This window comes from Pannonibacter sp. CBAS1226 (genome assembly GCF_055685825.1).
This window is the reverse complement of record NZ_JBVOUO010000007.1, coordinates 169,080-226,750: the sequence shown is the minus strand read 5'-3', so window position 1 is coordinate 226,750 and position 57,671 is coordinate 169,080. Positions and strand designations below refer to the sequence as shown.

Here is a 57,671-nt window from a genome sequence, read left to right as displayed (position 1 = left end):
ACGGCGCTCGCCTGGTCCACCGTGGCGCAGATGGGCTTCATGGTCCTGCAGTGCGGTTTCGGTCTGTTCCATCTGGCGCTGCTGCACATCGTGGCCCATTCGCTCTACAAGGCCCACGCCTTCCTCTCCTCGGGCACGGCGGTGGAAGCGGTGACCGCAGCCTCCCGGCCGGGGCCGGTGGCCGTGCCGGAAGCCAAAGCCGTGGCGCGGGCCTTTGCGCTGGCGGTGGGTGTCTATGCCCTGGCGGCTGCGGCCTTCGGCTGGGCGGACAAGCCGCCGCAGGCGCTGGCCCTCGGTGTCATCCTCATCTTCGGCGTCGCCTATCTGATGGCGCAGGGGCTGGCAGGTGCCGCGCCGCGCGGGCTGATGCTGCGCACGATTGCCGCTTCGCTGGCAACCGCGGCTGCCTACTTCGCCTTCCACGGCGTTGCCGCAGCCATCTACGGCGGCACGCTGCCGCCGGTGCCGCAGCCCGGCCCGCTGGAAATGGCTCTGCTGCTGCTGTCACTGGCAACTTTCGGTGTGATCGCGGTGACGCAGGCGATGTTCCCGCTCTGGGCGGCGCATCCGGCTGCAGCAGGCCTCAGGGTGCATCTCGCCAACGGGCTTTACGTCAATGCGCTGCTGGACCGCTGGCTGGCCCGGCCCGCCTTACGCTCCTGACCTGCTGACCTCATTTGTCCTTTTCTCCGAACGGGAGACCTGAAATGACCCTGCACATGCATCCGGCTGCAGCCGCCTCTCTTGGTGATACGCTTCCCGCCCTGCCGCTTGCCACCGTTATGGAGGCCGCACAGGCCGCCCAGCGGCAGATCCCGCCCGCCTTCCCGCTGGCGGCAACCGTCGCCGTCAATCCCTTCCTCGGCCAGACGGGCATGACCCTTGCCCAGACGGCTGCAAAGCTGGCCCGGCTGGCCGGTGTGCGCATCACTCCGCCCCGCAGCGTCTTTGCCGCCAAGCTGGCGGCGGGTGATCTGACACGGGAAGACATCGCACAGGCACTTGCGGCAAGCCCTGAGCCGCTGGCTTTCGATGCCGGCGCGGTCATCGCCCGGCTGAATGCCGAGCCGTCCGCACCCCAGGCTCTGCCCACCGTTGCGGCACTTGCCACGGCGCTGGGGGACTGGGATTTCGAGGCGCTGGTGACCGACCGGATGGGCGCATTCTGTGCCGCGCTGTTCGATGAGGGCCAGGCACTCTGGCCGCTGGCAAAGGGCCGTTCGGTCTATGCAGGCTGGCAGATGAACGGCTCGCATGACCTGACGCCCGAAATCATGGGGCTGAGCGGCTTTGGCGCCTTCGTGGCGGCCGCACCGGATACGGCGCAGGGCGCACTCCTGCGGGCCGTGACGACGCTGGGTCTGACGGGTGAGGCGCTGGAAAGCTATTTCCATCAGCTGCTGCTCGGTCTTGGCGGCTGGGCGCAGGCCGCCCGCTACCGGCTGTGGGAGGCAGAGCTTTCCGGTGGCACGGATGCAACGCTTCTCGACCTCTTGGCCATCCGGCTCGTATGGGAAGAGGCACTGTTCCTGCATCTGGCCGGGCAGGGCATCAAGGGAGAGGCTGCCTTGCTGAAGTGGCGGCAGACGGCTGCTGCCCATGCGCAGCCTGTCCTGCCTGCCGAAGACATGATCATCGACGCGGTGCTGCAGGAAGCATCGGAGCGGGCCACGCAGCGCAAGCTTTCAGGCAAGCTGGCCGCCCGCAAGACGCCGCTTGCCGCCAGCGCCGTGCAGAGGCCCGCCGTGCAGGCAGCCTTCTGCATCGACGTGCGTTCGGAAGTGTTCCGGCGGTCGCTGGAATCGCTTGATCCTGCCATCCGGACCCTTGGCTTTGCGGGCTTTTTCGGCATCGGCACCAGCCACCGGGGCTTTGCCTCAAGCCGGGCGGAAAAGCGGTTGCCCGTGCTCCTGCAGCCGGCCCGGTTCTCCTGCTCAACGCCGGTTGGACAGGAAGAGGCAGACAGGAACACCCGGATTGCGGCGCGTGCAAAGCGGGCCTTTGGCAGGTTCCGGCAGGCGGCTGTGTCATCCTTTGCCTTTGTCGAGGCGGCAGGTCCGCTCTATGCGGCCAAGCTGGTCAAGGATGCGCTGCTGCCGGCAAAGGCTGCGGCTGACGCCACGCCAGCACCCCGGTTTGACCCGCCGCTGGCGCCGGATCAGGCGGTTGCCACGGCGGCCACCGTGCTGCGGGCCATGTCGCTGACGCAAGGCTTTGCCCGGATCGTGCTGATTGCGGGCCATGGCTCGGATGTGCGCAACAACCTGCATTCCAGCGCCCTGCAATGCGGCGCCTGCGGCGGCCATTCCGGTGAGGTCAACGCCCGGCTTCTGGCATCTCTGCTGAACGACCCGGCTGTGCGGGAAGGGCTGACCGCTGAGGGCATCGCCGTTCCTGAGGACACCCTGTTCCTCGCCGGACTGCATGACACCGCCTCTGATGGCGTCACCCTTTATGATGGCGATGTGGATGCATCTGCCCATGCGCAGGATCTGGCGCAGCTGAAGGACTGGCTGGCATCGGCCGGGGCGCTGGCGCGGGCGGAACGGGCAGAGAAGCTGCCGGGGGCTGATCGGCAGCAGGCGATGGGCGCAAGGGCGCGGGACTGGTCGCAGACCCGGCCCGAATGGGGCCTCGCAGGCTGCGCCGCCTTCATCGCCGCCCCGCGCCAGCACAGCGCCGGGGCTGATCTCGGGGGACGGGTGTTCCTGCACGACTATGTGGCGGCCAAGGACGACGGCTTCCGGGTGCTGGAATTGATCCTCACCGCTCCGGTCGTCGTCGCAAGCTGGATCAGTCTGCAATATTACGGCTCGGCCGTGGTGCCGCAGCTTTTCGGCGCGGGCAACAAGCTGCTGCACAATGCCGCTGGCGGCATGGGTGTGGTGGAAGGCAACGGCGGCCTGCTGCGCACCGGCCTCACCTGGCAGTCGGTGCATGACGGGGAAAAGCTGATGCACGAGCCGCTGCGGCTGACCGTGATGGTGGAAGCACCGGAGCACGCCGTGCTGGACATCCTCTCCCGCCATCCCGGCGTGCGGGCCCTGTTCGACCAGCGCTGGCTGCATCTGCTGCTGCTGGATGATGAGGGCAAGCCGGTCAGCCGCTATGCTGGCGGGCTGAGCTTTTCGCCGCTGGGGTGAGGGGCTTTCCCGTTCGCAAGGCACGGCTTTTCAGCAACTCTCGCCTTAAGGGGCAGTGCTTCTTCCGGGCTGTCAGTCAGACACCAGTTCCTCTCCCCCCTTGAGGGGGAGATGCCCCCGGCAGGGGGCAGAGGGGGGTATCTGACTATCCGCTTGTTACGAGAGTTCCTGCTGTGCTGCGCCGCCGCTACCCCCCTCTGTCAGCTTGCGCTGACATCTCCCCCTCAAGGGGGGAGAGGGGCGCTGCGGCTTTTTAGGGAGGCAGCTCTCCGTCTCACCAGACGAGCAGATTCAGTCCTCTTGGGTCCTTCCCCTCACGTCCCGCAGAACGTGCGGTAGGGGCCGAAGGTGGAGGGGGCGGGTTCGGCGTAGGGCTCAAGGCCGGGGCGCTCGGTGAAGGGCCGGGAGATAACTTCTACCAGCTTGTCGAAGGGCTCAAGGTCGCCCTCTGTGGCGGCGGCGAGGGCCTCTTCCACCTTGTGATTGCGCGGGATGTAGATGGGGTTCACCGCTTCCATCGCAGCCCGGCGCTGTGCGGGCGCCATGCTGTCGCGGGCAAGGCGTGCCGTGTAGGCCTGCGCAAAATCTGTGATGCGTTCCGTGCGACCGAAGAACGGGGCGAGGGCGGCCTCGCCCTCAGCCTCGAAGCGGCAAAGAGCGCGGAAGGTGCCGGTGAAATCCGCCGCATGCTGGCCCAGGGCGCCCTGCGGCGTGCTCATGGCGGCAAGCAGCGATTTCACCAGGGCGTCGTCGCCCTCTTCGCTGGAGGCAAGGCCAAGCTTCGCCCGCGCGCCATTGATCCAGGCGGTCTGGAAATGCTCCGCATAGCCGTTGACGCAGGCGCCGGCCTTCTCGATGGCGGCATCTTCATCATCGCCCATCAGCGGCAGAAGAGCCTCGGCGAGGCGGGCAAGGTTCCACTGGGCGATGGCCGGCTGGTTGCCATAGGCGTAGCGGCCATGGGTGTCGATGGAGCTGAACACGGTCCTGAGGTCATAGCCTTCCATGAAGGCGCAAGGGCCGTAGTCGATGGTCTCGCCCGAAATGGTCATGTTGTCGGTGTTCATCACACCGTGGATGAAGCCAACGAGCATCCATTGCGCCACCAGAAAGGCCTGCCGCCGGACCACGCGGTCCAGCAGGCCAAGCGCAGCCTCGGGCGTCACCTTGCCATCCGGAGCAAGGCCGGGGTCGTGGCGGGCGATGGTATGGGCGGCAAGCTTCGTCAGCCGGACCACGTCCCCCCGCGCGGCAAAGAACTGGAACGTGCCCACCCGGATGTGGCTTGAAGCCACCCGCGCCAGCACGGCGCCGGGCAGAACCCTGTCGCGCAGCACCGGTGCCCCGGTCGCGACGGCCGCCAGCGCCCGCGTCGTGGGGATGCCGAGGGCATGCATGGCTTCGCCGATGACATATTCCCGCAGCACCGGCCCCACGGCAGCCTTGCCGTCCCCGCCGCGGGAAAAAGGCGTCTGGCCGGAGCCTTTCAGATGCAGGTCAAAGCGCCTGCCATCCGGGTCGAGGATTTCCCCCAGCAGCAGCGCCCGGCCATCGCCCAGCTGCGGCGAGAAGCCGCCGAACTGATGCCCGGCATAGGCCTGCGCCAATGGGGACGCCCCTTCCGGCGCCACGGAGCCGGAGAAGATCTGTGCCCCTTCGTCACCGGCCAGCCGCACCGCATCCAGCCCCAGCGCTCTGGCCAGATCCTTGTTGAATTTCAGCATCCGGGGTGCAGGCGCAGGCGCGCCGTTCCAGGCCACATAGAGGCCTTCAAGCTCGCGGGCGTAGCTGTTGTCGAAACGGAAAAGCGGCTCGGTCATCGGTATTCCGGCAATGCGGCCCGGCGGGCGTGGAGAAACAGGCTGGAGCGGGGGGCACCGAAGCGGCGCCCGCCGCGGAAAATCAGTCCGCCGCCGGGCGGCGGGGCAAGACCCAGTTGGGCCGGGGATAATGGCAAGTATATCCATTCGGGTAACGTAAAAGATAGTCCTGATGTTCCGGCTCGGCTTCCCAAAAGTCACCGGCAGGTTCGATCTCCGTTACCACCTTCCCCGGCCAGATGCCCGATGCATTGACATCTTTGACAGTGTCGATCGCCGTCTGCTTCTGCTCATCACTCAGATAATAGATGGCCGAACGGTAGGACATGCCCACGTCATTGCCCTGCCGGTTGGGGGTGGTGGGGTCGTGGATCTGGAAAAAGAACTCCAGAATCCGCCGGTAGCTGATCTGCTGCGGGTCGAAAATGATCTCGATCCCTTCCGCATGGGTGCCGTGATTGCGGTAGGTGGCATTGGGCACATCGCCGCCCGTGTAGCCGACACGGGTGGAGATGACACCCGGCAGCTTGCGGATCAGATCCTGCATGCCCCAGAAGCAGCCGCCTGCGAGAATGGCTGTCTCTGTCATCGTCAGATCTCCTCCACCTGGTCGAGATAGGCGCCATAGCCCTCCCGCTCCATGTCATCCCTGTGCACGAAGCGCAGGGAGGCCGAGTTGATGCAATAGCGCAGGCCGCCCCGGTCACGCGGGCCGTCGGGGAACACGTGCCCCAGATGGCTGTCGCCATGGGCGGAGCGCACCTCGGTGCGGATCATGCCGTGGGACGCGTCATGCAGTTCGGCCACGTTGGCCGGTTCGATCGGCTTGGTGAAGCTCGGCCAGCCGCAGCCGGATTCATACTTGTCCGAGGAGGCAAACAGCGGCTCGCCGGAGACGATGTCCACGTAGATGCCCGGCTCCTTGTTATAGAGATATTCGCCCGTGCCCGGCCGCTCGGTGCCGTTCTGCTGCGTCACGCGGTATTGTTCGGGCGTCAGCTTTGCAATGGCATCTGCCGACTTCTCGTATCGTGTCATGGATGAACTCCTGAATGTCAGGCGGGAGAGGGGTGCCTTCTCAAGGCCTCGGATGCAATATGGAGTGTCCCGCCCCGCTTGCCCAGCCCGTGGCCAGCCGTGCACCGGAATGTGAGGGGCTGCCGGCCTGCCGGATGGCGCTGCCGCGGGAGAAGCGCAGCTTTCCGCTTGCCAAAGCGGCGGGCGGTTTGCAGGGTGGCGGGATGATGCAAGATGATCCCTCCGCCACCGCCTCCGAAACCTCTCCGGCTCCAGCGGGCGAGCCCTGGCCGCGCCTCAGGCTGCGGCTGGTCTTCGGCAATGACGCGATGCTGGGGCCGGGCAAGGCCGAACTTCTGGAATTCATCCGCGAGGAAGGCTCGATTGCCGGGGCCGGGCGGCGCATGGGCATGAGCTACAAGCGCGCCTGGCAGCTGGTGGAGCATCTCAATGCGGCCTTCCGCGAGCCGCTGGTGGACAGTGCCCGCGGCGGGGCAAGGGGCGGCGGTGCGCGGCTGACGGAGGCCGGGGAGCTGGTTCTGGCGAATTATCACCGGCTGGTGGAGCGGCTCGCACAGGAAGGCGCGCCCGAGATCGATGCCATATGCGCCCTGCTGAGGGATATTCCCGGCGAGAAATAACGCTTGCCTCAAGGGGTGAGCTTTGCGATATTTCCTGCTGAACATATCGGTGGGCGGTTGACTGCCGCCTTTTGCCTGTCAGGGAGAGACGCATGACCATCCATCTTCGCCGCAGCAAGGCGGGGCGCCTGCGTGGTGCCATGCTCACCGTGGCCGCCGTTGCGGCCCTGTCTCTCTCCAGCCTTGCGGCACAGGCGCAGGAGGTGACGGTGTTTGCGGCTGCCTCCCTCAAGACGGCGCTGGACCGGATCGTGGCGGAGTATCAGGCCGGCGGCGGCGCGTCTGTCGTGGTGTCCTATGCGGGCAGCTCGGCGCTGGCCAAGCAGATTGAGCAGGGGGCGCCGGCGGATATCTTCATCTCGGCCAGCACGGACTGGATGGATACGCTCGACAAGGCAGGCCTCATCAAGGCGGGCAGCCGGTCGGATCTGCTTGGCAACACGCTGGTGCTCGTGGCTCACGGCGGTGATGCGCCGAAGGTGGAGATCACTTCCGCGCTGGACCTCTCCGGCATGATCGGCGATGGCAAGCTGGCCATGGCGCTGGTGGACAGCGTTCCCGCAGGTGTCTATGGCAAGGCGGCACTGACCTCACTGGGCCTGTGGGCCTCGGTCGAGCCCAAGGTGGCACAATCGGACAATGTGCGTGCCGCCCTTGCGCTCGTTGCCACCGGCGAAGCGCCTTTCGGCATCGTCTACAGCACCGATGCAGCGGCTGACGAAAAGGTCAGCATCGTGGGCACCTTCCCGCAAGGCAGCCATGCGCCTATTGTCTATCCGGCAGGCCTCACCGCGCAGGCCCGTGACGGGGCAGAGGCCTTTCTCACCTATCTGAAGGGGGAGAAGGCCAGCGCCGTGTTCGAGGCAGAAGGCTTCACGGTTCTGGCACGATAAAGGGCCGGTGCAGATGATGGGCAGGCGGAGTTGAGATGACGGAATGGCTTGGCCCCGAGGAGTGGCGCGCTGTCGCGCTCTCCGTGCAGGTTTCCTTCTGGGCCACACTGCTCAGCCTGCCTTTGGGCCTTGCCACCGCCTTTGCGCTGGCGCGGGGGCGGTTTTATGGGCGGCAGCTGCTCAATGGCCTTGTACATCTGCCGCTGATCCTGCCGCCGGTCGTCACCGGCTATCTGCTGCTCATCACCTTTGGCCGCAGGGCCCCGGTGGGAAGCTTTCTGGAGGAAACCTTCGGCTTGGTCTTCGCTTTCCGCTGGACCGGTGCGGCGCTCGCGGCAGCCGTCATGGCCTTTCCGCTGATGGTGCGGGCCATGCGCCTGTCCATCGAGGCGGTGGATGTGAAGCTGGAAGAGGCGGCCTCAACGCTGGGGGCCTCGCGCCTCTGGGTGTTCCTCACCGTTACCCTGCCGCTGATCCTGCCCGGCATCATCGCCGGGGCGATCCTCGCCTTTGCCAAGGCGATGGGAGAGTTTGGCGCCACCATCACCTTTGTCTCCAACATTCCCGGCCAGACGCAGACGCTGCCTTCCGCCATCTATGCCTTCCTGCAGGTGCCGGGCGGCGAGACTTCCGCCTTCCGGCTGGTGCTCGTCTCCATCGCCATCGCCATGGCGGCGCTGCTTCTGTCCGAATTCGTGTCCGCACGGGTCGCCCGCAGGATTTCCGGCCGATGACGCTTGAAGTTTCCATCCGCCACGGCTTTCCGGGTTTCTCGCTGGATGCAGCCTTCACCGGCAGCGCCGGGGTGACGGCGCTGTTTGGCCGTTCCGGTTCGGGCAAGACGACGCTGGTGCAGGCGGTTGCCGGCCTTTTGCACCCGGATGCCGGCCATGTGCGGCTGAATGGGGAGGTTCTGTGGGACAGTGCTTCGGGCATCTTCATCCCGCCGCACCGGCGCCGCATCGGCTATGTGTTTCAGGAAGGCCGTCTGTTTCCGCATCTCACCGTCCGGCAGAACCTGCTCTATGGCCATGCCTTCAACGGCGGTGGCAGGCCGGTGGATCTGGAGCGGATCGTTGATTTGCTGGGCATCGCGCCATTGCTTGCCCGCCGCCCGGCGGCACTTTCGGGCGGTGAAAAGCAGCGGGTGGCGATCGGCCGGGCGCTGCTCTCCCGCCCGCGTCTCCTGCTGATGGACGAGCCGCTGGCCGCTCTGGACGACGCGCGCAAGGCCGAGATCCTGCCCTATCTGGAGCGGCTGACGCAGACCAGCGATGTGCCGGTGCTCTATGTCAGCCACTCGCTGGCTGAGGTGACAAGGCTTGCCTCCCACGTGGTGCTTCTGGAGGACGGCCGCGTGCGCCATGCCGGAACGCCGGGCGCTGTTCTGGCTGATCCGCAGTCCCTTTCCGCCCTCGGGCCTTCCGGCGCCGGTGCTTTGCTGGAGGGAATTGTTCGCGCCCATACGGAGGATGGACTGACGGAGGTTGGCCTGCCCGATGGGGAAGGGGGCGAAAGCCGCCTCCTGCTGCCGCGCCTCTCCGCCGGTCCGGGTGAGCCTGTGCGGCTGCGCATCGAGGCGGAGGATATCCTGATCTCCCGTCAGGTGCCGCAGGGCCTGTCGGCTCTCAACGTGCTGCCGGCCAAGGTGACTGGTCTGACACCGGCCCAGACCGGCAGCCTGCTGGTGCAACTGGTCTGCGGCCCGCATCTGTTCCTCGCCCGGATCACCGCCCGCTCCGCTACCAGCCTGCAACTGGCGCCGGATGTGCCTTGCTTCATGGTGCTGAAATCCGTCGCGGTGATCGCGGGCGGACAGATAGGCAGGCTTGCGGATGACGGCCGGTAGGCCGGTCAGTCTTCCTCCGGTGGGCAGATGACCAGCTGTGTTCCCGAGGCTTCCAGCACGGGAACCAGCGCGTCCGGGATGGGGCCATCGCAGACCACATGGCTGAGGTGGCTGAGGTGCCCGCCGCGCACATGGGCAACGCGGCCGAACTTGCTCTGGTCCAGCACCAGCAGGGAATTGCGGCAATTGGCAAGGATCGCCTGCCGCGCCGCCACTTCCTCTTCGGTGAAGTCCAGCAGCGTGCCGTCTTCATCCACGCCGCCGACGCCGAAGATGCCGTAGTCCACCTTGTAGCTGGCGAAGAAGTCCTGGGTCACCGTGCCCAGCACGTCCCTGTCGCCCGAACGCAGGCGCCCTCCGGCGATGGTGACATGAAAGCCGGGGTTCTCCGAGGCTGTCACCGCCACATAGAGATTGTTGGTGAAGATGTGCAGCCCTTCATGGCGCACCAGTTCCTGCATGACGAGTTCCGGCGTGGTGCCGATGGAAAAGGCAAGCGAGGCCCCGTCGGGGATCATGCTGGCGACCATGCGGGCGATGCGGCGCTTCTGCGGCAGGTTCATGATGCGGCGGGTGCTGTAATGCACATTGCCGCCCGGCACGGGCGGTTCCACCCCGCCGTGGGTGCGCCGCAGGATGCCCATTTCGCACAGCCGGTTCACATCGCGCCGGATGGTCTGGGTCGTCACGTCAAAGCGTTCGGCAAGGCTCTCCACCGACATGAAGCCATGGCTCTGCACCAGATCGGCAATCTCCGATTGCCTGTTGCTTAAGTCCTGCTGACCGAGCATATTCGCACCACCACTCTGGTTGCCGCCCGCTCTTCCGGGGTCAGGCCTCAAGCCATTGCCGTCTTTCGGCTGACTGTGCACCGGGCGGTTCCTCTCCCATAGTCCGCTCATATGAACCGCTGGCGACGTTCATATGAACATAAGATGACAGCTGCCTGCCTGCAATCCATCCAATTGCGGAGATGGAATCCCTTTGACCCGGCCCCGAAAGCCGCGCACTCTTGACCTTGCGTCTGGTTACAAAATAGCCGCCGCTGCGCAAATAATCACCTTGACCTTGGGGCCGCAGGTTCCCTAGGCTTTTTTGACCAAATGGTCAGGTGACGACAAGAAGATGGCCCGGCAAACGGGCCCGGAGGGGGAGGCGAAGGATATGGGGGGACCCGCCACCGGAAACCGGCTGGCAGTCTTCACGCCGCCACGCCTGCTCCCGCATGACACTTCCAGAGACCGGGGCTTCAGCTCCGGGCATGCAAGAGGAGAAGGGGAATGGCGCATTTCGCAGTAAAGGCCCTCGCCGCCGCCACCATGCTGGCAGGAGCCCTCACCACGGGCGCGGCCCATGCGGCGGACCAGCTGACGCTGCAGCTCAAGTGGGTGACGCAGGGCCAGTTCGCGGGCTACTACGTGGCCAAGGACAAGGGTTTCTACGAGGCTGAAGGCCTTGATGTCACCATCAAGCCGGGCGGTCCGGACATTGCCCCGCCGCAGGTGATCGCCGGTGGGGGTGCCGACGTCATCATCGACTGGATGCCCTCTGCCCTCGCCTCGCGCGAGAAGGGCGTGCCGCTCGTCAACATCGCCCAGCCGTTCAAGAAGTCCGGCATGATGCTGACCTGCCGCAAGGAAACCGGCATCACCTCTCCCGAGGATTTCAAGGGGCGCACGCTGGGGGTCTGGTTCTTCGGCAACGAATATCCGTTCCTGTCGTGGATGAGCCAGCTGAACATGCCCACGGCAGGCGGGGCTGATGGCGTCACCGTGCTGAAGCAGGGCTTCAACGTGGATCCGCTGCTGCAGAAGCAGGCCGACTGCATCTCCACCATGACCTACAATGAATACTGGCAGGTGATCGATGCCGGCATTCCGGCAGATGATCTGGTGGTCTTCAAATATGAGGATCAGGGCGTCGCCACGCTGGAAGACGGGCTCTATGTGCTGGAAGCCAGCCTGAACGACCCGGCCATGGTGGACAAATACGCCCGCTTCGTGCGCGCTTCCATGAAGGGCTGGGCCTATGCGGCCGAGAATCCGGATGAAGCCGCCGAGATCGTGCTGGAAAACGATGCGACCGGTGCCCAGACCGAAAAGCACCAGAAGCGCATGGTCGGCGAAGTGGTGAAGCTGGTGGATGGCTCCGACGGCAAGCTCGACATGGAGGCTTACGAGCGCACCGTGAAGTCGCTGCTCTCCGGCGGCTCCGACCCGGTGATCACCAAGGAGCCCTCTGGCGCCACCACCACGGTCGTGACCGACAAGCTCTGATCCGGCAACCGGCTCACAAAGACAGAACGGGCGGCGCTTCGCCGCCCGTTTTCGTTCCTGGTTCCCTTTCCGGCCTGCGCGAAAATCCCCACATCAGGCCGGGACCTTCGGCAATCTGTCGCAATCTGCGTGTAGTTTGCCGGCATCAAGGGGCGGCGCAGCCGCCGGATCTGGAGACGGGACGGTCATGGACGACAATCGGGATATCAGCTGGGCGCAGGCGGAGTGGCTGGACAGCCTGGACGAAGAGCTGGAAATGGAGATCGACGACCAGCTCATGTCGCCGGAACTGGCCCGTGAACTCGCCTTCATTTCCGATCTGAAGCACAAGTCGACGGTGGAGCGGCAGGTCTATTTCCACGAGCTGCTGCGCCTTCAGGCCGAGCTGGTGAAAATGCAGGACTGGGTGCAGCACACCGGCTACAAGCTCGTGGTTCTGTTCGAAGGCCGCGATGCCGCCGGCAAGGGCGGCGTGATCAAGCGCATCACCCAGCGGCTGAACCCGCGCGTCGCCCGCGTCGTGGCGCTGCCTGCCCCGACCGAGCGCGAAAAGAGCCAGTGGTATTTCCAGCGCTATGTGCCGCATCTGCCGGCTGCCGGCGAAATGGTGATGTTCGACCGCTCCTGGTACAACCGCTCCGGCGTCGAGCGCGTCATGGGCTTTGCCAGCTATGATCAGGTGGAGGAATTCTACCACGACGTACCCGAGTTCGAGCGTATGCTGGTGCGCTCCGGCATCAAGCTGGTGAAATACTGGTTTTCCATCACCGATCAGGAGCAGCAGCTGCGCTTCCTGATGCGCATCCATGATCCGCTGAAGCAGTGGAAGCTGTCGCCCATGGACCTGCAGTCCCGGGTGCGCTGGGAGGCCTATACCAAGGCCAAGGAAGAAACCTTCGCCCGCACCAACATTCCCGAGGCGCCCTGGTTCATCGTCGAAGGCAACGACAAGAAGGCGGCGCGGCTCAACTGCATCTCGCACCTTCTGTCCATGGTGCCTTACGAGGAGATCCCGCATGATCCGGTTAAGCTGCCGGACCGCGTGTTCAACCCGGATTACGAGCGCATGACGCTGCCGGAAGAGCTTTACGTGCCCAAGCGTTACTGAGAGTGTGACGCAGTCTGGGCAGGTTTTTCAGCTCATGACTCTGGCCTTCTGCAGCAAAGCCTGACAATCTGCGGCTCCCGTCTTTCCGTTCCTCCGCAGCTGCCGGAGGAACGGCTTTCCATACGTTGAGGAGCGTAACTCATGTCTCTGGTTTCACGGCCCATCCGCTGGGGTGTCCTGTCCACTGCCAAGATTGCCCGTGAAAAGGTGATCCCCGGCATCCGTGCCTCGCATACCGGCTCACTGGTGGCCATTGCCTCGCGCGATGCGGCCAAGGCGCAGGAAACCGCAGACCAGCTCGGCATTCAGGTGGCGCACGGCAGCTACGAGGCGCTGCTGGCGGACCCGAACATCGACGCCATCTACAATCCGCTGCCGAACCACCTGCATGTGCCGCTGACCCTTGAGGCTGCCCGGGCGGGCAAGCACGTCCTGTGCGAAAAGCCGATGGCGCTGAACGCCGAAGAGGCGCGCCAGCTGCTCACCCTGCCGAAATCCGGCCCGCTGGTGGCCGAAGGCTTCATGGTGCGCTGGCATCCGCAGTGGCTGAAGGCGCGCGAGATCGTCCGTTCGGGCGAGCTGGGCGAGCTGCGGGCCATCCAGTCCTTCTTCAGTTACTTCAACGCCGACCCGGACAACATCCGCAACCGGGCCGACATCGGCGGCGGGGCGCTGCTGGATATCGGCTGCTATCCGATGGTGGCCGGGCGCTTCTTCTTCGAGGCCGAGCCTGTCCGCGTCATGTCGATGGTCGACCGGGATCCGGCTTTCGGCACGGACCGTCTTTCCAGCGGCATTCTGGATTTCGGCGGCGGCCGCCGTCTTGATTTCACCGTCGCCACCCAGCTTGCGCCCTATCAGCGCCTGCAGCTCGTGGGCACGAAGAAGCGGCTGGAAATCACCATCCCCTACAACGCCCCGCAGGGCGGGTCCGTCTCGCTGCTGCTGGATGATGGCGTCCAGTTCGCTGATGCCGGTGCGCAGCGCATCGAGGTTGAGCCTGCCGATCAATACGCCGAACTCATCGACGCCTTCGGCCTGGCCATCCTCGGCGAAGCCCCGTTCCCTTACGGCCCCGAAGACGCCATCCAGAACATGGTCATCCTCGACGCGTTGTTTGCATCGGACAAGGCGGGGGCTTGGGTGAAGGTGTGAGGTTGAGAGACCCGGGCGGGCATGAGGCCGCCGGCAAACCTGTAGCCCCTCCATCGTCATCCTCGGCCTTGTGCCGAGGATCTAAACAAATCAATGGTTTGCAGATGGCCGGGACAAGCCCGGCCATGACGAAAGAGAAGGAAGCATGTGTTGCCGGAGATTCCGCTGCACGGAGTGCAGAGCGGTAACGGCGGTTTGACTGGCCTGAAAAAATGGTGATCCCGACAGGATTCGAACCTGTGACCCTCAGATTAGGAATCTGATGCTCTATCCTGCTGAGCTACGGGACCAGCCGGGAATGCGCATAGCATGATTTGCGGGCGAGGGCGAGAGTGTGTGTGGCGGGAAATGTGGTGGCAGGGGGCTGTTGACAATCCATTGTCAGGGGGCGCCGCGGTGGGTGTGAATTGCGGGTGAAGCCGCAATGCGCACAAATCTTGTGCCTTTTCCGCCATTTATGAGCCGCAATCATCCCCTATGCGACAGGGGTGCCAGACCGGGATATTCCTCACCTGGCTGTGGCTTGCCGGGCCTGCAGGGCTTTGGGCGGTTCGGGGCAGGTGGTTTCCGCTGGCTGGAGGGTGGATGCAGGCAAGTTCTGTGATGCGCAGGGCAAGAGGCCTTTGGGGCAGGGCGGGAAGCGCTGCCTTTGTGTGCGGGCTCGGATTGGTCCTCCCGCCCTTTGTCATGCCTGCTGCACGGGCGCAGGCCGCCGGCCTTCCCTCCGAACTGGCTTGCCATGGCAGTGCAGGCAAGGCCGAAGCCGTTCGCCTCGCCTCCATATCGGATAGCGGCGAACTGACCCTTGAAGATGGCCGCCGCATCGTGCTGGCGGGCGTCTGGCTGGCGCAGCCGGGCCGCGATGCCTTGCGGGACATGCTGGCGCCCGGCACCGGGCTGACAGTGCGTGACCTGGGGCCGGAAGACCGCTGGGTCCGCCGGTCCGCCCAGGTGGAGGCACCGGGCGGATGGCTGCAGGGGCGGCTTCTTTCCGATGGTTTTGCCTTCGTTCTGCCGCCCGTGAAGGCCCGTGGCAATGCGGCGCCGGCCATTTCCTCTGAGTGCCTGAGGGAACTCCAGCTTCGCGAAAGCGTTGCACGAAAGAAGCTTGGGGCGGACTGGGGCGAAGGGGTGCGGTTGCGCTCGGGCGATCTGGCCGGGCTTTCGGAGCGCACAGGGCTCTTCACGATCGTTGAAGGACCTGTTGTATCTCTTGGAAAAAGCGGCAAGACTCGCTATCTGAATTTTGGCCGTCACTGGTCTTCGGATTTCACAGTCACAATTGATGCTCGGCTGGATGCCGAACTGGCCGCCAAAGGGGTGCCGCCGGAGGCGCTGGAAGGGCGCTGGGTCCGGGTGAGGGGAATTTTGCAGGACAGGAACGGGCCTTTGCTGGAGGTGACCGATCCGGTCCAGATTGAAGCTTTTGCCAGGGACAGAGTGTCGGGCGGTGAATGAATTGCCGGTTGGAACAGTGCCAGTGAAGAACCAGTCTAGCCCGGTGCGTAAGGCGCTCCGCATCCTGCTGACGGCAGGCCTGATGGCCAGTCTCGCGGGCTGCCAGATGCTGGGCGGCAATTCGGCTTCTGTGGGCGTCGTGGCACCGGGCACGCTGCGGCCGGGCCTTGCGGCTGATATCGGCGCGCGTGAACATCCACGTGTGGTGGCGACCTATGGCGGCGTCTATCAGAACCCCGGCGCGGAGCGGGCTATTGCGGCTGTTGTCGGCCGTCTCGTGGCCGCTTCCGATGATCCGAGCCAGAGCTACCGCATCACCATCCTCAATTCTCCGGCGGTGAATGCCTTCGCCCTGCCGGGTGGCTATCTCTACATCACCCGCGGGCTGCTGGCGCTCGCCAATGACACGTCCGAGGCTGCGGCGGTGCTGGCCCATGAAATGGCGCATGTGACGGCGAATCACGCCATCCAGCGGCAGCAGAAGGCCGAGGCAACCGAGCTTGCCAACCGCGTTGTCAGCAATGTGGTGAAGGATCCGGAGAAGGTGAAAGAGGCGGTCATCTCCTCGCAGCTTTCCTTCGCCCGCTTCTCGCAGGCGCAGGAGCTGGAGGCGGACAAGATCGGCGTGCGCACGCTGGCCCGCGCCGGGTTTGACCCCTTTGCCGCTGCACGTTTCCTCAATTCCATGTCGGCCTTTGCGGCGCTCCAGAGCGCGCGCAAGGAAGGCTCTTCCGCGCCGGATTTCATTTCCTCGCATCCGAGCACGCCGGAGCGCATGAACCTTGCCGTCCAGGAGGCGCGCGCCATCAGCGCGCCGGGCATCGGCGAGCGTGACCGCACGGCCTATCTGTCGAACATCGACGGCATGCTGTTTGGTGATGATCCGCTGGAAGGCTTCGTGCGCGGGCGCGACTTCCTGCACAAGGCGCTTGGCATCGGTTTCTCGGTGCCGGCCGGCTATGTGCTGGAAAACTCGCCGGAGGCCGTGCTGGCCAGCAATGGCTCGGGCACGGCCATGCGCTTTGATGGGGCCGATCTGACCGGCTATGACAGCCTGCGCAGCTACATGAATGCGGGCTGGATCAACGGCCTCATTCCCGACAGCGTCAAGGAAACAACCATCAACGGCCTGCCGGCGGTGGTCGGCTCTGCGATCACGCAGGGCTGGTCCTTCCGCATCGCCGTGGTCCGCATCGGCCGCAATGGCTACCGCTTCATCTTCGCCAGCCGGGATCCGGGCGGGGCTTTCACCCGCGACTATGACCAGACGATCCAGAGCTTCCGCCAGCTGTCTCCGACAGAGCGGGCGCGGCTGCAGTCGCTGCGCATCAAGGTGGTGCAGAGCCGCGACGGCGATACGCCGCGCAGCCTCGCCATCGGCATGAGCGGCATCGAACCGTCGCGCCGGCTGGAGTTCTTCTCCGTGCTGAACGGCTTCCGCCCGGATGACGAGATCCCGGCAGGAACGTCGGTGAAGCTGGTGGTGGATTGAAGCGGGGTTGAGCTAAGCCTGAAACCGTGCTGCAGCGGGGGCCCATCCTCTTTGGCTTTCAATGCCTTATCCGGTGTCATCCCGGTTTGCCGCGTAGCGGCAAGACCGGGATCCAGTACTCCCTTTCTTCGCCGTAACGGTTTCAGAGAGTACTGGATCCCCGCCTGCGCGGGGATGACAGGCTTGGCTGGCAGGTAGAGGATGACCTCCGCGTGGGCCTCACGGCATCAGGGCCAGACGGTCCGGCTGGGCCTTGAGCAGGGCTTCTTTCAGCTTTTCCAGAGCCCGGTTCTCGATCTGGCGGACACGCTCCTTGGAGATGCCCATGGTCTGGCCAATCGCTTCCAGCGTGGCGCTTTCTTCCTTCAGGCGCCGCTCGCGCACGATCTGCCGTTCGCGCTCGGTGAGAACATTCATGGCGGAGCGGAGCCACTTGCGCTGGCGTTCGCCATCGATCTCGCCGCTCACCACTTCATCGGGAAGCGGCGCATCGGAGACGAGGAAGTCCTGCCGGTCGGCGCTGCTGCCTTCCGTATCTGACAGGGGCGCGTTGAGCGAGGTGTCGGGCCCCGAGAGACGGGCGCTCATCATGTCCACGTCGGCAATCTTCACGCCGATGGTTTCGGCGATCTGCCGGTGCATCTCACTTTCGTTGATGCCCTGCTGTTCGGCGCTGATCTTGGCGCGCAGACGGCGCAGGTTGAAGAAGAGCGACTTCTGCGTCGAGGAAGTTCCCCCGCGCACGATCGACCAGTTGCGCAGGATATAGTCCTGGATGGAGGCGCGGATCCACCATGTGGCATAGGTGGAGAAGCGGACCTCGCGCTCCGGCTCGAACCGGCCTGCGGCTTCCAGCAGGCCGACATGGCCTTCCTGGATCAGGTCATTCATCGGCAGGCCGAAGTTGCGGAAGCGGGCGGCCACGGCGATGACGAGACGCATATGCGAGAGGGACAGGCGGTCCAATGCGGCCTGATCCTGTTCATCCCGCCATTTGATGGCGAGCTGCTGTTCTTCCTCACGGCTAAGGTACGGCGCGTTGATGGCGGCCTTGACGATCTGACGCCGGGTGCTCATCGATGTACTCATGATGGCAGGCTCCCTGTTGCTTGTCGGATATGTTACGCCACTTGCGGCGGTCCAGATCAGCGTTTTCACCCGGTTTGGACGGTGGCGTGGCAGCCGGGGAATGCAGTGCCCGTCAGCGCGCCTCAGGCACGCAAAGCTGCGGGGGAGGGCAACTCCTTGCCCTGGATAGGCTTTTCGTTTGAGGGCTGCCTTTCGGCCTGCCCGCCGGGCCAGGTTTCTGGCACATTCTGACGCAGGCGCATCACGAAAATGTGGCTGCAGCGTCTCATCAGACCAAGGCATCTGAGATGCTGACGCATCACCCCCTGGGACTGTTCAAACCCCGCATGGGCCTGATCGGTTCCCGGATAAGTCAGGCTCATCGGAAGTTAGTATGAGACAATGGCCTCAGTGAGGGCAAAAAAAGGAAAAGGGCGCACGGCTTGCGCCGGACGCCCTTCCTGATCGTAAAAGATGCGGCCTGATCAGGCGGCTTCTTCTTCCTGCTCGCCTTCTTCCTCGGCGCTCTTGATGCGGGCCGGGGTCTTGGCGAGGTTCTGCTCGATCTGCTTGACGGCTTCCGTCTCGGAGCACTTGTTCACGGCAGCGATTTCACGGGCCATCCGGTCCAGTGCAGCTTCATAGAGCTGGCGCTCGGAATAGGACTGTTCCGGCTGGGCGTCGGAGCGGTAGAGATCGCGCACGACTTCGGAAATGGCCAGCAGGTCGCCGGAGTTGATCTTGGCTTCGTATTCCTGGGCGCGGCGGCTCCACATGGTGCGCTTGACGCGCGGACGGCCGCGAACGGTTTCCAGAGCCTTCTTCACAGCAGCGGCATCTGCCAGCTTGCGCATGCCGACCGAGGCGATCTTGGCGACGGGGACACGCAGGGTCATCTTGTCCTTCTCGAAGCTGATGACCAGCAGTTCCAGCGCATAACCCGCAACGCTCTGTTCTTCGATGGCCGTGATCTGGCCGACGCCGTGAGCGGGATAGACGATATGTTCGCCAGTCTTGAAGCCCTGACGCTGCGCGGTCTTCTTGGTGGGGGTTGCCATACGCTTCGTAACTCCTGCGCAGTTACGGCTGAATGAGCCGTACCGGGCCGCCACGGGGCGGACCGTTGTTCCTGTGGTAACGCAAACCGGACCGGAACCTGCTCACGCATGAGCACCGGACCTGTCTGTACGTCTTGGGTGGTCAGCCGCCGGTGCTCGCCGGTTCAAACGGGCCGCATTTCACATGTGCATGGCTGCGGAGAAACTTGATCTCGCGCACGATCCAGCGGTGGACTGCGACCATAAAAAAACCTCCAGGGGGAGGGGGTGAACCAAGACTGCGACGACTACTTGAACAACCTATCACAAAAACGCAAAAAACCAAAGCAGAAAGCGACCGGGTGTTATGCCGGCCGCTCTGGCAACTTGCTTCCGTATCGTAACCTGCAGGCTTCCGCCATGCTTCAGGTCAAGGATTTCCCGCTTTTGCCAAGGCTGCGGGATGCTGACGCATCAAGCCTTGCAATTGCTCAGACGCCGTCCGGACCGTTGGGCGAGAAGTGCGTTTCCAGCTTGTTCTTGATGCCGTCGAACTCGGGTGCTTCGGGAAGGGCATCCTTCTTCTCGGTGATGTTGGGCCATTTTGCCGCATACTCGGCGTTGAGCTCGATCCACTTCTCGAGGCCGGGCTCGGTATCCGGCAGAATGGCCTCGGCCGGGCACTCCGGCTCGCACACGCCGCAGTCGATGCATTCGTCCGGGTTGATGACGAGCATGTTCTCGCCTTCATAGAAACAATCGACCGGGCAGACTTCGACACAGTCGGTGTACTTGCACTTGATGCAGTTGTCAGTGACGACGTAGGTCATCGCGTTCCTCTTGATGGCGCTGGCGGTATCAGCCGGTCCTCGCGCCGTCTCCCTCAGCTACGGCGGACCGGCAGAGCCTGCTTCCCGTTTCAGGGCCGTTGCCTACCGCTTTTGCCCCTTTGTGGCAAGCACAGTAAGGGCAGGAATGGACTGGCGAAAGAAAAGCGCATGCGTCCTTTTGCCTGTCAGGGGATCAACTTACTCCGGATCCTCGAGGCCGGAGTGAAAAGCGTCCATGCGGCGCCGGTCGCGTTTGGTGGGGCGGCCCGATCCGGGATCCCGCTGCGCCGGGGCAGCGGGCACGTCCGCGCGCGGGGCGGGCGGCGGGGTCAGGTCCTTGTAGAGCAGCTGTGCTTCCGGGGCGGGGCCGCGCCGGGTGCCAAGACCGGCGACTTCCAGCACGACAACCCGCCGTTCCAGCGTGATGGTTAGGACATCGCCGGTGCGGATGGCCTTGCTGGCGCTGTCGATCTTCTCGCGGTTGACGCGCACGTGACCGCCGGTGGCCAGTTTCTGGGCCAGGGTGCGGGATTTCGTCACCCTGGCAAACCAGAGCCACTTGTCGATCCGCTGCGAGGCGGACGGCCCCGCGTGCGGGGCCGTGTCTGATGTGCCTTTGGCGCTCAGGACTTGCCTTTTTCCATGTTGGCCTTCAGAGCCAGCAGGGCTGCGAAGGGCGAGTTCGGATCAATCGGCTTTTCCGGACGCGGCGCACGGTCACGCTGGCCGGCATGGCCCTGACCCTGCTTCTGGCCCTGATGGTGCGGCTTGCCGCCCTTGCCGCCTTCGCGGCGGTCGTCGCGCCGGTCATCACGGCGGCCTTCGCGGTTGCCGTCACGGTTTCCGCGGTGCTCGCCGCCGGAGCGGTTGCGGCCGCCTTCAGCGCCCTCACCTTCGCCGCGCTTACCCTGCTGCGGACGGCCGCGACCGCCCTTGTTGCGGTCACCGCGGTCACCTCCGCCACGGCGCTCGCCAGCTTCACCGCCCTGACGCGAACGCCCGCCGGTGCGGCCCGGACGCCAGATGTCGATGGTGACGGTTTCAGTGGCAATGGCGGCGGCAGCTTCGCCGGCGTCAGCCGTCTCTGCCTCAGCCTCGGCTGCAACCGGTTCTGCGGTGGCTTCAGCTTCTGCCGGAGCTTCGGCTGCGGTTTCTTCCGGTGCAGCCTCCGCTTCCGCCGGAACGGCTTCGGCCGCGGCCGTATCGGCAGGTGCGGCCAGCGGGCGCTCGATCTCGCGCTTTTCGTTGCGATAGCCCAGAGACTTCAGGATTTCCGTGAAGTCATCGCCTGCGCAGCCCAGCAGCGAGGTCATGGCCACGGTGACGGTAAAGCCGCCGCCCTGAGCAATGGCGCCGTCGGGCGGGGTGACGCTGGCATCCAGCGGCTTCCAGGCGATCAGCGGGCGGATGAGGTCTGCCAGACGCTCCAGAATGTCGACGCGCACGGCGCGCGGGCCGCAGACGCGGAAGCCGACAACCTTGTAAAGCGCCTTGTCGATCTGCGGATCGACGGTGATGGAGGTGCGGCCCGAGGCGGACAGCTGCGGCAGCTCCACGAGGCCGGGCATGTCCGGCGTGCCGTGCTTCAGCGCCCAGAGCTGGGCCAGAAGCTGGCTCGGAGCCGGCTTCAGCAGGGCTGGGACATAGATGTTGTAGGCGCCGAAGCGGACGCCCAGCTTGCGCAGCGAGGCGCGCATGTCCTGATCGAGCTGGCGCACATCATTGGCTACATCCTGGCGCTCAAGAATGCCCAGCGCCTCGTAGATGCGGTAAGCGATGCCACGGGCAAGGCCTTCCAGCCCTTCGGCGTCCTTCAGGTCGATCAGCGGCTTCAGCAGCGTGCCGACATGGGCCTTGACCCACAGGTCAACGCGGGCCTGCACCCGGTCACGGGCGGGGCCGGTCAGGTGCTCGTCGGCCAGCAGCACGAAGCCGGGCACCAGCGCGTCGTCACCGGCGGTGAGACGGGCGACAGGTTCGCCCTGCCAGCGGATGGTGCCGTCCGTGCTCAGGACGAAATCTTCATTGGGCGCGCGCGACAGCCGGTCGGAACGGGCTTCGATCTCGCTGGCCAGTGCCTTCTGGGCTGCTGCGCGTACGGCCTTCCCTTCCGGGCTGTCCGCAACCGCATCCGGCGCGAACCGGAACCCCTGCAGGCGGCCGATATGCTGGCCCTCCACAAGGACGTCCCCAGTCTGCGTGATTTCCGCTTCCAACATGGCGTTCTCTCTCAAACGTCTCATCAATACGCTTGTCCGCCTGTCCACGAACCGTTGGGTCAAACGGTCATGCAGGGCGTCCGACAGCCTGTCTTCAATGCCTCTGGTGACGCCCTGCCAGTGAACAGGGTCCTTCAGCCATTCGGCACGGTTTGCCACGAAAGTCCAGGTGCGGATGTGCGCAATCCGGTTCGCAAGAGTGTCGATATCACCATCCACCCTGTCTGCGAAAGCCACTTGACGCTGAAACCAGTCTTCATCGACCACCCCGTTGCGCACGAGCAACGTGTATAGGTGGATAAGCAGGTCTCCGTGGTTAGCCGGGGCGATCTTGCGATAGTCCGGCACCTGGCAGACATCCCAGAGCAGCGCCACCCGTGCGGGGGAGGACGCCATGTCGCGGATGCCGTGATCCTTTGCGGCATATTCGAGGGCCTGCGCGTCGTCGGCGGCTGGCGCACGGGCCAGTCCGTCTTCACGCGGAGGCAGGTCCAGTGTGTCACGCAGGCTGGAAATCGACGTGAAATCGAGCTGCGTGTTGCGCCACTGGAAAACTTTCAGCGCATCGAACCGGTGGCTTTCGATCATCTCCACGAGATCATCGGACAAGGGATCGACACGGCCCGTCACACCGAAAGAGCCATCGCGCATGTGGCGCCCGGCGCGCCCGGCGATCTGGCCCATCTCGGCGGGGCTGAGATTGCGGTATTGATAGCCGTCGAACTTGCGGTTTCCGGCAAAGGCGATGTGGTCCACATCCAGATTGAGGCCCATGCCGATCGCGTCGGTGGCGATCAGATAATCCACGTCACCGTTCTGGAACAGCTCCACCTGTGCGTTGCGCGTCCGTGGGCTGAGCGAGCCCAGCACCACCGCCGCGCCGCCGCGCTGACGGCGGATCAGCTCGGCAATCGCATAGACCTCGCTGGAGGAGAAGGCGACGACGGCGGAACGGGCCGGCAGGCGCGAAATCTTCTTGGAGCCTGCATAGGTCAGCACCGACATGCGCGGCCGCGTCACCACATTGAGGCCGGGAATGAGCTTTTCCAGCAGAGGACGGGCGGTCGCAGAGCCCAGCAGCAGCGTTTCGGAGCGGCCGCGCAGGTTCAGGATGCGGTTGGTGAAGACGTGGCCGCGCTCCATGTCGGCGGCCAGCTGCACCTCGTCGATGGCGACAAATTCGGTGTTGAGATCGAGCGGCATCGCCTCGACCGTCGAAACCCAGAAGCGCGGTGCCTTGGGGACGATCTTCTCTTCGCCCGTGATCAGGGCAACCGCAGCCTCGCCTGCGCGCTCCACCAGACGGCCATAGACCTCGCGCGCCAGCAGGCGCAGCGGCAGGCCGATGAGGCCGGAGGGCTGGGCCAGCATTCGCTCGATGGCGAGATGGGTCTTGCCGGTGTTGGTCGGGCCCAGCACTGCCGTAACGGTTCTGGACCGGGCGGCCGGCGGCAAGGTCATGATCTGGATCGGAGGCATCGCGCGGAGTGCTTCGTTCGGCCGGGTGTCTTGGCCCTCACAAAGGTCAGGGCGTGCGGAAGGCTGTCTAGCATAGGGTCTTCCCCCTGTCCCTCACGATTTTCGGCCCCGGTTCTAACGCGGCGCCATGGCTGAAACGGGGCAGCGAATCCGGGCAAAGGAACGAGTCTGGAACAAAGGCTGATCGAATCGCAGACAAGCCGCGAGTCTGTTTTTGTTCCCTACGACATGTGGTTTCCGACAAGGGGGTGACCACGAAATCCTGAATCTGACCAAGGATTTAAGGTGGGCAGGGCGCCGTTTTCCGGAATCGCGTCAAGCTCAGGAAATCGTGCAGATCAGGTTAACCGGATCAGCAATTTTCACGAGCGCTATCTCAACCTTCAGCACCAAAGCGGAACGACTCATGCACGAATCGCTGTCCGTTATGCGTTTTTGTTTTGTTCGTACGACAGTTTGTAGTGTTCAGACGGCAGGGCCACGAAATAGCGGTAGGGGGACGTAACTGGTTGCTCCCGGCAACCAGTTGAACCGGGTCAAAAATAAAGAAATATGTCCCATTATGGGGCGTTTGATTGTTGAGCTGGCGCAGGCGAATAGGTCAAGAGTGTTGGCTCTTTTCTTTGCCCTCATCCCTTTGTATGACTCATGCGCTTTCATATTGGGGAGGTATGGGCTTGGCCATCCGTAAGATTCTCGTTGCCAACAGATCTGAAATCGCCATCCGCGTGTTCCGTGCCGCGAATGAGCTTGGGCTGAAAACCGTCGCCATCTTTGCCGAGCAGGACAAACTGGCGCTGCACCGCTTCAAGGCCGACGAGGCCTATCAGGTCGGCAAGGGCCTGGGCCCGATCGAGGCCTATCTGTCCATCGACGAGATCATCCGGGTTGCCAAACTCTCGGGCGCCGATGCCATCCATCCGGGATATGGCTTCCTGTCGGAGAGCCCCGAATTTGCCGAGGCCTGCGCCCAGAACGGCATCATCTTCATCGGCCCGCAGCCCGAGACCATGCGCCGCCTTGGCAACAAGGTGGCGGCGCGCAATCTCGCCATCGAGGCCGGAGTTCCGGTCATGCCGGCCACCGATCCGCTGCCCGATGACATCGAGGAGATCAAGATTCAGGCGGATGGGATCGGTTATCCGGTGATGCTCAAGGCCTCCTGGGGCGGCGGCGGGCGCGGCATGCGCGTCATCCGCGACGAGGCCACGCTGGTGCGCGAAGTGGTCGCCGCCAAGCGCGAGGCCAAGGCCGCCTTCGGCAAGGACGAGATCTATCTGGAAAAGCTGGTCGAGCGCGCCCGTCATGTGGAAGTGCAGATCCTCGGCGATTCGCACGGCAATCTGGTGCATCTGTTCGAGCGTGACTGCTCCATCCAGCGCCGCCACCAGAAGGTGGTGGAGCGTGCGCCTGCGCCCTATCTGTCCGAGGCGCAGCGGCAGGAACTGTGCGGCTACGGCCTGAAAATCGGCCAGGCGGTGAATTACTGCGGAGCAGGCACGGTCGAGTTCCTGATGGATTCGGACACGGGCGCCATCTACTTCATCGAGGTGAACCCGCGCGTGCAGGTGGAGCATACGGTGACCGAGCAGGTGACCGGCATCGACATCGTCAAGGCGCAGATCCGCATCGCAGGCGGGGCCGCCATCGGCACCGAGGCGAGCGGCGTTCCCGTGCAGGGCGATGTGCGGCTCAACGGCCATGCGCTGCAGTGCCGCATCACCACCGAAGACCCGGAACAGAATTTCATCCCCGACTATGGCCGCATCACCGCCTATCGCGGCGCGACCGGCTTCGGCATCCGCCTTGATGGCGGCACGGCCTATTCGGGCGCTGTGATCACCCGCTTCTACGATCCGCTGCTGGAAAAGGTCACGGCCTGGGCCCCCAGCGCCGAGGAAGCCTGCAAGCGCATGGAACGCGCCCTGCGCGAGTTCCGCATCCGCGGCGTGGCGACCAATCTTGTGTTCCTTGAGAACATCATCGGCCACCCGGACTTCCGCGCCAACAACTACACGACGCGCTTCATTGACAGCACGCCGGAACTGTTTGCGCAGGTGAAGCGCCAGGACCGCGCCACCAAGCTCCTGACCTATATCGCCGATGTCTCCGTCAACGGCCATCCGGAAACCCGCTCGCGCCCGCGCCCCGGCCGGGAAGCGGCAGCCCCCGTCGTTCCGGATTTCGGCAGTGTGAAGCCCGATGGTACCCGCCAGCTGCTGGAACAGCTGGGGCCGAAGGGCTTTGCCAACTGGATGAAGGCGCAGCCGCAGGTGCTGGTGACTGATACCACCATGCGTGATGGCCACCAGTCGCTGCTGGCGACCCGCGTGCGCACCCACGACATTGCCGCCATCACCGATGCCTACGCCACCGGCCTGCCGCAGCTTCTGTCGCTGGAATGCTGGGGCGGAGCGACCTTCGATGTCGCCATGCGCTTCCTGACGGAAGATCCTTGGGAGCGTCTGCGGCTGATCCGCCAGAAGGCGCCGAACATTCTCCTGCAGATGCTGCTGCGCGGCTCCAACGGCGTTGGCTACACCAACTATCCGGACAATGTGGTGCGCTTCTTCGTGCATCAGGCGGCCCAGAACGGTGTTGATCTGTTCCGCGTGTTCGACTGCCTCAACTGGGTGGAGAACATGCGTGTCTCCATCGATGCCGTGCTGGAGACGGACAAGCTCTGCGAGGGCGCGCTGTGCTACACGGGCGATCTGCTCGACAGTGCAAGGCCGCAGTATGACCTGAAGTACTATGTCAACCTCGCCAAGGAACTGGAAAAGGCGGGTGCGCATATTCTTGGCGTCAAGGATATGGCAGGCCTGCTGAAGCCGGCGGCCGCGCGTATCCTGTTCAAGGCGCTGAAGGAAGAAATCGGCATTCCGATCCACTTCCACACGCATGACACTTCTGGTGTTTCGGCCGCCACGGTGCTGGCTGCGGTGGATGCAGGCGTGGATGCCATTGATGCGGCGATGGATGCCTTCTCCGGCAACACCTCGCAGCCCTGCCTTGGCTCCATCGTCGAGGCGCTGAAGGGCTCGGACCGCGATCCGGGGCTTTCGGCAGAGGCCATCCGCCGCATTTCCTTCTACTGGGAAGCGGTGCGCGGCCAGTATGCGGCCTTTGAAAGCGACCTCAAGGGACCGGCCTCCGAAGTCTATCTGCACGAGATGCCGGGCGGCCAGTTCACCAACCTCAAGGAACAGGCCCGCTCGCTTGGCCTTGAAACCCGCTGGCACGAAGTGGCGCAGGCCTATGCCGATGCCAACATGATGTTCGGAGATATCGTCAAGGTCACGCCGTCCTCCAAGGTGGTCGGCGACATGGCGCTGATGATGGTCAGCCAGGGCCTGACGGTGGCCGATGTGGTGGACCCGTCCAAGGATGTGGCCTTCCCCGATTCCGTGGTGCAGATGCTGCGCGGCGATCTGGGGCAGCCCCCGGCCGGCTGGCCGCAGGCGCTGCAGGCCAAGGTACTGAAGGGCGATACGCCCATCACCGTCCGCCCCGGCTCGCTCCTGAAGCAGGAGGATCTGGAAGCCCGCCGCAAGGAAGCGGCTGAAAAGACCGGGCTTGAGATCGGCGACATGGATCTGGCGTCCTATCTCATGTACCCGAAGGTCTACACCGACTTTGCCAAGGCGCAGAGCCAGTATGGCCCGACTTCGGTGCTGCCGACGCCGGTCTATTTCTACGGGCTTGAGGTGGGCGAGGAAATCCTCGTCGAGCTGGAGCCGGGCAAGACGCTGGTGGTCCGCTGTCAGGCGGTGGGCGAAACGGATGAGCAGGGCGAGAAGAAGGTGTTCTTCGAGCTGAACGGCCAGCCGCGCATCATCAAGGTGCCGGACCGGGCCCATGGCGCGGCAGGCAATGCCGCCCGCCGCAAGGCCGAGGCCGGCAACGAGACCCACGTGGGCGCGCCGATGCCGGGCGTCATCTCCACCGTTGCCATTGCGGCAGAGCAGGAGGTCAAGGCCGGTGACGTGCTCTTGTCCATCGAAGCCATGAAGATGGAAACCGCGCTTCATGCCGAGCGCGACGGTGTGGTCTCCGAAGTGCTCGTCACGCCCGGCAGCCAGATCGACGCCAAGGACCTGCTGGTGGTGTTCAAGGCCTGACCGCAGCGTCAGACAGGAAATGCGCAAGGGGAGGCTTTGGTCTCCCCTTTTTGCTTCAACCTGTAGCAACCCTAAAACCGCCCTTGCCAGTCCTCATATTCCGTGGCATCGCAGGCGTCCCATTCCCTGATGCTGGTCCGAGCTGCTCATCTTACATGAGATGGCAGGGTCCCAGCCCCTTCCGGTGCTCTTCCATGGAACTGTCCTATGAGGTTCTCGGCCTCTTGTTTCTTGCCGCTCTCATGGCTGGCTGGATTGATGCGATTGCAGGCGGCGGCGGGCTGATCACCATCCCGGCGCTGCTGCTGGCGGGCCTGCCGCCCGCAACGGCGCTGGCGACCAACAAGCTGCAGGGCAGTTCCGGCACGCTGACGGCAGCCACCTATTTCATCAGCCGGGGCATGGTGTCGGTGCGGGCAAACATCCTGCCCATCATCGCCATATCGCTGGGCTCCATATTCGGCGGCTGGGTGCTGCAGCAGATCAATGCGGAGCTGCTGGTGCTGTTTATTCCGCTGCTGCTGGTGTCGATCGGCCTCTATTTTCTGTTTTTCGCCAGAAATCTTGATGAAGAGCGGGCGCCGCGCATGAGCGCAGAGCGCTACGCGGTGACGGCCGCGCCCGCCCTTGGCTTTTATGACGGTTTCTTCGGGCCGGGCACCGGGTCTTTCAGCTCCACGTCTCTGGTGCTGCTGCGCGGCATGACCATCCGCAATGCCACCGCGCATGCCAAGCTGTTCAACCTGACCAGTAATCTGGGCGCGTTGTTCTATTTCATTCTCTTCGGCCAGATCGCCTGGGTGGCAGGCGGCGTCATGGTGCTGGGGCAGATGGCCGGTGCCTATCTCGGCGCCCATTTCGCTTTCCGGGGCGGGGCAAGGATCATTCGCCCGGTCACTGTCATCGTATGCTTTGCCATGAGCCTCCGCGTGCTCATCAGCGTCTGGCCGTGGTGAGGTTTTACCCAGCCCGCCCGATCCAGATGTCGAGGAAGTCGTCCAGCCATTTGCGCAAGGCCTGGTCGAAGACGTAGCGGCCGGCGAAATGGTCCTGGCGGCCTTGCGCGCCGGGCAGGGACATGCGGGGAGCGCCCTTGGTGGTCCAGCGCACCATCATGGCGTGGGTGAGTTCCGGGTGGAACTGAATGCCATAGGCGGCGGGGCCAACACGGATCGCCTGATTGGGATAGGTGTCGCCCGATGCCAGAAGATCGGCCCCGCGCGGCAGGTCGAAGCCCTCCCGGTGCCATTGGTACACCTTGGATGGCCAGTGCATCAGCGATTTGCCGGTTTCTGTCGGGTGCAGCGGATAGTAGCCGATCTCGACCAGGTCCTGCGGATGGGCGCCAACCTTGCCGCCCAGGTGCTTCACCATCATCTGCGCGCCAAGGCAAATGCCAAGAAAGGGCTTCTGCTCTGCGAGAGGCACGCCGATCCAGTCGATCTCGCGGTGGACGAAGGCTTCCGGATCATTGGCGCTCATCGGCCCGCCGAAGATGACGGCGCCGGCGTGATGCTCCATCGTGTGGGGCAGCGTGTCGCCGAAGCGCGGGCGGCGGATGTCCAGTGCAAAGCCGCGTCTCACCAGTTCCTGCCCTACACGGCCGGGCGACGAGGTTTCCTGATGCAGGACGATCAGGATGCGCGGCCGGTGCGGGGAAGCAGGATCAGGATTCATGGTGTCACGATAACGTTGCAACTGGCCCGGCGTCGAGCGCTAATCCAGAGCAATGCGCCCTGAAATCAGGCAGTTGCCGGCTCACTCCGTGTCCGGCTGCCCCTGTTCGCGGGCAACTTTCTGGCGCAGGGCAATCCGGTCACGCGAGGAGACGCCAAGCAATTCCGAGACACGCCAGATGGTGTTGTCCTCGAACTCGTGCACGCGGCCGTCCGCATAGACAAGCTGCCACATCAGCTCGATGATCTTCTGGCGTTCCTCTTCCTCCAGCTTGCGCTTCAGGACGGAGGTGAAGCCATACATGTCGACAGCTTCGTTGTCCTTGTCCGTGGCAAGGGCCACAAGCTCGGCCGTTTCGCTGTCGCTCAGGGAATAATGGGTCTTCAGGATCGAGGTGAGCTTGGTCTTCTCCACGTCATCGACTTCGCCATCCACACTGATGACATGGACGAGCAGAGCGGCGACGGCCAGCCGGTGATCATCTTCGGCGAAAGTCAGATTGTCGCTGTCGCCAAAGGTGACGTCCTTGATGAAGCGCTTGAAAGCATCGAGCATAAAATCATCCGTCCTGAAGTCTTGAGCGCAGGACCCGTTAGCCGCAGCGGTTCTGGGTTCTTGCCACCGGATATCCGTATCTTCCCTGAGATATAGGTGAGAACGTGGCGGAAAAACCACCCGAAAACCTGACTTTTGGCCACAAGCGCGTGAGGTGTTGTCCGTTTGCACCGCTGCCTGCGCTGTTTTGTAACTTGACACAAACCTTCAGGAATTGTCTTGTCCGCCGAGACCTGCCGCAGGCGCGTGCCCCTCTTCCGCCAGATCCGGGACATTTCTGCCGGGCAGTCGCCGGGCGGCGCTGGGGCCGTCCGATGCCCAGGGAGATTGCCCCATGACCCGTTCGTTCAAAGCCATTCTGTTTGCAGCCACTGCGATGATGGCTCTTCCCGCCACCATTTCCGCTCATGCGGCGGATGTGAAGCCGGCTGATGTTCTGGCCACCTATCAGGATGTCGCGGCTGCGGCCTATGCGGATTCCGTCACCTCTGCCAAGGCGCTGAAGGTTGCCATCGATGCGCTGATTGCCAAGCCCAACGACGAAACGCTGGCTGCCGCCCGCAAGGCCTGGATTGCCGCCCGCAGCCCGTATCAGCAGACGGAGGCTTACCGTTTCGGCAATGCCATTGTCGATGACTGGGAGGGGCGGGTGAACGCCTGGCCGCTGGATGAGGGCCTGATCGACTATGTGGACGTGTCCTATGGCGACAGTTCCGAAGAGAACCCGCTTTATGTGGCCAATGTCATTGCCAATCCGAAGCTGCAGCTGAATGGTGAAGAACTCGACGCCACGGTGATCACGCCGGAGCTCCTGTCGGAAAAGCTTCAGGAGGCTGGAGGCATCGAGGCCAATGTGGCGACCGGCTATCACGCCATCGAGTTTCTGCTCTGGGGGCAGGATCTCAACGGCACGGGTCCGGGCGCGGGCAACCGTCCGGCTACGGATTTTGATCCGGCCAATTGCACCGGCGGCAATTGCGACCGGCGTATCCAGTATCTCCAGGCCGCGACGGATCTGCTGATCACGGACCTGGAAGAAATGGCGGCTGCCTGGGCTCCGGGTGGTGCGGCGCGCGAGGAGCTTGCGGCCAAGGGCGAAGCGGGCGGTCTTGCCACCATCTTCACCGGCATGGGCTCTCTCTCCTACGGCGAACTGGCCGGCGAGCGCATGAAGCTTGGCCTCATGCTGCACGATCCGGAAGAGGAGCATGACTGCTTCTCCGACAACACCCACATGTCGCATTACTATGACGTGGTCGGCATCCGGAATGTCTATTTCGGCACCTACACCCGCCTTGATGGCACCAAGGTCTCCGGCCCGTCGCTGGCGGATCTGGTGGCGGAAAAGGACAAGGCCGCGGCGGAAGAACTGAAGGGCAAGCTCGACGCGTCCCTGGCCGCCTTCGACACGCTGAAAACCCGTGCCGAAACGGTCGAAGCCTATGACCAGATGATCGGCGAGGGCAACGCCGAAGGCAATGCCGTGGTGCAGGCTGCCATTGACACTCTCATTGACCAGACCCGGTCCATCGAGCGTGCCGTTGCGGTGCTGGGCCTTGAATCGATCGCCTTCGAGGGCTCCGACAGTCTGGATAATCCGGGCGCCGTGTTCCAGTAAGGACGGACTGGACGCGACAACGGGGATGGGGAGTTTTCCCCTTTCCGGGGCTTGCAAGGCTTCTCCATCGTCATCCCGGACGCGCCCCGCGCGATCCGGGACCGGTGAGCCGGGGTGCCTGACTGGTTCAAGAAATGAGAGCCGAAAGACCTTGGCTCACCGGTTCCGGATCTCCGCTTCGCTGCGTCCGGGACGATGGAAGGGCTGACGGTTTAAGAGACGGGGAGGGGACTGTGTTTCCCTCTCCTGCCGCTGCAGAGGGGTGTGGCTGATCTTTCCTGAACAGCCAGGGGAACAGCATGATTTTCTTCCGATGGAGGCGTTTTGCGGCTCCGGTCCGGCTTGCGGCCGGTATCTGCCTTGTTGCGGGGGCCAGCGCTGCGGCCGCGCAGACGCGTGCGCTTGATCACCGCAGTGATCTCTCACAGGGTGAACGTGAGAAGGCAGCGCAAGTGCTGGCCGCTCCTGAAAGTTTTGCCGTGCCCGAGCCGTTCGAGGACATGCCGGGCGGGGCTGCCACCTCGCGCAAGCGGGTCAACCGGGATGCCTTTTCCCATCCGTCCGCCAATCTCAGTTTCGAAGAGCAGCAGACCTTCCGGGTCGGCAACGGCATTTTCCGCAAGTTCTGGGTCTCTGCGCCGTCCTCCACGCAAGCCTCGGACGGGCTGGGGCCGCTTTACAATGCGCGCTCCTGCCAAGGCTGCCATCTGAAGGACGGGCGCGGTGCGCCGCCTCAGCCGGGTGAGCCCGCCGTCTCCCTGTTCCTGCGGCTGTCCGTGCCGCCGGTGACGGAAGAGGAGCGGCTGGCCTTGGCAGACCGGCAGGTGGCGACGCTGCCGGAGCCTGTCTATGGCGGCCAGTTCCAGACCTTCGCCGTGCCGGGCCTTGCTCCTGAAGGGGAACTGCGGATCACCCATGAGGATGTACCCGTGACACTGTCTGGCGGCGAAACGGTCATCTTGCAGAAGCCGCTCTATGAGGCGGGGAACCTTGCCTATGGCCCCATGCGGCCGGACACGATGATCTCGCCCCGCGTGGCGCCGCAGATGATCGGCCTTGGCCTGCTGGAGGCGATTCACCCAACGGATCTCGAAGCCCTTGCCGACCCGGACGATGCGGATGGGGACGGCATCTCCGGGCGTCTCAGCCTCGTGCGCGATCCGGCAACCGGCGCGCTCGTGCAGGGACGCTTCGGCTGGAAGGCGACGATGCCGGATGTCCGGGCGCAGAGCGCTGCGGCTTTCTCCGGCGACATCGGTATTTCGACGCCGGAACATCCGGACCCTTACGGCGATTGCACGGCAGCACAGACAGCCTGCCGTGCCCTGCCCACGGGCGAGCAGGACCGGTTGGGGGAAACGGAAGCGCCCGACCCGGTGATGGATCTTGTCACCTTCTACTCGGAGAACCTTGCCGTGCCTGCCCGGCGGGACATGGCTGATCCGGATGTGCTGAGGGGCAAGGAGGTGTTTTATGGCACCGGCTGCGCCTCCTGCCATGTGCCGAAATACGTTACCCGCAAGGACGCGAAGAACCCGGCGCACAGTTTCCAGCTGATCTGGCCCTACACCGATCTGCTGTTGCATGACATGGGCGAAGGGCTGGCGGACCACCGTCCCGATGGGGATGCCGGTGGCCGCGAATGGCGGACGGCCCCGCTTTGGGGTATTGGTCTGACGCAGACCGTCAGCGGTCACACCCGTTTCCTCCATGACGGGCGGGCCCGCTCGCTGCTGGAGGCCGTGCTCTGGCATGGCGGCGAGGCGCAGGCCGTACGCGATGCGGTGGTGGCCATGCCGCCGGAGGACCGGGCGGCCCTGATCCGTTTTCTGGAGTCTCTGTGATGCGCCGCATTGCCTGTCTTGCCCTTGCCTTTGCCAGCACTCTCCTGCCTCTGCATGCGCAGGAGAAGGCCGGCTATGCGGATTATGTGAAAGGGGCGGTCGAGGGCTATATCCGGCCGGAGACCCGTGCCTTTGCCAATGCTGCCAAGCGCCTGCCCACCGCTGTTGAAGACGCCTGCAAGAACCCCGGCACAGGCACCGCAGACGACTTCCGCGTTGCTTATGGGGTGGCCGTCGCTGCTTACGGGCGGATCAGTTTCCTGCGCTATGGCCCGCTTGCCGAAGAAAGCCGGCTGGAGCGTCTTGCCTTTCTTCCTGACGCACGCGGCGTGGCGCAGCGGCAGATCCGCAAGCTGGTGGCAGAGCGGGATGAAAGCGCCACCACCCCTGAAAGCCTTGCCGCCAAGAGCGTGGCCGTGCAGGGGCTGACGGCGCTGCAACTGGCGGCCTTTGATGAGGATGGCCGGGTGACGCTGGGCGGCACGGATGAGGCGGGCGTCTATGCCTGCGCCTATGCGCAGGCGCTGGCCGTCAATCTGGCGCAGCTCTCCGGCGAAGTTGCGGCCCTTTGGGAGGCGCCGGACGGGTTCAGCGGCCAGCTTGAAGCTGCGGGGCCTGATCATCCGCGCTTCCGCAGCAGCAAGGAAGCTGCCGAAACCCTGTTCAATGCGCTGGTGACCGGGCTGGTGATCGTGCGCGATCAGGATGTTATCCCCGCTTTTGGCCCGGCGCTGGGCAATGATCCGGCATCGGCAAAGCCCAACCGCATTCCCTTTTCCCGCGCCAATTTCGGCCAGGCCTATATCGCCAGCGAACTGACCGGCATCCGCGATTTCATCCGCGCCTCGAATTATGCAAAGGGCGTGGACAGAGAAGGCGAGTGGATTGCCGCGAGCCTCGAATTCGAGGTTTCCAATTCACTTCGGGCACTCGCCCGCGCCGGTGAGCCCATGCGCGAAACGGTGAAGACTCCTGAAGGCTACAAGGCCTTGTCGGATATGCTGATTTCGCTGAAGGGCCTGCGCGATCTCGTTGCGCTCAATCTGGCCGGGTCGCTCAATATGACCGGAGGCTTCAATGCGCTGGACGGCGACTGATGCGCTGGTGTTGAACCGGCGGCGGTTTCTGGCTGGCCTCGGCCTGACGACCGCCGCCGCGCTGATGACCTTGCCCGTGCAAGCCGCGGTCAAGCTCCTTGGTGCGGATCTGGACGAGCCGCTGTTCGCCAGCGCCCGGCGCAATGCGGACGGCAGCCATGCGGTCGCCATCCTGACAGCCGATGGCCGGGACGTGATGGAGGTGCCGCTGCCCGCACGCGGCCATGGCGTGGCCCTGTCGCCGGACGGGCGCAGACTGGCCGCCTTCGCCCGCCGCCCGGGCCAGTTCATCATGGTGATTGACCGGAGCGGGGAAACCCCGCCGCAGCTGACGGAGGCCGAGCCCGGCCGCCATTATTACGGCCATGGCGTCTTTTCGGCTGACGGGCGGCTGCTTTATGCGGTCGAGAACGCCTTCGGCACGGTGGGGGAGGAAACGCAGGGCCGTGTCGGCGTCTATGATGCCAGCGGCGAAATCCTGAAGCGCATCGGCGAGTTCGAGACCCATGGCGTTGGCCCGCATGACATTCTGCTGGCGGAGCATGGCCGCGTGCTGGTCGTCGCCAATGGCGGCATCGACACCCATCCGGTCACCGGACGGGAGATGCTCAATCTCGACACGATGAAGCCTTCCATCGTCTATCTTGATGCGGCCTCCGGTGCGCTGCTCGCCCGGCATGAACTGGACAAGGATCTGCATCAGCTCTCGCTCCGCCACATGGCGCTGGACGGGCGCGGGCAGGTGTGGGTGGGTGGTCAGTTCGAGGGCGAGAAAAGCCGTTTCCCGCAGCTGGTCGTCCGGCTGGAGCGGGACCGGAAAATGGAACTGATGCCGTTGCAGAACGAGGTTCTGGCCCAGCTCGACAATTACATCGGCTCGGTTTCCGTCAATGCCAGCGGCGATCTGGTGGCGCTGTCCTGCCCGCGCGGCGGGCGCATTCTCTATATGGCCGCAGACAGCGGCGCATTGCTTGGGCTGGATACGATCACCGATGGCTGCGGCCTTGCCGCCATCGATGAACACGGCTTCCTTGTCTCCGACGGCAACGGCGGCCTCAGCCTTGCCGAAGACCCCGGCACACGGGCGCAATCCCTCGCCTTCGTGCCGGGCATCTCCTGGGACAACCACATGCTGGCGCTTTAGTGTGCCGGGGTTCCGGTGAAGCCTCCCTATGCTTCAAACTGAAACATTTCTCGATGTTTCAATGCCTTGTTCGTGACGTGAGCGCTGATTTCTGCATGCTCTGCCCGCCCCGGTGTGCGTCGGCCGATCCATTCCATGGCTTCACATAGTCTGCGTCATATACTATAATCCCCTATACTATTAGAAGCTGAGGTTAGCCACCGCCATGTCTCACACCATCCGCGACAAAGAGAAGCTCATTGCCCGGGTTCGGCGCCTGAAGGGGCAGATTGAGGGGATCGAGCGCGCTCTTGAGGCCGAGAAACCCTGCGGCGAAATCCTGCGTCAACTCGCTTCAGCCCGCGGCGCAATGAGCGGGCTGACTGCCGAGGTGGTCGAGGATCATCTGAGGGAGCACGTGCTTCACGCCAAAACCGGAGCAGACCGTGAGCAGGGCGGGGCAGAGCTGATCGAAATTATCCGAACCTACATGAAGTAAGCCGGCGTGCCGGCAGGAGCCAGGTCACATGCCCGCAGTCGACATATCCAAGCATACTCACGATCACAATTTCCTCGGCCGCGATCACCGCAGGAACGAATACAGGGTCTGGCTGGTCATTGCCGTGACCGCGTCGATGATGGCTGTCGAAGTTGTCGCGGGCACGGTCTATGGATCCATGGCGCTGGTGGCAGATGGCTGGCACATGTCTACCCATGCTGGTGCCATGCTGATCACCGCCCTGACTTACCTCTATGCGCGCCGTCATGCCGATGATCGCCGTTTCACCTTTGGCACTGGTAAGCTCGGTGATCTGGGCGGCTTTGCCAGCGCCGTCGTCCTTGCCTTGATTGCGCTTCTGATCGGCTGGGAAAGTCTGATGCGGCTGGCCAATCCGGTGGAGATCAGTTTCGGGCAGGCCATTGCCGTTGCGGTCCTGGGGCTTGCGGTCAATCTGTTCTGCGCGTGGCTGCTCCGGGATGATCACGCCCACCATCATCACCATGGTCACGGGCACCATCATGCGCATGATCACACTCATGTCCACGCCCGCCATGAGCACGCTCGGGACAACAATCTCCGCGCCGCCTATATGCATGTGCTGGCGGATGCGCTTACGTCAATCCTTGCCATCGTGGCCCTGCTGGCCGGACGCAGCTATGGTTGGCTCTGGGCTGATCCGCTCATGGGTATCGTTGGCGCGCTTGTGATCGCTCGCTGGTCTTGGGGGCTGATCCGCGATTCAGGCTCGGTCCTGTTGGACCGGATTCCTGACGACAAGGATTTGCGAAGCGAAATCCTTGAGGCGCTGGAAACCGGCACCGACCGGATTGCAGACCTGCATGTCTGGCAAGTCGGGCCAGGGCATCATGCTGCAATCATCTCGGTGGTGTCGAGCGCTCCTCGCGAACCCTCGGACTACAAGGCCTGCCTCGCGGAGATACACGAACTCTCCCACATCACTGTTGAAGTCGAACGGGTGAGGGTCAACCCCTGACGTCCCTCACCCCTCACCTCTGCCGTGCCATCAGCCAGATGAAGAACAGGCCGCCGGCGAGGCCGGTGACGATGCCGATGGGCATGTCTTCCGGGGCCATGACGACGCGGGCGCAGATGTCGGCAAGGATCAGGAACAGGGCTCCGGCCAGTGCGGACAGCGGCAGGACGCGGGCGTTGTCGCCGCCCGCCACCAGCCGCACCAGATGCGGCATCATCAGGCCGACGAAGCCGATGATGCCGGAGAAGGCGACCGACACGCCGGTGATGAGGGCGCCCGCCACAAACACCGACAGCCGCAGCCGGTTGACGGGGATGCCGAGCGTTGCTGCCGTCTCGTCCCCCAGCGTGATGGCATTGAGCTGGCCCGCCTTCAGCCACAGCCAGATCCCGCAGGGCAGGAGCACGGCCAGCGGGTAGAGCAGGTGGCTCCACTGGGCAAGGCCGAGCCCGCCCAGCATCCAGAACACCACCGTATGGGTGGCCTTGGGGTCAGCCAGGAAGATCAGGATGTTGGCGCAGGCCATGATGACGAAGGACACGGCAACGCCTGCCAGCACCAGCCGGTCGGGCGAACCGGCCCGCGTGATCCGCACCACGCAGAGCACGATGGCTGTTGCCCCCAGCGCGCCGAAGAAGGCGAGCAGCGGCACGGTCAGCATTCCGAGAAACAGCCCGGTATGCAGCAGCGCCAGAATGGCGCCGAAGGCAGCGCCCGAAGAAATGCCGAGCAGATGCGGGTCGGCCAGCTGGTTGCGGGTGACCGATTGCAGGGCGGCACCGGTCATGGCAAGGCCTGCGCCGACAAGAGCTGCCAGCAGCGCCCGGGGAAAGCGCACATCCCAGACGATGGCCTCGCGCGCAGCGCTCCAGGTCTTCTCCACCGATCCGGGGAAGATCTTCGAAAGAAGGATACCTGCGACATCCGCAGGCGGTACGGCGACGGCGCCCACGGCCAGGGCGGCAATCACCGCCGTGGCCAGAAGGGCAAAGCACAGGGCCGCGATGGCCAGCACCGGCCAGATTCTGGACCGGTGCCGGGCAAGTGCGCCTTCCAGCGCATCGGCCTCAGTTGCGTGCGAAACCGTCAACGAGCTTCTCCACGGCGCGGATGTTGCGGGGGCCGGGCGTTGCCTCGACATATTCCAGCACGACGAAGCGGTCATTCTTCACGGCATTGATGCTGGCGAAGGCCGGATTGGACTTCATGAAGGCGATCTTCTGTTCCGCCGTCACCTGCCCGTAGTTGACGATGACGACCACTTCCGGATTGCGCTCGATCACCGGCTCCCAGGCGACGGTGGCCCAGCTCTTGTCGAGATCATCCATGATGTTGTGCCCGCCTGCGGCCTCGATGAGGGCGGTGGGCATGGCGTAGCGGCCGGCCGTGAAGGGCGTGTCCTCGCCGCTGTCATAGACGAAGACGCGCAGCGGCTCCTTGCCCGGTTCCTTCACCCTGGCCGTCACTTCGGCAAGCTTTGCCTCGTAACCGGCGACCAGCGCCTTGGCCTTGTCCTCGACGCCGAAGATCGTCCCGAGGTTCAAAAGGTCGTTGTACATGTCGGCCATGGAGATCTTCTCCTTGGGGCCGATGTGGATGCAGCTTTCGGTCAGCTCATAGACCTTGATGCCGAAGGGCGCGAGCGTGTCCGGCGTCACTTCGCCGCCCACCTTCATGCCGTAGTTCCAGCCCGCGAAATAGAAGTCCGCCTCTGCACCCAGCAGCACTTCCTTGGTGGGGTATTTTTCGGCGAGTTCCGGCAGTTCCTTCACGCCTTCGCGCATTTCCGGGTCCAGTGTCTTCCAGCCGGACACGCCGGTGTAACCGGCCATGTGGTCCGTCAGGCCCAGCACCAGCATCATTTCGGTGAGGTTCACGTCATTGGAGACGGCGCGTGTGGGGGCAGCGTCAAAGGTGACATCGCGGTTGCAGCTTTTCACCGTCACCGGATAGGCGAAGGCGCTGGCGGTTGTGGCCAGAAGGGCAGCGAGAGCAAGGGTTATACGCATCGGTCAGATCTCACAAGTGAAAGGAAAAACGGGGGGAATGGCCGGAGGTATCGATCCGTGAACGGACGGAGAAGGCCCCGGCGATATTGGCTTCGGTCAGTGCCGCTTCCGGCGTGTCCATGGCGAGCACGGTGCCATTGGCGAGCAGCAGCACCCGGTCGGCATGTTCTGCGGCCAGCGTCAGGTCGTGCAGGGTGGTGATCACCGTCAGCGGTAGGCCGCGTAAAAGCGCCATCAGCTCCAGCTGGTGGCGGATGTCGAGATGGTTCGTCGGCTCATCAAGAATGAGCAGGCGCGGTTCCTGCGCCAGCGCACGGGCCACCAGCACGCGCTGGCGCTCTCCGCCGGACAGCGTGCCGAAGGAGCGCTCGCTCAGTGCCGTCAGATGCAGCCGGGCCAGGGCATGCTCCACCATCTCGCCGTCACGCGCTCCGGCCGAAGCCAGTCCGCGCTGATGCGGCAGGCGGCCGAGGCTGACGATCTGGCGCACGGTGAGGGCAAAATCCGTCGGCTGCTCCTGCAGCACCACGGCGATGCGGCGGGCCGTGTCACGGCTCGACATGGCCCAAAGGCTCGTGCCCTCCAGCCGTACGTCACCGGTCTGCGGCTTGTGGAAGCGGTAAAGCAGCCGCAGCAGCGACGATTTGCCCGCGCCATTGGCACCGCAAATGGCCAGCATCTCGCCCTGACGGACGGTGAAGCTGATCCCGGAGAGGAGGGCAGGGCGTCCGCGCGGCCCCCAGCCGAGAGTGTCAGCCTCGAAGAACGGCGCGCTCACGCGGCAGGCTCGAAGGTGGTTGTGCGGCCAGGCGCCGGAATGCGGGCCAGCGCCGTCTTCGCCATCCGGCCCGGACGCTCGGAGGCCTTGCACCAGCCATCGGCAAGGCCGTGATACTGGCGGGCGAAAGCTGTGATATCCGGCACGTCGTCCAGCGTGAGATTGCCGAACAGCCATCCGGCTTTGCCGGGTGCCGTCAGGGCGACAGCGCAGGGCTGGCCACAGGCGGCCATGCATTCAACGCCGGAGACGGTCCAATGCGTGTCCTGCCGCAGCGCAGCGGCAAGAGCGGTGCCAAGGTTCCGGCCGGACCGCTCGCCGGTTTGCGTGTCACGGCAGGTGACGCAGATGGTGAGATGATGGGAAGGGGAGGTTCCTTCCGTCTGGGAAATGGCCTGCACGGGTGCAGGCACAGGTGTTCCGGCCAAGGCCGGTCCCTGAATGGTCATGGCTATGCTCCTTCCGGGACACCCCGCCCGGCGGTTTGAGGTCTGCTGTGATGGCAGGTCTCCTGACTTGCGGGTCGCCGCTTGCCCGGTCCTTCCCGTTCCTCGGTGGAACAGTGGATCACCCGGGGTCGCTCGCCGCCTACAGTTGCGGGGGCAGTCACGGACTTGGCGCCTGTTGGCTACACCGTACCGTGTTCCCTTTTCACCCGGCCAAGGCTTTGCCAGCCGGGAACCATCGCCGCAGATGATCAAAGCCGCCGTCCTTCCTGTCAAGCTCCATCGTCATAGATTCAGGATGGGTCTTCATACGGCGGCAGTGATATATGTAATAAGATAACATTACAACATGAGAGCTGCGACTGGATAAAAAAATCCCCGGCTGCCTATGCCGGCAGCCGGGGGAGTCGCCTCTCATCGAGCTGGGGTGGACGGTATCCCGGGGGCAGGGATGCCGCCAAAAGGCTGTGCCTTTACGCCAAGTCTTAAGATGCTGACGCATCAAGACTTGGAACGCTCAGGCGCCGCAGTGTTCGAACAATTTCCGTTGAGCAAAGCTCTCCGGGGGCTTCGTCACTCGGCGGCGATGCGGGCGCTGGGGTTGTTCGGATGTGTCGTCCAGTTGGCATAGTCCCCAGAGACGGAACGGCCCGTCCGTGGATCAACGGTTCCGGTGGCCATTGGTTCCATGGTGATGCAATTTTCCACCGGACAGACCGAGACGCAGAGATTGCAGCCGACGCATTCCTCATCGATCACTTCGAACTTGCGCACCCCGTCGACCATGCTGGTGATCGCCTGATGCGAGGTGTCCTCGCAGGCGATGTGGCAGCGGCCGCACTTGATGCAGAGGTCCTCGTCGATCTTCGCCTTGGCGATGTAGTTGAGGTTGAGGTAGCGCCAGTCGGTGACATTGGGCACCGCGCGGCCGGAGAAGTCCGAAATCCGCTCGTAGCCGGCCTCGCCCATCCAGTCCTTCAGGCCCTCGATCATCTCCTCGACGATCTTGAAGCCATAGGTCATGGCGGCGGTGCAGACCTGCACATTGCCGGCACCCAGCGCAATGAACTCCGCCGCATCGCGCCAGGTGGTGACGCCGCCGATACCGGAAATCGGCAGGCCGTAGGTTTCCGGATCACGGGCGATTTCCGCCACCATGTTGAGGGCAATCGGCTTCACCGCCGGGCCGCAATAGCCCCCGTGGGAGCCCTTGCCGTCAATGGTCGGCGTTGGCGCCATGCGGTCAAGGTCGACACCCACGATGGAGTTGATGGTGTTGATCAGCGAAACTGCATCTGCCCCGCCGCGCTTTGCGGCCTGTGCGGGCTTGCGCACGTCGGTGATGTTGGGCGTCAGCTTGACGATCACCGGCATGCGGGTGTGCTTCTTGGCCCAGCGTGTGACCATCTCGATATATTCCGGAACCTGGCCGACCGCCGAGCCCATGCCGCGCTCGCTCATGCCATGCGGGCAGCCGAAGTTCAGCTCCACGCCATCTGCCTCGGTTTCTTCCACGCGCTTGAGGATCGCGGCCCAGTTGGGCTCCTCGCAGGGCACCATCAGGGACACGACAAGGGCGCGGTCCTTCCAGTCGCGCTTGACGCGCTTGATTTCCTGCAGGTTCACCTCAAGCGGCCGGTCGGTGATCAGCTCGATGTTGTTGAGGCCGATGAGCTGGCGGTCCTTGCCATGAATGGCGCCATAGCGCGGGCCGTTGACGTTGACCACATTCGGGTCCTCGCCCAGCGTCTTCCACACGACGCCGCCCCAGCCCGCCTTGTAGGCGCGCACCACGTTGTATTCCTTGTCCGTCGGTGGCGCAGAGGCGAGCCAGAACGGGTTGGGCGACTTGATGCCGACGAAATCAGATCTCAGATCAACCATGACGGGATCTCCGGAAAGAACGGCTGGCTCAGGCGCTGAGCGCCTGATGGATGGCTTCTGCGGCAACCTTGCCGTCCTCGACGGCGGCCACGGTCAGGTCTTCCCCGCCGGCGATGCAATCGCCGCCGGCCCAGACTTTGGCCATGGTGGTTGCGCGGGTGGCGTCCGTGACGATGCGGCCCTTGTCGAGGGTCAGCGCCGCCGCCGAACCGTTCAGCCCGGACGGGTTGAGCTTCTGGCCCACGGCCTTGAACACCATGTCGGCGTCAAGACGGAAGGTCTCGCCGGTCATCATCAGCTTGCCGGTGTTGTCGAGCCGGGTGCGTTCCAGCTCGATGCCGGTCAGCTTGCCGTTTTCCCCGTGCATTGCCTTGGGGGCTGCCCAGTGCAGGATGCGCACGCCATTGGTCTGGGCGAGGTCCTGCTCATAGGGGCTGGCGTTCATGTGTTCCTTGCCGCGCCGGTAGGCGATGGTCACCTCTTCGGCACCCAGCAGCTTGCTCTGCACGGCAATGTCCACCGCTGTCATGCCGCCGCCGATCACCACCACGCGCCGGCCGACGGGCAGGGTGGAAAGATCCTTCGCCTGCCGCAGCTCCGCGATATAGGCGACCGCATCCACCACGCCCTCCAGCTCCTCGCCGGGAACGGACAGGCCATTGACACCGGCAAGGCCGATGCCGAGGAACACCGCGTCGAAGTCCTTCGTCAGGGCGGAAAGGGAGAGGTCTTCGCCCAGCACCTTGCCATGTTCCACGGTGATGCCGCCGATGGAGAGGATGAAATCCACCTCGCGCGCGGCAAAGTCATCGACGGACTTGTAGGCGGCGATGCCATATTCGTTGAGCCCGCCCGCCTTGGGCCGGGCATCATAGAGCGTTACCGCATGGCCATGCACGGCAAGCCGGTGGGCGCAGGACAGGCCCGCCGGGCCAGCACCCACAACAGCCACACGCTTGCCGGTTTCGGGGGCGCGGGTGAAGGGCGTGGCGGCGTGCGTTTCCATGTAATGGTCGGTGGCAAAGCGCTGCAGCTCGCCGATCTTCACCGGCTTGGCTTCGGCCTCGTTGCGCACGCAGGCCTGCTCGCACAGGGTCTCCGTCGGGCAGACGCGGGCGCACATGCCGCCAAGGATGTTCTGCGCAAAGATCGTCCGCGCCGCGCCGGTGTCGTTGCCGGTCGAGATCTGGCGGATGAACAGCGGAATGTCGATGCTGGTCGGGCAGGCGTTCACGCAAGGCGCGTCATAGCAGAAGTAGCAGCGGTCACTCTCAACCCTTGCCTCATGCGGATCGAGGCGCGGGTGCAGGTCACAGAAGTTCTGTGCATACTGGTCAGCCGGAAGGCGCGCAGGCGCAATGTCCGGACCAGATCTGGTCTCAGTCATGGGAGGATCTCCGGAAGGTGGCGATCTATGTTCGGCGCCCGTTTCTTTTTGCGAACAGGCTTATCCGCTCCCATTGAAGGAAAATTTGTCCAAACAGTCAAATATTTTTCGAAAGATCAATTATATGAATATGATAGTCATGTTTTTGCAGGTGCTAACTGATTGAAATGATTTGGGGCAAGCGGTTCCCGATCCGAAGCCTTTCCGGCTTCATCCGGCCGGGAGAACCGGTTTCCGGAAAAGCGAAGCGGTCAAGCCCTGCCGTTTCCGTCCCCACAAGGGGCGGAGGCGTTCTATCACCATGCCGGTGCACTACCGCGGTCTGCTGTCCGTAGCTGATGTGTGCATGCGGTGCCCCTTGAGGGAAGGGGGATGAGCAGCAGCGGCTCGATCTCGCGCCATTCAAAGTCTGTCAGGTCATATCGGCTCATAGTGAGCCCTGAATCAGAACCCGGCGAGAAGTGATAGCAGCGAGTCAGCAAACGACCCCATCCCAGTCGTTTGACAGTCGCATGCGCTTCCCCAGAAGCAGACGTTGTTACAATGGTTCGTTTAGGCGTGCCAGGGGCGGGACGGGGCCTGGCAAGCTTTCGTGGTCCGCTGAAACAAGCAGATGTGCGAAATCGTCATCGCAGCCACCCTGTTCAGGGGTTGATTCAAGGTGGTAGGCGTGCCTAGCAGGAGCAACATTAGCCAACAAGTCCGAGGGCCTTCATCCAAGCATGCACCTGACCAAAGGCGTCAGTCTGCCACTGCTCTGGCGTGCGGTCACCGACATGCGGCGTCCCCTCGACAAACTGGCGCACCCAGACCGGCCCGATCATATCCTCCTTCGCGAATTTCTCGGCGATCCCCAGATAGCCTTCGCGAGCGTCCTTAATGTCGAGCAACGGCTGGCACACCTCTGCAAGCGCTTCGGGGCCGCCTTCGTAGTTACGGATGCAATAATAGACGTCATAGGCGTCCTTGCGTTTCTGCCGGCGCAGCAGAGCATGACCCTTCATGGCCAGTAGCGCCGGGATCGACGCCACGGCGATTTGCACGCGATTATGCCCGCCGCCGGGCATGACGCCTTCAATCGCCGTCAATTGAGGAAAGCGCACGGCCAGATCTGCGCCCGAGGCGCGCTGCACCGCGAACTCCGACAGGAGAGGCGGGATGTGCTTCTCGATCTCGACGTCGCGCGGCATCAAGAAGTCGACAATCACCTCGACCGGTGGACCGCCGTCGGCCACCTCGACCATGCGGACAAGTTGGAATTTCCGGTGCGCCTTGCTCTGCTCATAACCGTTGTCCATGAGGGCTTCGACCAATCGGACATACTCGCCGTCTCCAAGTGCTTCTGCGTCCAGCGTAAGGTCGATGTCGATCGTACCGACGTGTTGCATGTCGTCGGCTTCCAGAAGCAGCCACGGCACCGCGCCGCCGACAACGGCGAACTTGCCCTCGAAGCTGCCAAGGATCTGGCCGATCTCCATGAGCGCCGATTTGACTGCGTCGCTGACGCGGTCGGTGTATTCGGCGGCGGATTGTGTATCAGGCGCTACTGCCATTTGAGCAACTTTTCTCGGAGGTGTTCAGCGGCCTCACGCCCCCGGTCATCCAGATGCGAAAGGTCGAGATAGGTCAGGATCGGAGAGGATACGGGAGGCGCGCCGGGAATCTCGACGCGCTCCCTCAGAATGGCCGGATCATCTAGTTCGATCAATTCGATATTAGCGCCGCTCTTAGAAGGCTTTAGTTTCAGCGCCTCGATCAACTCCGGCAAGACCGTCGTGTCCGCATAGAGCGTCGTCATGTTGCCACGCATATAGGGAGCGAGCCACTGTGCTGCGGATAGTCCGCCAAGCATGGCATGCCCTTTTGTATCGGGCCGGCTCAACGCGTCGCGGAGCGATGCCTCCAGTTGGCGTCCATGGAGAGTGCTGTACCAGAACGAGCGCTTGCCACGGACCGGCTCGTAGAAATCACGCCAGGCATCCAGCAAGGCGTCCGGCGCTATCAGGCGAACGCCTTCGTCATCGACCGTTGCCCACTCCCTGTCGAGCAGCGCCGATCGCACATTGCTCGCGTGGCCGAGGCTGACTTCGGATGCTGCGGCGAGATCCGCGACCTTCCAAGCCTGTGTCGGATCGCGCAAGAGCGTGCGTAGAACCCGTCCCGCTTTCGGCGAGAACACGGCACGAAAGTTTCGCGCCGCCGGCTTCGGCTTCTCCGCTGTTTCCCGCTCGATGAAAACGCTGCCGAATGCGATACGGCAATTGCCGGCAAGGTCGAGCCAGCCGATCCCCGCTTCCGCGCAGATATCGCGGGATTCCGGTGAGAGCCACGTGGCCGCGACGAGAGGTACGACGACATCGGCTTTCGCCAGTCTTTCGTACTGCGCGATATAGGCATAAAGCTGGTTGATCGCGCTTCGGACCTGCTTCGGGTATCCCGGCTCCTTCACCTCACAGATCAGCGTGACGGCACGGTCCGCCATTTGGACGCGGGCAAGAATGTCAGCGCGCTGCGCCGGCATATTGGGGCTCATTCGCTGTTGCCAGTCTTGTTCGATGGACTGGATTTTGAGCGACGGAATTCGCTCCAACTGCTGGCGCAATGCGTCAGCGAGCCGGTACTCGATCTCTTTCACTCTTTCATAGGTTTTCATTGTTCAGTGAAATAGGAGACTCTGGTGAAAATTGCAACTTATTTCATTGAATGGGGCAATTTCACCAGCTAGTGAAATCATTGATGCCGCGACTAGCCGTTGCCAAAGCTCGTTGACGAGGGCCGGAGGGCAGCTTTCGCCATTTTGCCCCCCAAGAGCAGCCAGCCCGCAAACCACCCCATCTCCGCCATTCGCGTTTATGGGTTCATGGCCTACTCCGGCAGCCAGAGCTTCGCCTCTTCCGCGCCGCGTTCGATGACCACGTGGGTGTTGGCGAAGACGCGGTAGGCGTGGCTCCATTCGCCGTCCGGCCAGCGCACGCGGATCTGGGCGCGTTCGGAGACGCCGAGGCCGAAATGGGCAAAGCCGAGCTGGCCGGAGGCGTGGCCGCCGCCAATCTGCAGGTCGCGCTCGATGGATTTGGTGCCTGCCCGCACGCTGATCTTGGCGCCGATGGCGTTGCGGTTGGGCTTGCCCGGCTGTTTCAGCTCCACTGCGATCCAGTTGCCGAGCGGGCGCGGGGCTTCGGCTGTGCCTGCGCCCGTGTTGCGGAACAGGCTGACGGGTGCGCTGCGGTTGACCACTATCAGATCCAGCAGGCCGTCCTGATTGAAATCGGCAAGCCCTGCGCCGCGTCCGCGCCGCTCCAGCGCGATGCCGGAAAGGTCACCGGTTTCGGTGAAGCTGCCATCCCACTGGCCCAGCAGGAGGTTGTCCGGGTCAAAGGCGGCAAAATCCGGCATGGCTTCCACATTGCCCTTGGCGATGTAGAGGTCCCACAGGGTGTCGTTGTTCACATCCTGAAATTCCGCGTGCCAGCCGGTGGAGGGGCGCAGGTCCCCGCCCGTATAGGGCCGGTGCGCGGTGACGCCCTTTTCAAAGGCGATGTCCGCATAGACCGGCACCACCTCATCGCCTTCCTTTTCCAGTGTCTGCAGCTTGGTATCGCCCATGCTGGTCAATGCATATTCGGGCTGGCCGTCCACATCCAGATCGATGCTGGCAATGCCCATGCCCCAGATGGTGAGACTGCGCCAGCCATCGGCGCGGCGGTAAAGCCTTGCGGGGCGGCCCGGCGGCACGGCCCAGAGCTGTTCTTCACCGCCCCGGTAGTAATGCCGGTCGTTGGAAATGCGCAGCGAGGCTTCGCCGGAGCGGTTCCAGTCGGTGAACATCATCGACAGGGCGCAGAAGCCCGGTGTCAGCCGTTCGGCCTGCGAATAGTCCGGCCGGTCTGTTGCCTGCGGGCGGTAAAGGAAATTGTCGTGGCAGGTGCCCCAGGGCGAACCGGGCAGGGAGCGGTCCACATAATTGCCGAAGGCGAGCGCCGGATAGGCGTTGCCAGCCTCCCAGACGGCGGAGAAGGAGGTTGTCCACTCGTTGCCGCCCTTGAAGCCGAGAGAGCGGTTGGCCACATCGAACTGGCAATTCCCCTTGCCGCGCAGCAGCAGGTTTTCGCCCTCGCGCAGCACGGCGAGGTCCGGTTCGCCGTCATTGTCGAAATCGAGCGGATAGGCGCCCAGCACCTTGGTCAGGCTGCGCTCATCGACGCCGCTATCGGTGCCTGCAAATTTCAGCGGCCCGCCGGTGGTGCTTTCATTCACGAAAAGCCCGGCCGGGTTCTTGCCGCCGGCGATGAACAGGTCCGGCTTGCGGTCGCCGTTGCAGTCGAGGATGGCCACGCCGCCGCCGACGAAATATTCCCAGGGGCCTTCGTAGCTCTGGCGGATGCCGGCGGCTTCCGCTTCCTCCACGAAATGCGGCACGGGGGCGAGCGAGACCTTGCGCTCCTGCGCCAGCGCAGCCGTGGCGGCAAGCGGCAGCAGGGCGAGGAGAGAGGTGGTAACCGGGCGAACCATGCTCATTTGCCAACCTCCAGGCTGCGCAGGAAGGCAATTACCGCCTGCCGGTCTTCTTCGGAGAGGGCGGCATAGGCCTTCTGCGTCTCCTCCGCCTTGCCGCCATGGGCCATGATCACTTCATGCAGGGTGGTGATGTCGTTGCGGTGGCCATAGGGCGCCGTATTGCCCACGCCCCAGAGTTCGGCGGTGATGAACACGTCCCGCTCGACGAAACGCTGGCCCAGCAGCTCGTTGCCCAGCCGGTTGTTGCGCTGGCCGGAAATCTGGTGGCGCTTGAGGTCGCCATAGAGCGGCACCAGAACGCGGCCCTTGTCATCGCGCGGCAGGGCCTTCACCCATTCGAGCGCGGACAGATCATAGACCAGCGGCGCATCCACGTCCTGCCGCCGCAAGGTGCCAGCCCCTTCCACCGGACCCGGGTCCTCGAAGGCAAGGCTTTCCAGCGGCAGGGACGGGCGGTGGCAGGAGGTGCAGCCGGTTGCCGCAAAGAGGTCTTCGCCCCTCGCGGCGGCGGCCTTCCAGTCTTTGGGGAGATCTTGCTTGCGGCCCGGCGCGGGCAGGGTGGCCTGAAAGGCGACGAGGGCAGAGACATGTTCGGGGCGGATTTCGTCCGTCACGCCGTCCATGTCGAAATCATCCGTGCCGGTCCACATGCTGCCGAAGCGCTCCTGCGCCTGCATGCCGTGATGCACGTTGAGGGCGTTGACCGTGAACTGGCGCAGGGAGGCGAACACGCCCTTCTGGCTGAAGGGGCGCAGCACCAGATCCGGGTCGATGCCGTCGATGGCGGAGACGTCGATCGTGCCATCGGGATGGGCGGTCACCTTGCCGAAGCTGACGCCCTTGGTTTCGAGCTGCGCCGTCACCGGCACCTTGTCCGCCCTTGCCTTGCGCACGGCTTCGGCGCGCTGGGCTTTCAGCTCAGCCGTCATCTCCCGCGCCAGCAGCTCGATCAGGCCGGCGCCCTGCAGGATGTTGGTGCCGCGCTCGTTGGAAAACTGCGGGTCGGAGGTGTCGAAATCGGCGCTCTCGAAGCCTTCGGAGACGAAGACATTGGCGGTGAAATCCCCGGCGCCGCCGATGACTGGCTGGTGATGGCAGCCGGAGCAGGCGGCCGCATCCGGGCCGGGCATGCGGTTGAACATGTTCTCGACTGCGCGCTTGCGCTTCGTCGGCACGATGGCCTGCGTCGCCATGGGCCGTCCGGCGCCTTCCTCCCGGATGAAACGCGCCTCGAACAGGCGGCGTCCTTCTTCGGCGAGAGCTTCCAGCGCGGCCGGATCGCCGGTCTTGCGGGCTTCCTCCAGAGAGGCGCGGATGTCCTCCAGCGGCGGCGTGTGATCAACATTCCGCTCGCTCCAGCTCTGCGCCTGCGCAGATGCCGCAAGGCCGAGCCACAGCGCGCCTGCTCCTGCAAGCGCCGCTGCAAAAGGCGGCCATATGCGGCCTCGTTCCTGTCTCCCCCTCATGCCGTCTCTCCCCCCGGCTGCGGTTCATATGTGCCGCAGCGATCAGATCCCTTTGCTGGCGCCTTGCCGGATGAGGTTCGCTCGGGGGCTTATGCCCTCCGGCTGGCCGGTCAGGTTCTCATCCAGCCGCCGCATGGCCTGCGCGACAAGACCGCGGCGGATGAAGTCCTCGTTCCATTCCACCACGTCGATCACCAGATGCCGCCGCAAGTCCTCCACCAGCACCTCCTCAAGTGCCTGATGCATGCCGGCTTCCATGAATTCGAAGGCCTCGATGCCCGCGCCGGTCAGCACGATGCGCGCCGGCTCGATGATGGCCAGCAGCCGGGCAAGACCAATGCCGAGCGCTTTGCCGGCGCCATTGAAGACGGCGCGCACATGGGGGTCCCCGGCTTTCGCCTTGCCATAGAGATCGTCAAAGGTCTGGCTGTTCACGGGCAGCGAGCGCGGATCCGTGTCATCCGGCAGGCCCAGCACCTGACGCAGCAGGGCGTAGTCTGCAAGGTAGGCTTCAAGGCAGCCGCGCTTGCCGCAGCGGCACAGGGCGCCGCCGGGAATGTGGTTGGCATGGCCGATTTCTGCCGCCGCTCCCGTGGCGCCGACGAAAAGGTGGCCATCGAGAAACAGGCCCATGCCGACGCCGTAGTCCACCATCAGGACGGCAAAGGTGCCGCTGTAGCGCTCAGGCTCCGACCAGTGCAGCGCCTCGGTGATCATGTTGGTGTCGTTGGTCAGGAAGCAGCGTGCCCCCAGCCGGGTGCGGATGGGGTCGACCACGGGGATGTTGCGGCCGCTGAAGGCCGGGCTCCAGACGATCTCGCCCCGCATCCGGTCCACGATACCCTGCGAGGCGACGCCGATTTCCTGCACGGTCGCCGGATTGGCGCCCGACTCCTCAACGAAGCTTGTGATGGTGCTGCACAGAAGATCGGGAAAGCTTTCCGCATCGGCCCGCGTGGTGTCGAAGGGATATTTGCGGCTGAAGATGATCCGGCCGGTAAAATCGGCCAGCGCCAGATCGATCCAGTTGACCGAAATGCGCAGGCTGATGACGCTGGCCGCGGCCCCGTTGAGGGCCAGCATGCTGCGCGGCCGGCCCCGTGACTGGGCAGCACGCGGCTCTTCGGTCTCGATCCCGGCAATCAGGCCTTCATCCAGCATGTCGGAGGTGATGGCGGTGATCGTCGCCGGGCTGAGACGCGTGGCCCGTCCCAGATCGATGCGCGCCATCTGCCCTTCGCGCCGCAGCGTCTGCAGGATGATGCTGCGGTTGCGTTTGCGGATCTGGTCCCTGTTCGCTGTCTGCGTCATGTCCTGACGTAGTTCCCGTGCTGTTTCCGTCCCTGACCTGCCAGTCTTTATGCCGCCAGCATGGTCTTCAGCGTAATGAAACCGTTTCCGGTCTCCAAAAGCATGTTGACAGGCGGCGAGCTTTGGAGCAACTTTTTTTCGGGCGCCGAAAAAAATAAAGGTCCGCCCGCTGAGATGGGGGTTCGACACTCTCAGGATTGAAGGAGGCGGCGCCGGGAGAAGGGTGACGCCTTTCAGGAGGAAACAACGCAATGCGCAAGATTGCCATGATTTTTGCGGGCGCGCTCATGTCTGCGACCGCTCTGACTGCTGCCGCACAGGCGCAGGATGTCGTCGTCGGTGTGAGCTGGTCCAACTTCCAGGAAGAACGCTGGAAGACCGACGAAGGCGCGATCAAGGCCGCTCTGGAAGCTGCCGGTGCCAAGTACATCGCTGCTGATGCCCAGAGCTCTTCTGCCAAGCAGCTGTCCGACATCGAAGCCCTGATCGCACAGGGCGCCACCGCCCTCGTGATTCTCGCACAGGACGCCCAGGCCATCGGCCCGGCCGTGCAGGCCGCTGCCGACGAAGGCATTCCGGTTGTCGCCTATGACCGCCTGATCGAAGATGCCCGCGCTTTCTACCTGACCTTCGACAACGTGGAAGTGGGCCGCATGCAGGCCCGCGAAGTCCTGAAGGCTGCGCCGGAAGGCAACTACGTCATGATCAAGGGCTCCTCCACGGACCCGAACGCCGACTTCCTGCGCGGCGGCCAGCAGGAAGTCCTGCAGGAGGCGATTGACGCAGGCAAGGTCAAGATCGTGGGCGAAGCCTACACCGACGGCTGGCTTCCGGCCAACGCCCAGCGGAACATGGAACAGATCCTGACCGCCAACGACAACAAGGTGGACGCCGTTGTTGCTTCCAACGATGGCACCGCAGGCGGCGCCGTTGCCGCTCTGGCGGCCCAGGGCATGGAAGGCATTCCGGTTTCCGGCCAGGACGGCGACCATGCCGCTCTGAACCGCATCGCCAAGGGCACCCAGACGGTTTCCGTGTGGAAGGACTCGCGCGAACTCGGCAAGACGGCTGCCGAAATCGCCGTGGCTCTCGCCAAGGGCGGTGATCTGGGCAGCGTTGAAGGCGCCGCCCAGTGGACCTCGCCGGCCGGCACCGAGATGACGGCGCGCTTCCTGGCTCCGGTCGCGATCACCAAGGACAACCTCAATGTTGTCGTGGACGCAGGCTGGATCAGCAAGGACGCACTCTGCCAGGGCGTTTCCGGCGGCCCGGCTCCCTGCAACTAAGGCCTGACCGGTCAAGACCTTGCACTGCCCCGGATGGTTCCGGGGCAGTGTTTCCGATGTGAAACCGCAGCGCTTGCTTGACTGACCTTGGGTCACGCGCTCCAATCGGCACATCAGGACCGGCTTTTCAACCAGGAGCACTTCGATGTCGAATGCAGACCTGTCCGGGGCGAGGACTCCGGCGGCCCGCTCGTTTTTATCCGCGCTGCAGCTGGACACGCGCCTGCTGGGCATGATCGGGGCGTTCATCGTCCTCTGTCTCGTGTTCAACGTGATCACGGACGGGCGTTTCCTGACACCGCGCAACATCTTCAACCTGACGATCCAGACCGTCTCGGTCGCCATCATGGCAACGGGCATGGTCTTCGTCATCGTCACCCGCCACATCGATCTGTCCGTCGGTTCGCTCCTGGCGACGGTCGCGGCGGTGATGGCGGTCGTGCAGACGCAGGTTCTGCCCTCAATGCTTGGCCTCGGCCATCCGTCCATCTGGATCCTTGCCATTCTCGCCGGTCTGGTGGCCGGTGTCGCGATCGGCGCGGCGCAGGGCTGGATGATCGGCTATCTCGGCATTCCCGCCTTCATCGTCACGCTTGGCGGTTTGCTGGTCTGGCGCAACGTGGCCTGGTTCATCACCGACGGCAAGACGATCGGCCCCCTCGACCAGACCTTCCTGCTGCTCGGCGGCACGGGCGGCTCGCTTGGCGAAACCTGGTCCTGGGTCTTCGGGCTCGTCTGCGTTGCAGCTTCCATGGCCCTGTTGTTCTCGGCCCGCAAGCGCCGCGCCTCGCATGGCTTTTCCGTGAAGCCTGCCTGGGCCGAAGCCGTGATTGCAGCGGTGATCTGCGGTGCCATCCTCGGTTTCGTCGCCGTGCTCAATGCCTATGACATGCCGGTGCAGCGCGTGCAGCGCCTGTTTGCGGATCGCGGCGAGACCATGCCGGAAGGCTTCCGCATGGGCTACGGCATTCCGATCTCGGTGCTGGTGCTGATCGTCGTGGCTGTGGCCATGACTGTTGTCGCCCGCCGCACCCGCCTTGGCCGCTACATCTTCGCAACCGGCGGCAACCCGGATGCGGCCGAACTGTCGGGCATCAACACCCGCCTGCTGACGGTCAAGATCTTCGCGCTGATGGGCGGTCTTTGCGCCATCTCCGGCGCGGTGGCAGCAGCCCGTCTCGGCTTCTCCACCAACGACATCGGCACGCTGGACGAACTGCGCGTCATCGCGGCGGCCGTCATCGGCGGCACGGCGCTCTCCGGTGGTGTCGGCACCATCTACGGAGCGATCCTGGGTGCGCTGATCATGCAGTCGCTGCAATCCGGCATGGCCATGGTGGGTGTGGATGCACCGCTCCAGAACATCGTCGTCGGCATCGTGCTGGTCTTTGCAGTCTACGTCGACATCATCTACCGCAAGCGCACGGGGGATTGATCCATGGCGCCTCTGGTCGAAATGAAAGACATCTGCATCTCGTTCGGCGGGGTGCGTGCGGTGGATCATGTGTCCATCGACCTCTTCCCCGGTGAAGTGGTGGGCCTGCTGGGCCACAATGGCGCGGGCAAGTCGACGCTGATCAAGATCCTGTCCGGCGCCTACCGCCAGGACAGCGGCGAGATCCTGATCGATGGCCAGCACGCCACGATCCACAGCCCGCGTGATGCGCGCAAGTACAACATCGAGACGATCTACCAGACGCTGGCGCTGGCCGATAACCTCGATGCCGCTTCCAATCTGTTCCTCGGCCGCGAGCTGGTGACGCCATTCGGCTTCGTCGATGATGACGGGATGGAAGCCGAGACGCGCAAGATCATGGGACGGCTCAACCCGAACTTCAAGAAGTTCAAGGCTCCGGTGAAGGCCCTCTCGGGCGGTCAGCGCCAGTCGGTCGCCATTGCCCGCGCGGTCTATTTCAACGCCCGCATCCTGATCATGGACGAGCCGACGGCTGCCCTTGGCGTGCATGAGACGCAAATGGTGGCGGAACTGATCGAGGAGCTGAAGCGTCAGGGCCTCGGCATCTTCCTCATCAGCCACGACATCCACGATGTGTTCAAGCTGTGCGATCGCATTGCCGTGATGAAGAACGGCCAGCTGGTCGGCACTGCCAAGACGACGGATGTGACCGATGATGACGTGCTGGGCATGATCATTCTCGGCAAGTGCCCTCCCGGCGCAACGCCGGGACCGGGCGCGCTCAACGATGTAGCCGCGGCCTGAACGCCTGACCACCTGACCATGCGGGAGCCTGCGGCATCGCAGGCTCTGGCAGAAACCGCCGTCATCGGCTAGAAGAAGCAGTCCCCGGACGGGCGCGCACAGAAGCGCCGCCTGCTCCGGGGTTCTTTCGGATCAATTTTGAGGGGCGTACCTCATGCATATCGGCCTTGATATCGGCACCAGTTCGGTGAAGGCGATCCTGATGGATGACAGCCAGGCGGTGATCGCCTCGGCCAGTGCCCATCTGACGGTCGAGCGCCCGCATCCCGGCTGGTCGGAGCAGGACCCGGACAGCTGGTGGGCAGCGCTGGAACAGGCGATGGACGAGCTTGCCGCCTCCCACCCCAAGGAGATGGCAGCGGTGCGCGGCATTGGCCTGTCCGGCCACATGCACGGGGCCACCTTGCTGGATGCGGCAGACAAGCCGCTGCGCCCCTGCATCCTGTGGAATGATGGCCGCTCCGCCGCGCAATGCGCGGATCTGGAAGCGCGCGAGCTCCGTTTCCTCAGCCTTGGCGGCAACCGGGTGATGCCGGGCTTCACCGCGCCGAAGCTGCAATGGGTGCGTGAGAACGAGCCGGAGATCTTTGCCCGCACGGCCAAGGTGCTGCTGCCGAAGGATTACGTCCGCCTGCGCCTGACCGGCGAGCATGTGGGCGACATGTCCGACAGTGCCGGCACGCTGTGGATGGATGTGGCCGCCCGCGACTGGTCCGATGCGCTGCTTGAAGCGACCGGTCTCAACCGCAGCCACATGCCGCGCCTTGTCGAGGGCTCGGATGCCAGCGGCCGCCTGCGGCCGGAACTGGCACAGCGCTGGGGCATGGCCTCTGCGCCGGTGGTGGCCGGTGGCGGCGGCGACAATGCGGCTTCGGCCTGCGGCACGGGTGCGGTGAAGCCGGGCTCGGCCTTCGTCTCGCTCGGCACCTCGGGCGTGCTGTTCGTCACCAATGACCGGTTCTCGCCGAATGTGGGCAGTGCCGTGCATGCCTTCTGCCATGCGGTGCCGGACACATGGCACCAGATGGGCGTGATCCTGTCGGCAACCGACAGCCTCAATTGGCTGTCCAAGGTGCTGCGCCGCCCGGCGCAGGAGCTGACGGGGCTCGTCACGGAGTTGAAGCGGCCTTCGGATGTGATGTTCATGCCGTATCTGGGCGGTGAGCGCACGCCGCATAATGACGTGGCGATCCGGGGCGGTTTCTTCGGCATTTCGCATGACACGGATGAGGCGGAGCTGACCCATGCGGTGCTGGATAGCGTCGCCTTCGCCCTGATGGACTGCCTTGCGGCGCTGACCTCTGCCGGAACGAAGGTGGAGCGTGTCACCGCCGTGGGCGGCGGTTCGCGCTCGCGCGTCTGGCTGGAGATCATCGCCACCGTTCTGGGCGTTACCGTCGATCTGCCGCAGGATGGCGACTTCGGCGCCGCGCTGGGCGCTGCCCGCCTCGGTCAGGCGGCGGCGGATGGTTATTCCGAAACGCTCTTCAGCGCCCCGCCGATGGCCGCTGCCATCGACCCCAACCCCGCTCTTCGTTCCGCCTATGGCGAGGCCTATGCCCGCTGGCGCAAACTCTATCCCGCAGTGAAGGAGATCTGACGTGGCTACTGGTTTTTTTGACGGCCTGGAGCCGGTCCGCTTTGTTGGCCCGGATGCCAGGGACCCCTATGGCTACCGCTTTTACGACAAGGACCGGGTGGTCCTCGGCAAGCGCATGGAAGACCATCTGCGTCTTGCCATCTGCTACTGGCATTCGTTCTGCTGGCCGGGCGGTGATCCGTTCGGCGGTGACACCTTCCAGCGCAAGTGGATGGCCGCAGGCGATCCGATGGAACAGGCCCGTCTGAAGGCCGACGTTGCCTTCGAGATGTTCCAGCTGCTGGACATGCCCTTCTTCACCTTCCACGATCGCGACATCGCGCCGGAAGGGGCGACGCTGGCCGAGAGCAACGCCAATGTGAACGCCATCGCCGACATCTTTGAAAAGAAGATGGCCGAGACGGGTGTCAAGCTGCTGTGGGGCACGGCGAACCTGTTCTCCAACCGCCGCTTCATGAGCGGTGCCGCCACCAACCCGGATCCGGAAATCTTCGCCTATTCGGCAGCGCAGGTGAAGAACGCCATGGACGTGACCAAGCGTCTGGGCGGTGCAAACTACGTGCTGTGGGGCGGCCGCGAGGGCTATGAAACCCTGCTCAACACCGACCTGAAGCGCGAACTGGACCAGCTCGGCCGCTTCCTGTCCATGGTGGTCGAGTACAAGCACAAGACCGGCTTCAAGGGCACGATCCTGATCGAGCCGAAGCCGCAGGAGCCGACCAAGCACCAGTATGACTATGATGTCGCCACCGTCTTCGGCTTCCTCAAGGCCTATGGTCTGGAGAACGAAGTGAAGGTGAACATCGAGCAGGGCCATGCGATCCTTGCCGGTCACTCCTTCGAGCACGAGTTGGCGCTGGCCAATGCACTGGGCATCTTCGGCTCGGTGGACATGAACCGCAACGACTACCAGTCGGGCTGGGATACGGATCAGTTCGCCATGAACGTTCCGGAACTGGCGCTCGCCTACTACGAGATCCTGAAAGGCGGCGGCTTCACCACCGGCGGCACCAACTTCGACAGCAAGATCCGCCGCCAGTCGATCGATGCTGCGGATCTGATCCAGGGCCACATCGGTTCGGCTGACGCCATTGCGCGCGGGCTGCTGGCTGCGGCCGCCATGATCGAAGATGGCCGTCTCGGCGGCTTCGTCGAAGACCGTTACGCCGGCTGGTCCAAGCCGGAAAACGCTGCAATCCTCAAGGGTGACGTGTCGCTGGAAGCTCTGGCTGACCGCGTTCATGCCACGGATCTTGAGCCGCAGCCGAAGTCCGGCCGTCAGGAATATCTGGAAAGTCTCGTCAACCTCTTCGTTTGACGTCTTGCAATCATCCGTCCCTGCTCTGGAGAAAATCCGGGGCAGGGGTGGACTTTTCCCGCGTGTGTCTTAAACTGAGCACATGCAACATTCTGTCCGTCTGCAGCCCGATAGTGCTCTTTTTCTCGATTTTGATGGCACGCTGGCAGCTCTTGCGCTCCGGCCGGAGCTTGTAGACGTTGATGAACAAGTGATCAGCTTTCTGAGCCGGATCAATGATTGTCTGGGCGGTGCCGTGGCCATTCTCACCGGCCGGCCCATTTCCCAGATCGACGGATTTCTCCACCCCCTCGCACTGCCCGCCGCAGGCCTCCATGGGCTTGAATGGCGCAGCACCGCTGCTGCTGATCCCGTGCGTGCCAAAGCCTCGCCGGACCTGCAGTATCTGCGGAGGTCGGTCGAAGCCAGTGGCCTGCTGGCCGACGGCATCA

Annotated in this window: 47 protein-coding genes, 1 tRNA gene, 1 pseudogene and 1 riboswitch (2 of these 50 cut by a window edge); of the genes and pseudogenes, 25 read left to right on the top strand and 24 right to left on the bottom strand. The window is 64.0% G+C overall.

The features are described from left to right. A protein-coding gene (locus tag AC0CMF_RS19385) for a proton-conducting transporter transmembrane domain-containing protein (protein WP_472482425.1) crosses the window boundary here: on the top strand, positions 1–663 show its end. The gene continues 966 nt to the left of window position 1, outside the view; only the last 663 of its 1,629 coding nucleotides appear in the window; its start codon lies off the left edge, out of view; the stop codon is at positions 661–663. A 44-nt stretch (positions 664–707) separates the two neighbouring features. After that, positions 708–3,143 (top strand): YbcC family protein, encoded by a 2,436-nt coding sequence (locus AC0CMF_RS19380; protein WP_472482424.1) that lies wholly within the window; start codon positions 708–710, stop codon positions 3,141–3,143. Between the two features lie 314 nt (positions 3,144–3,457). On the opposite strand, the gene AC0CMF_RS19375 is transcribed toward AC0CMF_RS19380, so the two are convergent. The 3 genes from AC0CMF_RS19375 to msrB all read right to left on the bottom strand — a co-directional run bounded on the left by AC0CMF_RS19375 (position 3,458) and on the right by msrB (position 6,001). Further along, positions 3,458–4,963: a protein adenylyltransferase SelO gene (locus AC0CMF_RS19375; RefSeq protein ID WP_374630194.1), complete on the bottom strand. Its 1,506-nt coding sequence runs from the start codon at positions 4,961–4,963 to the stop codon at positions 3,458–3,460. Between the two features lie 82 nt (positions 4,964–5,045). Next, complete coding sequence (msrA, locus tag AC0CMF_RS19370; RefSeq protein ID WP_122522198.1) at positions 5,046–5,552, bottom strand: peptide-methionine (S)-S-oxide reductase MsrA; 507 nt, start codon at positions 5,550–5,552, stop codon at positions 5,046–5,048. A gap of 2 nt (positions 5,553–5,554) precedes the next feature. Further along, positions 5,555–6,001 carry a peptide-methionine (R)-S-oxide reductase MsrB gene (msrB, locus tag AC0CMF_RS19365; RefSeq protein WP_050472312.1) on the bottom strand — a complete coding sequence of 149 codons (447 nt, stop codon included), beginning with the start codon at positions 5,999–6,001 and terminating at the stop codon, positions 5,555–5,557. A 203-nt stretch (positions 6,002–6,204) separates the two neighbouring features. Here msrB and AC0CMF_RS19360 point away from each other — a divergent pair, with 203 nt between their 5' ends. The 4 genes from AC0CMF_RS19360 to modC all read left to right on the top strand — a co-directional run bounded on the left by AC0CMF_RS19360 (position 6,205) and on the right by modC (position 9,363). Then, positions 6,205–6,621 (top strand): winged helix-turn-helix domain-containing protein, encoded by a 417-nt coding sequence (locus tag AC0CMF_RS19360; RefSeq protein WP_374630195.1) that lies wholly within the window; start codon positions 6,205–6,207, stop codon positions 6,619–6,621. 92 nt (positions 6,622–6,713) lie between these two features. Further along, positions 6,714–7,514, top strand: coding sequence for a molybdate ABC transporter substrate-binding protein (gene modA, locus AC0CMF_RS19355; RefSeq protein ID WP_374630196.1), 801 nt, complete (start codon positions 6,714–6,716; stop codon positions 7,512–7,514). Between the two features lie 35 nt (positions 7,515–7,549). After that, on the top strand, positions 7,550–8,248 hold the full coding sequence (modB, locus tag AC0CMF_RS19350; RefSeq protein WP_374630197.1) for a molybdate ABC transporter permease subunit: 699 nt from the start codon (positions 7,550–7,552) through the stop codon (positions 8,246–8,248). Beyond that, positions 8,245–9,363 carry a molybdenum ABC transporter ATP-binding protein gene (gene modC, locus AC0CMF_RS19345; RefSeq protein ID WP_374630198.1) on the top strand — a complete coding sequence of 373 codons (1,119 nt, stop codon included), beginning with the start codon at positions 8,245–8,247 and terminating at the stop codon, positions 9,361–9,363. Before modB ends, modC begins: the two co-directional genes overlap by 4 nt. A 5-nt stretch (positions 9,364–9,368) precedes the next feature. Here modC and AC0CMF_RS19340 read toward each other — a convergent pair whose 3' ends face one another. Beyond that, complete coding sequence (locus AC0CMF_RS19340; protein ID WP_050472316.1) at positions 9,369–10,154, bottom strand: DeoR/GlpR family DNA-binding transcription regulator; 786 nt, start codon at positions 10,152–10,154, stop codon at positions 9,369–9,371. 528 nt (positions 10,155–10,682) lie between these two features. Here AC0CMF_RS19340 and AC0CMF_RS19335 point away from each other — a divergent pair. From AC0CMF_RS19335 to AC0CMF_RS19325, 3 genes are all read left to right on the top strand, one after another. After that, the gene (locus tag AC0CMF_RS19335; RefSeq protein ID WP_374630207.1) at positions 10,683–11,639 is read left to right on the top strand and encodes an ABC transporter substrate-binding protein; all 957 of its coding nucleotides are present in this window, start codon (positions 10,683–10,685) and stop codon (positions 11,637–11,639) included. A 187-nt stretch (positions 11,640–11,826) separates the two neighbouring features. After that, positions 11,827–12,747 (top strand): polyphosphate kinase 2, encoded by a 921-nt coding sequence (ppk2, locus tag AC0CMF_RS19330; protein ID WP_374630199.1) that lies wholly within the window; start codon positions 11,827–11,829, stop codon positions 12,745–12,747. Between the two features lie 141 nt (positions 12,748–12,888). Further along, entirely contained in the window at positions 12,889–13,902 is a 1,014-nt protein-coding gene (locus AC0CMF_RS19325; protein ID WP_058898677.1) for a Gfo/Idh/MocA family protein, read from the top strand. A gap of 213 nt (positions 13,903–14,115) precedes the next feature. On the opposite strand, the gene AC0CMF_RS19320 is transcribed toward AC0CMF_RS19325, so the two are convergent. Beyond that, positions 14,116–14,192 (bottom strand) — tRNA-Arg (locus AC0CMF_RS19320). 397 nt (positions 14,193–14,589) lie between these two features. Between AC0CMF_RS19320 and AC0CMF_RS19315 the strand changes: the two genes are divergently transcribed. Further along, positions 14,590–15,360, top strand: coding sequence for a hypothetical protein (locus tag AC0CMF_RS19315; protein WP_374630200.1), 771 nt, complete (start codon positions 14,590–14,592; stop codon positions 15,358–15,360). Between the two features lie 22 nt (positions 15,361–15,382). Then, positions 15,383–16,852 carry a M48 family metalloprotease gene (locus AC0CMF_RS19310; RefSeq protein WP_472482423.1) on the top strand — a complete coding sequence of 490 codons (1,470 nt, stop codon included), beginning with the start codon at positions 15,383–15,385 and terminating at the stop codon, positions 16,850–16,852. Positions 16,853–17,071: 219 nt separating this feature from the next. Here AC0CMF_RS19310 and AC0CMF_RS19305 read toward each other — a convergent pair whose 3' ends face one another. From AC0CMF_RS19305 to AC0CMF_RS19285, 5 genes are all read right to left on the bottom strand, one after another. Next, positions 17,072–17,941, bottom strand: coding sequence for an RNA polymerase factor sigma-32 (locus tag AC0CMF_RS19305; RefSeq protein ID WP_050472322.1), 870 nt, complete (start codon positions 17,939–17,941; stop codon positions 17,072–17,074). Between the two features lie 464 nt (positions 17,942–18,405). Then, the gene (locus AC0CMF_RS19300) at positions 18,406–18,978 is read right to left on the bottom strand and encodes a CarD family transcriptional regulator (protein ID WP_050472324.1); all 573 of its coding nucleotides are present in this window, start codon (positions 18,976–18,978) and stop codon (positions 18,406–18,408) included. 470 nt (positions 18,979–19,448) lie between these two features. After that, positions 19,449–19,787 carry a ferredoxin FdxA gene (gene fdxA, locus AC0CMF_RS19295; RefSeq protein WP_122522183.1) on the bottom strand — a complete coding sequence of 113 codons (339 nt, stop codon included), beginning with the start codon at positions 19,785–19,787 and terminating at the stop codon, positions 19,449–19,451. A gap of 198 nt (positions 19,788–19,985) precedes the next feature. Then, entirely contained in the window at positions 19,986–20,354 is a 369-nt protein-coding gene (locus tag AC0CMF_RS19290) for an RNA-binding S4 domain-containing protein (protein WP_374630208.1), read from the bottom strand. Between the two features lie 56 nt (positions 20,355–20,410). Further along, positions 20,411–23,467: a helicase-related protein gene (locus tag AC0CMF_RS19285; RefSeq protein WP_374630201.1), complete on the bottom strand. Its 3,057-nt coding sequence runs from the start codon at positions 23,465–23,467 to the stop codon at positions 20,411–20,413. A gap of 695 nt (positions 23,468–24,162) precedes the next feature. On the opposite strand from AC0CMF_RS19285, the gene pyc reads away from it, so the two are divergent. Both pyc and AC0CMF_RS19275 read left to right on the top strand, forming a co-directional pair. Beyond that, positions 24,163–27,606 carry a pyruvate carboxylase gene (pyc, locus tag AC0CMF_RS19280; protein ID WP_374630202.1) on the top strand — a complete coding sequence of 1,148 codons (3,444 nt, stop codon included), beginning with the start codon at positions 24,163–24,165 and terminating at the stop codon, positions 27,604–27,606. Between the two features lie 194 nt (positions 27,607–27,800). Further along, positions 27,801–28,562, top strand: coding sequence for a TSUP family transporter (locus AC0CMF_RS19275; RefSeq protein ID WP_374630203.1), 762 nt, complete (start codon positions 27,801–27,803; stop codon positions 28,560–28,562). A 4-nt stretch (positions 28,563–28,566) separates the two neighbouring features. Here the strand turns inward: AC0CMF_RS19275 and AC0CMF_RS19270 are convergent, their stop codons facing one another. Together AC0CMF_RS19270 and AC0CMF_RS19265 are read right to left on the bottom strand one after the other, a co-directional pair. Then, entirely contained in the window at positions 28,567–29,283 is a 717-nt protein-coding gene (locus tag AC0CMF_RS19270; RefSeq protein WP_374630204.1) for a glutamine amidotransferase, read from the bottom strand. A gap of 81 nt (positions 29,284–29,364) precedes the next feature. Further along, positions 29,365–29,838, bottom strand: coding sequence for a tellurite resistance TerB family protein (locus tag AC0CMF_RS19265; protein WP_050472331.1), 474 nt, complete (start codon positions 29,836–29,838; stop codon positions 29,365–29,367). Positions 29,839–30,172: 334 nt separating this feature from the next. Here AC0CMF_RS19265 and AC0CMF_RS19260 point away from each other — a divergent pair, with 334 nt between their 5' ends. The 6 genes from AC0CMF_RS19260 (at position 30,173) to dmeF (ending at position 37,016) form a co-directional block, all read left to right on the top strand. Further along, complete coding sequence (locus AC0CMF_RS19260; RefSeq protein ID WP_123195219.1) at positions 30,173–31,456, top strand: imelysin family protein; 1,284 nt, start codon at positions 30,173–30,175, stop codon at positions 31,454–31,456. Positions 31,457–31,755: 299 nt separating this feature from the next. After that, positions 31,756–33,300, top strand: coding sequence for a di-heme oxidoreductase family protein (locus AC0CMF_RS19255; RefSeq protein WP_472482422.1), 1,545 nt, complete (start codon positions 31,756–31,758; stop codon positions 33,298–33,300). Then, positions 33,300–34,397 (top strand): imelysin family protein, encoded by a 1,098-nt coding sequence (locus AC0CMF_RS19250; RefSeq protein ID WP_374629546.1) that lies wholly within the window; start codon positions 33,300–33,302, stop codon positions 34,395–34,397. The genes AC0CMF_RS19255 and AC0CMF_RS19250 overlap by 1 nt, the downstream gene beginning before the upstream one ends. Then, positions 34,378–35,541 (top strand): DUF1513 domain-containing protein, encoded by a 1,164-nt coding sequence (locus AC0CMF_RS19245; protein WP_374629545.1) that lies wholly within the window; start codon positions 34,378–34,380, stop codon positions 35,539–35,541. The genes AC0CMF_RS19250 and AC0CMF_RS19245 overlap by 20 nt, the downstream gene beginning before the upstream one ends. A gap of 205 nt (positions 35,542–35,746) precedes the next feature. Next, positions 35,747–36,019, top strand: coding sequence for a metal/formaldehyde-sensitive transcriptional repressor (locus AC0CMF_RS19240; RefSeq protein WP_050472336.1), 273 nt, complete (start codon positions 35,747–35,749; stop codon positions 36,017–36,019). A 28-nt stretch (positions 36,020–36,047) separates the two neighbouring features. After that, on the top strand, positions 36,048–37,016 hold the full coding sequence (dmeF, locus tag AC0CMF_RS19235) for a CDF family Co(II)/Ni(II) efflux transporter DmeF (RefSeq protein WP_374629544.1): 969 nt from the start codon (positions 36,048–36,050) through the stop codon (positions 37,014–37,016). A gap of 13 nt (positions 37,017–37,029) precedes the next feature. Here dmeF and AC0CMF_RS19230 read toward each other — a convergent pair whose 3' ends face one another. From AC0CMF_RS19230 to AC0CMF_RS19175, 12 genes and pseudogenes are all read right to left on the bottom strand, one after another. Continuing rightward, positions 37,030–38,106, bottom strand: a complete 1,077-nt coding sequence (locus tag AC0CMF_RS19230) for a FecCD family ABC transporter permease (protein ID WP_186391694.1) — start codon at positions 38,104–38,106, stop codon at positions 37,030–37,032. Beyond that, the gene (locus AC0CMF_RS19225; protein ID WP_374629543.1) at positions 38,084–39,025 is read right to left on the bottom strand and encodes an ABC transporter substrate-binding protein; all 942 of its coding nucleotides are present in this window, start codon (positions 39,023–39,025) and stop codon (positions 38,084–38,086) included. The genes AC0CMF_RS19230 and AC0CMF_RS19225 overlap by 23 nt, the downstream gene beginning before the upstream one ends. Before the next feature lie 10 nt (positions 39,026–39,035). Beyond that, positions 39,036–39,803, bottom strand: a complete 768-nt coding sequence (locus AC0CMF_RS19220) for an ABC transporter ATP-binding protein (protein WP_374629542.1) — start codon at positions 39,801–39,803, stop codon at positions 39,036–39,038. Next, positions 39,800–40,252: a DUF1636 family protein gene (locus AC0CMF_RS19215; protein WP_374629541.1), complete on the bottom strand. Its 453-nt coding sequence runs from the start codon at positions 40,250–40,252 to the stop codon at positions 39,800–39,802. Before AC0CMF_RS19215 ends, AC0CMF_RS19220 begins: the two co-directional genes overlap by 4 nt. A 35-nt stretch (positions 40,253–40,287) precedes the next feature. Further along, positions 40,288–40,504, bottom strand: a riboswitch (cobalamin riboswitch). A gap of 318 nt (positions 40,505–40,822) precedes the next feature. Next, entirely contained in the window at positions 40,823–42,133 is a 1,311-nt protein-coding gene (preA, locus tag AC0CMF_RS19210; protein WP_186391698.1) for an NAD-dependent dihydropyrimidine dehydrogenase subunit PreA, read from the bottom strand. Between the two features lie 28 nt (positions 42,134–42,161). After that, positions 42,162–43,520, bottom strand: coding sequence for an NAD(P)-dependent oxidoreductase (locus tag AC0CMF_RS19205; RefSeq protein WP_374629540.1), 1,359 nt, complete (start codon positions 43,518–43,520; stop codon positions 42,162–42,164). Positions 43,521–43,867: 347 nt separating this feature from the next. Next, a pseudogene (locus AC0CMF_RS19200) lies at positions 43,868–43,951 on the bottom strand (IS5/IS1182 family transposase); the annotation flags it as partial. 258 nt (positions 43,952–44,209) lie between these two features. Beyond that, a complete protein-coding gene (locus AC0CMF_RS19195) occupies positions 44,210–45,073 on the bottom strand; it encodes a nucleotidyl transferase AbiEii/AbiGii toxin family protein (protein ID WP_094463591.1) in 864 nt (287 codons plus the stop codon). Then, positions 45,064–46,173 carry a type IV toxin-antitoxin system AbiEi family antitoxin gene (locus AC0CMF_RS19190; protein ID WP_094463590.1) on the bottom strand — a complete coding sequence of 370 codons (1,110 nt, stop codon included), beginning with the start codon at positions 46,171–46,173 and terminating at the stop codon, positions 45,064–45,066. The genes AC0CMF_RS19195 and AC0CMF_RS19190 overlap by 10 nt, the downstream gene beginning before the upstream one ends. A 212-nt stretch (positions 46,174–46,385) precedes the next feature. After that, on the bottom strand, positions 46,386–48,038 hold the full coding sequence (locus AC0CMF_RS19185; protein ID WP_374629539.1) for a CRTAC1 family protein: 1,653 nt from the start codon (positions 48,036–48,038) through the stop codon (positions 46,386–46,388). Then, entirely contained in the window at positions 48,035–49,504 is a 1,470-nt protein-coding gene (locus tag AC0CMF_RS19180) for a di-heme oxidoredictase family protein (protein ID WP_374629538.1), read from the bottom strand. The genes AC0CMF_RS19185 and AC0CMF_RS19180 overlap by 4 nt, the downstream gene beginning before the upstream one ends. A gap of 42 nt (positions 49,505–49,546) precedes the next feature. Continuing rightward, entirely contained in the window at positions 49,547–50,815 is a 1,269-nt protein-coding gene (locus AC0CMF_RS19175) for an ROK family transcriptional regulator (RefSeq protein ID WP_094463587.1), read from the bottom strand. Positions 50,816–51,066: 251 nt separating this feature from the next. Between AC0CMF_RS19175 and xylF the strand changes: the two genes are divergently transcribed. From xylF to otsB, 6 genes are all read left to right on the top strand, one after another. Further along, on the top strand, positions 51,067–52,101 hold the full coding sequence (xylF, locus tag AC0CMF_RS19170) for a D-xylose ABC transporter substrate-binding protein (protein WP_374629537.1): 1,035 nt from the start codon (positions 51,067–51,069) through the stop codon (positions 52,099–52,101). Between the two features lie 145 nt (positions 52,102–52,246). Then, on the top strand, positions 52,247–53,536 hold the full coding sequence (locus AC0CMF_RS19165; protein ID WP_050472348.1) for a sugar ABC transporter permease: 1,290 nt from the start codon (positions 52,247–52,249) through the stop codon (positions 53,534–53,536). Positions 53,537–53,539: 3 nt separating this feature from the next. Next, positions 53,540–54,322: an ATP-binding cassette domain-containing protein gene (locus tag AC0CMF_RS19160; RefSeq protein ID WP_186391704.1), complete on the top strand. Its 783-nt coding sequence runs from the start codon at positions 53,540–53,542 to the stop codon at positions 54,320–54,322. 154 nt (positions 54,323–54,476) lie between these two features. After that, on the top strand, positions 54,477–55,922 hold the full coding sequence (gene xylB, locus AC0CMF_RS19155; protein ID WP_374629536.1) for a xylulokinase: 1,446 nt from the start codon (positions 54,477–54,479) through the stop codon (positions 55,920–55,922). A gap of 1 nt (position 55,923) precedes the next feature. Then, a complete protein-coding gene (gene xylA / locus AC0CMF_RS19150) occupies positions 55,924–57,240 on the top strand; it encodes a xylose isomerase (protein ID WP_374629535.1) in 1,317 nt (438 codons plus the stop codon). 82 nt (positions 57,241–57,322) lie between these two features. Next, positions 57,323–57,671, top strand: partial view of a trehalose-phosphatase gene (otsB, locus tag AC0CMF_RS19145; RefSeq protein WP_123195202.1) — the 5' end (the start) only. 389 nt of this gene lie beyond the right edge of the window; the window shows 349 of its 738 coding nt (coding positions 1–349); the start codon lies at positions 57,323–57,325; the stop codon falls past the right edge of the window.

Coding starts and splice junctions, on each gene's coding strand:
- AC0CMF_RS19380 (WP_472482424.1), top strand. CDS start 708: ATGACCCTGCACATGCATCCGGCTGCAGCCGCCTCTCTTGGTGATACG.
- AC0CMF_RS19375 (WP_374630194.1), bottom strand. CDS start 4,963: ATGACCGAGCCGCTTTTCCGTTTCGACAACAGCTACGCCCGCGAGCTT.
- msrA (WP_122522198.1), bottom strand. CDS start 5,552: ATGACAGAGACAGCCATTCTCGCAGGCGGCTGCTTCTGGGGCATGCAG.
- msrB (WP_050472312.1), bottom strand. CDS start 6,001: ATGACACGATACGAGAAGTCGGCAGATGCCATTGCAAAGCTGACGCCC.
- AC0CMF_RS19360 (WP_374630195.1), top strand. CDS start 6,205: ATGATGCAAGATGATCCCTCCGCCACCGCCTCCGAAACCTCTCCGGCT.
- modA (WP_374630196.1), top strand. CDS start 6,714: ATGACCATCCATCTTCGCCGCAGCAAGGCGGGGCGCCTGCGTGGTGCC.
- modB (WP_374630197.1), top strand. CDS start 7,550: ATGACGGAATGGCTTGGCCCCGAGGAGTGGCGCGCTGTCGCGCTCTCC.
- modC (WP_374630198.1), top strand. CDS start 8,245: ATGACGCTTGAAGTTTCCATCCGCCACGGCTTTCCGGGTTTCTCGCTG.
- AC0CMF_RS19340 (WP_050472316.1), bottom strand. CDS start 10,154: ATGCTCGGTCAGCAGGACTTAAGCAACAGGCAATCGGAGATTGCCGAT.
- AC0CMF_RS19335 (WP_374630207.1), top strand. CDS start 10,683: ATGCTGGCAGGAGCCCTCACCACGGGCGCGGCCCATGCGGCGGACCAG.
- ppk2 (WP_374630199.1), top strand. CDS start 11,827: ATGGACGACAATCGGGATATCAGCTGGGCGCAGGCGGAGTGGCTGGAC.
- AC0CMF_RS19325 (WP_058898677.1), top strand. CDS start 12,889: ATGTCTCTGGTTTCACGGCCCATCCGCTGGGGTGTCCTGTCCACTGCC.
- AC0CMF_RS19315 (WP_374630200.1), top strand. CDS start 14,590: ATGCCTGCTGCACGGGCGCAGGCCGCCGGCCTTCCCTCCGAACTGGCT.
- AC0CMF_RS19305 (WP_050472322.1), bottom strand. CDS start 17,941: ATGAGTACATCGATGAGCACCCGGCGTCAGATCGTCAAGGCCGCCATC.
- AC0CMF_RS19300 (WP_050472324.1), bottom strand. CDS start 18,978: ATGGCAACCCCCACCAAGAAGACCGCGCAGCGTCAGGGCTTCAAGACT.
- fdxA (WP_122522183.1), bottom strand. CDS start 19,787: ATGACCTACGTCGTCACTGACAACTGCATCAAGTGCAAGTACACCGAC.
- AC0CMF_RS19285 (WP_374630201.1), bottom strand. CDS start 23,467: ATGACCTTGCCGCCGGCCGCCCGGTCCAGAACCGTTACGGCAGTGCTG.
- AC0CMF_RS19275 (WP_374630203.1), top strand. CDS start 27,801: ATGGAACTGTCCTATGAGGTTCTCGGCCTCTTGTTTCTTGCCGCTCTC.
- AC0CMF_RS19270 (WP_374630204.1), bottom strand. CDS start 29,283: ATGAATCCTGATCCTGCTTCCCCGCACCGGCCGCGCATCCTGATCGTC.
- AC0CMF_RS19265 (WP_050472331.1), bottom strand. CDS start 29,838: ATGCTCGATGCTTTCAAGCGCTTCATCAAGGACGTCACCTTTGGCGAC.
- AC0CMF_RS19260 (WP_123195219.1), top strand. CDS start 30,173: ATGACCCGTTCGTTCAAAGCCATTCTGTTTGCAGCCACTGCGATGATG.
- AC0CMF_RS19255 (WP_472482422.1), top strand. CDS start 31,756: ATGATTTTCTTCCGATGGAGGCGTTTTGCGGCTCCGGTCCGGCTTGCG.
- AC0CMF_RS19250 (WP_374629546.1), top strand. CDS start 33,300: ATGCGCCGCATTGCCTGTCTTGCCCTTGCCTTTGCCAGCACTCTCCTG.
- AC0CMF_RS19245 (WP_374629545.1), top strand. CDS start 34,378: ATGCGCTGGACGGCGACTGATGCGCTGGTGTTGAACCGGCGGCGGTTT.
- AC0CMF_RS19240 (WP_050472336.1), top strand. CDS start 35,747: ATGTCTCACACCATCCGCGACAAAGAGAAGCTCATTGCCCGGGTTCGG.
- dmeF (WP_374629544.1), top strand. CDS start 36,048: ATGCCCGCAGTCGACATATCCAAGCATACTCACGATCACAATTTCCTC.
- AC0CMF_RS19225 (WP_374629543.1), bottom strand. CDS start 39,025: ATGCGTATAACCCTTGCTCTCGCTGCCCTTCTGGCCACAACCGCCAGC.
- AC0CMF_RS19215 (WP_374629541.1), bottom strand. CDS start 40,252: ATGACCATTCAGGGACCGGCCTTGGCCGGAACACCTGTGCCTGCACCC.
- preA (WP_186391698.1), bottom strand. CDS start 42,133: ATGGTTGATCTGAGATCTGATTTCGTCGGCATCAAGTCGCCCAACCCG.
- AC0CMF_RS19205 (WP_374629540.1), bottom strand. CDS start 43,520: ATGACTGAGACCAGATCTGGTCCGGACATTGCGCCTGCGCGCCTTCCG.
- AC0CMF_RS19195 (WP_094463591.1), bottom strand. CDS start 45,073: ATGGCAGTAGCGCCTGATACACAATCCGCCGCCGAATACACCGACCGC.
- AC0CMF_RS19190 (WP_094463590.1), bottom strand. CDS start 46,173: ATGAAAACCTATGAAAGAGTGAAAGAGATCGAGTACCGGCTCGCTGAC.
- AC0CMF_RS19185 (WP_374629539.1), bottom strand. CDS start 48,038: ATGAGCATGGTTCGCCCGGTTACCACCTCTCTCCTCGCCCTGCTGCCG.
- AC0CMF_RS19180 (WP_374629538.1), bottom strand. CDS start 49,504: ATGAGGGGGAGACAGGAACGAGGCCGCATATGGCCGCCTTTTGCAGCG.
- AC0CMF_RS19175 (WP_094463587.1), bottom strand. CDS start 50,815: ATGACGCAGACAGCGAACAGGGACCAGATCCGCAAACGCAACCGCAGC.
- xylF (WP_374629537.1), top strand. CDS start 51,067: ATGCGCAAGATTGCCATGATTTTTGCGGGCGCGCTCATGTCTGCGACC.
- AC0CMF_RS19165 (WP_050472348.1), top strand. CDS start 52,247: ATGTCGAATGCAGACCTGTCCGGGGCGAGGACTCCGGCGGCCCGCTCG.
- AC0CMF_RS19160 (WP_186391704.1), top strand. CDS start 53,540: ATGGCGCCTCTGGTCGAAATGAAAGACATCTGCATCTCGTTCGGCGGG.
- xylB (WP_374629536.1), top strand. CDS start 54,477: ATGCATATCGGCCTTGATATCGGCACCAGTTCGGTGAAGGCGATCCTG.